General features: G+C 44.5%; 54 protein-coding genes, 1 rRNA gene and 1 pseudogene (1 of these 56 running past the window's edge). 26 read left to right on the top strand and 30 right to left on the bottom strand.

Translation table 11 applies throughout. The features are described 5' to 3' along the window. Window positions 1–31: 31 nt before the first annotated feature. The 10 genes from rrf (at window position 32) to G517_RS0109000 (ending at window position 7,801) form a co-directional block, all read left to right on the top strand. Window positions 32–147: ribosomal RNA gene (gene rrf / locus G517_RS0108955) — 5S ribosomal RNA — on the top strand. Window positions 148–366: 219 nt separating this feature from the next. Beyond that, window positions 367–1,620 carry a serine hydroxymethyltransferase gene (gene glyA / locus G517_RS0108960; protein ID WP_028304128.1) on the top strand — a complete coding sequence of 418 codons (1,254 nt, stop codon included), beginning with the start codon at window positions 367–369 and terminating at the stop codon, window positions 1,618–1,620. Between the two features lie 141 nt (window positions 1,621–1,761). Next, window positions 1,762–2,265, top strand: a complete 504-nt coding sequence (gene nrdR, locus G517_RS0108965; protein WP_028304129.1) for a transcriptional regulator NrdR — start codon at window positions 1,762–1,764, stop codon at window positions 2,263–2,265. 12 nt (window positions 2,266–2,277) lie between these two features. Then, entirely contained in the window at window positions 2,278–3,435 is a 1,158-nt protein-coding gene (gene ribD / locus G517_RS0108970) for a bifunctional diaminohydroxyphosphoribosylaminopyrimidine deaminase/5-amino-6-(5-phosphoribosylamino)uracil reductase RibD (RefSeq protein ID WP_036591021.1), read from the top strand. 2 nt (window positions 3,436–3,437) lie between these two features. After that, complete coding sequence (locus G517_RS0108975) at window positions 3,438–4,100, top strand: riboflavin synthase (protein ID WP_028304131.1); 663 nt, start codon at window positions 3,438–3,440, stop codon at window positions 4,098–4,100. Between the two features lie 16 nt (window positions 4,101–4,116). Continuing rightward, window positions 4,117–5,232 carry a bifunctional 3,4-dihydroxy-2-butanone-4-phosphate synthase/GTP cyclohydrolase II gene (gene ribBA / locus G517_RS0108980; protein WP_028304132.1) on the top strand — a complete coding sequence of 372 codons (1,116 nt, stop codon included), beginning with the start codon at window positions 4,117–4,119 and terminating at the stop codon, window positions 5,230–5,232. 71 nt (window positions 5,233–5,303) lie between these two features. Then, the gene (ribH, locus tag G517_RS0108985; protein WP_028304133.1) at window positions 5,304–5,771 is read left to right on the top strand and encodes a 6,7-dimethyl-8-ribityllumazine synthase; all 468 of its coding nucleotides are present in this window, start codon (window positions 5,304–5,306) and stop codon (window positions 5,769–5,771) included. 49 nt (window positions 5,772–5,820) lie between these two features. Further along, on the top strand, window positions 5,821–6,318 hold the full coding sequence (nusB, locus tag G517_RS0108990; RefSeq protein WP_028304134.1) for a transcription antitermination factor NusB: 498 nt from the start codon (window positions 5,821–5,823) through the stop codon (window positions 6,316–6,318). Window positions 6,319–6,323: 5 nt separating this feature from the next. After that, window positions 6,324–7,325, top strand: a complete 1,002-nt coding sequence (gene thiL / locus G517_RS18485) for a thiamine-phosphate kinase (RefSeq protein ID WP_157833177.1) — start codon at window positions 6,324–6,326, stop codon at window positions 7,323–7,325. After that, window positions 7,322–7,801, top strand: coding sequence for a phosphatidylglycerophosphatase A family protein (locus G517_RS0109000; RefSeq protein ID WP_028304135.1), 480 nt, complete (start codon window positions 7,322–7,324; stop codon window positions 7,799–7,801). The genes thiL and G517_RS0109000 overlap by 4 nt, the downstream gene beginning before the upstream one ends. A 39-nt stretch (window positions 7,802–7,840) precedes the next feature. Here G517_RS0109000 and G517_RS0109005 read toward each other — a convergent pair whose 3' ends face one another. Further along, on the bottom strand, window positions 7,841–8,386 hold the full coding sequence (locus G517_RS0109005; protein ID WP_028304136.1) for a hydrolase: 546 nt from the start codon (window positions 8,384–8,386) through the stop codon (window positions 7,841–7,843). A gap of 118 nt (window positions 8,387–8,504) precedes the next feature. Here G517_RS0109005 and G517_RS0109010 point away from each other — a divergent pair, with 118 nt between their 5' ends. Further along, window positions 8,505–9,356, top strand: coding sequence for a Tim44 domain-containing protein (locus tag G517_RS0109010; protein WP_028304137.1), 852 nt, complete (start codon window positions 8,505–8,507; stop codon window positions 9,354–9,356). Between the two features lie 88 nt (window positions 9,357–9,444). On the opposite strand, the gene yaaA is transcribed toward G517_RS0109010, so the two are convergent. After that, complete coding sequence (gene yaaA, locus G517_RS0109015) at window positions 9,445–10,218, bottom strand: peroxide stress protein YaaA (RefSeq protein WP_028304138.1); 774 nt, start codon at window positions 10,216–10,218, stop codon at window positions 9,445–9,447. Between the two features lie 386 nt (window positions 10,219–10,604). On the opposite strand from yaaA, the gene G517_RS0109020 reads away from it, so the two are divergent. Next, complete coding sequence (locus G517_RS0109020) at window positions 10,605–11,513, top strand: DMT family transporter (RefSeq protein ID WP_028304139.1); 909 nt, start codon at window positions 10,605–10,607, stop codon at window positions 11,511–11,513. Window positions 11,514–11,673: 160 nt separating this feature from the next. On the opposite strand, the gene G517_RS0109025 is transcribed toward G517_RS0109020, so the two are convergent. Beyond that, window positions 11,674–12,117, bottom strand: a complete 444-nt coding sequence (locus G517_RS0109025; RefSeq protein WP_028304140.1) for a DMT family transporter — start codon at window positions 12,115–12,117, stop codon at window positions 11,674–11,676. Window positions 12,118–12,461: 344 nt separating this feature from the next. Here G517_RS0109025 and G517_RS0109030 point away from each other — a divergent pair, with 344 nt between their 5' ends. The 3 genes from G517_RS0109030 (at window position 12,462) to G517_RS0109040 (ending at window position 14,432) form a co-directional block, all read left to right on the top strand. After that, window positions 12,462–12,968 (top strand): tetratricopeptide repeat protein, encoded by a 507-nt coding sequence (locus G517_RS0109030; RefSeq protein WP_028304141.1) that lies wholly within the window; start codon window positions 12,462–12,464, stop codon window positions 12,966–12,968. A 124-nt stretch (window positions 12,969–13,092) separates the two neighbouring features. Then, window positions 13,093–13,599 carry a 3'-5' exonuclease gene (locus G517_RS0109035; protein ID WP_245543225.1) on the top strand — a complete coding sequence of 169 codons (507 nt, stop codon included), beginning with the start codon at window positions 13,093–13,095 and terminating at the stop codon, window positions 13,597–13,599. A 485-nt stretch (window positions 13,600–14,084) separates the two neighbouring features. After that, window positions 14,085–14,432, top strand: coding sequence for a hypothetical protein (locus G517_RS0109040; RefSeq protein WP_028304143.1), 348 nt, complete (start codon window positions 14,085–14,087; stop codon window positions 14,430–14,432). Between the two features lie 53 nt (window positions 14,433–14,485). Here G517_RS0109040 and G517_RS0109045 read toward each other — a convergent pair whose 3' ends face one another. Further along, window positions 14,486–15,007 carry a DUF501 domain-containing protein gene (locus G517_RS0109045; protein ID WP_028304144.1) on the bottom strand — a complete coding sequence of 174 codons (522 nt, stop codon included), beginning with the start codon at window positions 15,005–15,007 and terminating at the stop codon, window positions 14,486–14,488. A 146-nt stretch (window positions 15,008–15,153) separates the two neighbouring features. On the opposite strand from G517_RS0109045, the gene G517_RS0109050 reads away from it, so the two are divergent. Continuing rightward, the gene (locus tag G517_RS0109050; RefSeq protein ID WP_028304145.1) at window positions 15,154–15,618 is read left to right on the top strand and encodes a hypothetical protein; all 465 of its coding nucleotides are present in this window, start codon (window positions 15,154–15,156) and stop codon (window positions 15,616–15,618) included. Between the two features lie 88 nt (window positions 15,619–15,706). Here the strand turns inward: G517_RS0109050 and ybaK are convergent, their stop codons facing one another. From ybaK to G517_RS0109065, 3 genes are read right to left on the bottom strand one after another with little or no spacing between them, the layout of a single operon-like run. After that, entirely contained in the window at window positions 15,707–16,180 is a 474-nt protein-coding gene (gene ybaK / locus G517_RS0109055) for a Cys-tRNA(Pro) deacylase (RefSeq protein ID WP_028304146.1), read from the bottom strand. Window positions 16,181–16,206: 26 nt separating this feature from the next. After that, window positions 16,207–17,106, bottom strand: a complete 900-nt coding sequence (locus G517_RS18490; RefSeq protein ID WP_051206257.1) for a hypothetical protein — start codon at window positions 17,104–17,106, stop codon at window positions 16,207–16,209. Further along, window positions 17,106–18,092 (bottom strand): zinc-dependent alcohol dehydrogenase family protein, encoded by a 987-nt coding sequence (locus tag G517_RS0109065; protein ID WP_028304147.1) that lies wholly within the window; start codon window positions 18,090–18,092, stop codon window positions 17,106–17,108. Before G517_RS0109065 ends, G517_RS18490 begins: the two co-directional genes overlap by 1 nt. A gap of 404 nt (window positions 18,093–18,496) precedes the next feature. Here G517_RS0109065 and G517_RS0109075 point away from each other — a divergent pair, with 404 nt between their 5' ends. The 3 genes from G517_RS0109075 (at window position 18,497) to G517_RS0109085 (ending at window position 24,039) form a co-directional block, all read left to right on the top strand. Further along, a complete protein-coding gene (locus G517_RS0109075) occupies window positions 18,497–20,131 on the top strand; it encodes a methyl-accepting chemotaxis protein (protein ID WP_028304148.1) in 1,635 nt (544 codons plus the stop codon). A 314-nt stretch (window positions 20,132–20,445) separates the two neighbouring features. Further along, complete coding sequence (locus tag G517_RS0109080; protein ID WP_028304149.1) at window positions 20,446–22,080, top strand: methyl-accepting chemotaxis protein; 1,635 nt, start codon at window positions 20,446–20,448, stop codon at window positions 22,078–22,080. Between the two features lie 324 nt (window positions 22,081–22,404). Further along, window positions 22,405–24,039: a methyl-accepting chemotaxis protein gene (locus tag G517_RS0109085; RefSeq protein ID WP_028304150.1), complete on the top strand. Its 1,635-nt coding sequence runs from the start codon at window positions 22,405–22,407 to the stop codon at window positions 24,037–24,039. An 83-nt stretch (window positions 24,040–24,122) separates the two neighbouring features. On the opposite strand, the gene G517_RS0109090 is transcribed toward G517_RS0109085, so the two are convergent. Together G517_RS0109090 and G517_RS0109095 are read right to left on the bottom strand one after the other, a co-directional pair. Beyond that, window positions 24,123–25,319: an MFS transporter gene (locus G517_RS0109090; protein WP_036591029.1), complete on the bottom strand. Its 1,197-nt coding sequence runs from the start codon at window positions 25,317–25,319 to the stop codon at window positions 24,123–24,125. Between the two features lie 152 nt (window positions 25,320–25,471). Continuing rightward, window positions 25,472–27,439, bottom strand: coding sequence for a methyl-accepting chemotaxis protein (locus tag G517_RS0109095; protein WP_028304152.1), 1,968 nt, complete (start codon window positions 27,437–27,439; stop codon window positions 25,472–25,474). A 358-nt stretch (window positions 27,440–27,797) separates the two neighbouring features. Here G517_RS0109095 and G517_RS0109100 point away from each other — a divergent pair, with 358 nt between their 5' ends. The 4 genes from G517_RS0109100 to trmH all read left to right on the top strand — a co-directional run bounded on the left by G517_RS0109100 (window position 27,798) and on the right by trmH (window position 36,739). After that, a complete protein-coding gene (locus tag G517_RS0109100) occupies window positions 27,798–32,879 on the top strand; it encodes an alpha-2-macroglobulin family protein (RefSeq protein ID WP_028304153.1) in 5,082 nt (1,693 codons plus the stop codon). 27 nt (window positions 32,880–32,906) lie between these two features. Next, a complete protein-coding gene (gene pbpC, locus G517_RS0109105) occupies window positions 32,907–35,300 on the top strand; it encodes a penicillin-binding protein 1C (protein WP_036591031.1) in 2,394 nt (797 codons plus the stop codon). Window positions 35,301–35,473: 173 nt separating this feature from the next. Continuing rightward, a complete protein-coding gene (locus G517_RS0109110) occupies window positions 35,474–35,920 on the top strand; it encodes a hypothetical protein (protein ID WP_157833178.1) in 447 nt (148 codons plus the stop codon). A 60-nt stretch (window positions 35,921–35,980) separates the two neighbouring features. After that, window positions 35,981–36,739, top strand: coding sequence for a tRNA (guanosine(18)-2'-O)-methyltransferase TrmH (trmH, locus tag G517_RS18495; protein ID WP_084632149.1), 759 nt, complete (start codon window positions 35,981–35,983; stop codon window positions 36,737–36,739). Window positions 36,740–36,943: 204 nt separating this feature from the next. On the opposite strand, the gene G517_RS18500 is transcribed toward trmH, so the two are convergent. From G517_RS18500 to G517_RS18510, 17 genes are all read right to left on the bottom strand, one after another. Then, the gene (locus G517_RS18500) at window positions 36,944–37,534 is read right to left on the bottom strand and encodes an antibiotic biosynthesis monooxygenase (protein ID WP_036591032.1); all 591 of its coding nucleotides are present in this window, start codon (window positions 37,532–37,534) and stop codon (window positions 36,944–36,946) included. Between the two features lie 31 nt (window positions 37,535–37,565). After that, on the bottom strand, window positions 37,566–39,101 hold the full coding sequence (locus G517_RS0109125) for a methyl-accepting chemotaxis protein (RefSeq protein ID WP_028304156.1): 1,536 nt from the start codon (window positions 39,099–39,101) through the stop codon (window positions 37,566–37,568). Window positions 39,102–39,175: 74 nt separating this feature from the next. Then, on the bottom strand, window positions 39,176–39,367 hold the full coding sequence (locus G517_RS0109130) for a 2-hydroxymuconate tautomerase (RefSeq protein ID WP_028304157.1): 192 nt from the start codon (window positions 39,365–39,367) through the stop codon (window positions 39,176–39,178). Window positions 39,368–39,440: 73 nt separating this feature from the next. After that, window positions 39,441–40,244 carry a SphA family protein gene (locus tag G517_RS0109135; RefSeq protein WP_028304158.1) on the bottom strand — a complete coding sequence of 268 codons (804 nt, stop codon included), beginning with the start codon at window positions 40,242–40,244 and terminating at the stop codon, window positions 39,441–39,443. Between the two features lie 86 nt (window positions 40,245–40,330). After that, window positions 40,331–41,131, bottom strand: a complete 801-nt coding sequence (gene dmpH, locus G517_RS0109140; RefSeq protein ID WP_028304159.1) for a 2-oxo-3-hexenedioate decarboxylase — start codon at window positions 41,129–41,131, stop codon at window positions 40,331–40,333. Next, window positions 41,131–42,159: a 4-hydroxy-2-oxovalerate aldolase gene (dmpG, locus tag G517_RS0109145; protein ID WP_028304160.1), complete on the bottom strand. Its 1,029-nt coding sequence runs from the start codon at window positions 42,157–42,159 to the stop codon at window positions 41,131–41,133. The genes dmpH and dmpG overlap by 1 nt, the downstream gene beginning before the upstream one ends. Before the next feature lie 10 nt (window positions 42,160–42,169). Beyond that, complete coding sequence (locus G517_RS0109150) at window positions 42,170–43,081, bottom strand: acetaldehyde dehydrogenase (acetylating) (RefSeq protein ID WP_028304161.1); 912 nt, start codon at window positions 43,079–43,081, stop codon at window positions 42,170–42,172. A 47-nt stretch (window positions 43,082–43,128) separates the two neighbouring features. Then, on the bottom strand, window positions 43,129–43,914 hold the full coding sequence (gene dmpE / locus G517_RS0109155) for a 2-oxopent-4-enoate hydratase (protein ID WP_028304162.1): 786 nt from the start codon (window positions 43,912–43,914) through the stop codon (window positions 43,129–43,131). 61 nt (window positions 43,915–43,975) lie between these two features. Continuing rightward, window positions 43,976–45,436 (bottom strand): 2-hydroxymuconic semialdehyde dehydrogenase, encoded by a 1,461-nt coding sequence (locus tag G517_RS0109160; RefSeq protein WP_028304163.1) that lies wholly within the window; start codon window positions 45,434–45,436, stop codon window positions 43,976–43,978. A 77-nt stretch (window positions 45,437–45,513) separates the two neighbouring features. Continuing rightward, entirely contained in the window at window positions 45,514–46,434 is a 921-nt protein-coding gene (locus G517_RS0109165) for a catechol 2,3-dioxygenase (RefSeq protein ID WP_028304164.1), read from the bottom strand. Between the two features lie 42 nt (window positions 46,435–46,476). Next, window positions 46,477–46,782: a 2Fe-2S iron-sulfur cluster-binding protein gene (locus G517_RS18505; protein ID WP_036591033.1), complete on the bottom strand. Its 306-nt coding sequence runs from the start codon at window positions 46,780–46,782 to the stop codon at window positions 46,477–46,479. Between the two features lie 37 nt (window positions 46,783–46,819). Beyond that, window positions 46,820–47,881, bottom strand: coding sequence for an NADH:ubiquinone reductase (Na(+)-transporting) subunit F (locus G517_RS0109175; RefSeq protein ID WP_028304165.1), 1,062 nt, complete (start codon window positions 47,879–47,881; stop codon window positions 46,820–46,822). A gap of 10 nt (window positions 47,882–47,891) precedes the next feature. Continuing rightward, the gene (locus tag G517_RS0109180) at window positions 47,892–48,254 is read right to left on the bottom strand and encodes a phenol hydroxylase subunit P4 (RefSeq protein WP_028304166.1); all 363 of its coding nucleotides are present in this window, start codon (window positions 48,252–48,254) and stop codon (window positions 47,892–47,894) included. Between the two features lie 84 nt (window positions 48,255–48,338). Beyond that, complete coding sequence (locus G517_RS0109185; RefSeq protein ID WP_028304167.1) at window positions 48,339–49,847, bottom strand: aromatic/alkene/methane monooxygenase hydroxylase/oxygenase subunit alpha; 1,509 nt, start codon at window positions 49,845–49,847, stop codon at window positions 48,339–48,341. Window positions 49,848–49,877: 30 nt separating this feature from the next. Further along, entirely contained in the window at window positions 49,878–50,147 is a 270-nt protein-coding gene (locus G517_RS0109190) for an MmoB/DmpM family protein (protein ID WP_028304168.1), read from the bottom strand. A gap of 9 nt (window positions 50,148–50,156) precedes the next feature. Beyond that, entirely contained in the window at window positions 50,157–51,146 is a 990-nt protein-coding gene (locus G517_RS0109195) for an aromatic/alkene monooxygenase hydroxylase subunit beta (RefSeq protein WP_028304169.1), read from the bottom strand. Window positions 51,147–51,177: 31 nt separating this feature from the next. Then, window positions 51,178–51,486 (bottom strand): phenol hydroxylase subunit, encoded by a 309-nt coding sequence (locus G517_RS18510; RefSeq protein WP_084632150.1) that lies wholly within the window; start codon window positions 51,484–51,486, stop codon window positions 51,178–51,180. A gap of 344 nt (window positions 51,487–51,830) precedes the next feature. Here G517_RS18510 and G517_RS0109205 point away from each other — a divergent pair, with 344 nt between their 5' ends. After that, window positions 51,831–53,540 carry a sigma-54-dependent Fis family transcriptional regulator gene (locus G517_RS0109205; protein WP_028304170.1) on the top strand — a complete coding sequence of 570 codons (1,710 nt, stop codon included), beginning with the start codon at window positions 51,831–51,833 and terminating at the stop codon, window positions 53,538–53,540. A 247-nt stretch (window positions 53,541–53,787) separates the two neighbouring features. Then, window positions 53,788–54,277: pseudogene (locus G517_RS18515) on the top strand (transposase); the annotation flags it as partial. A gap of 201 nt (window positions 54,278–54,478) precedes the next feature. Here G517_RS18515 and G517_RS0109215 read toward each other — a convergent pair. Continuing rightward, entirely contained in the window at window positions 54,479–54,910 is a 432-nt protein-coding gene (locus G517_RS0109215; RefSeq protein WP_211224276.1) for a MarR family winged helix-turn-helix transcriptional regulator, read from the bottom strand. Window positions 54,911–55,084: 174 nt separating this feature from the next. Between G517_RS0109215 and G517_RS18520 the strand changes: the two genes are divergently transcribed. After that, a complete protein-coding gene (locus G517_RS18520) occupies window positions 55,085–55,795 on the top strand; it encodes a siderophore-interacting protein (RefSeq protein WP_051206259.1) in 711 nt (236 codons plus the stop codon). Between the two features lie 29 nt (window positions 55,796–55,824). Here G517_RS18520 and G517_RS0109225 read toward each other — a convergent pair whose 3' ends face one another. The 3 genes from G517_RS0109225 to G517_RS0109235 all read right to left on the bottom strand — a co-directional run. Further along, on the bottom strand, window positions 55,825–56,337 hold the full coding sequence (locus tag G517_RS0109225; protein ID WP_028304172.1) for a hypothetical protein: 513 nt from the start codon (window positions 56,335–56,337) through the stop codon (window positions 55,825–55,827). A gap of 84 nt (window positions 56,338–56,421) precedes the next feature. Next, window positions 56,422–57,528 (bottom strand): hypothetical protein, encoded by a 1,107-nt coding sequence (locus tag G517_RS0109230; RefSeq protein ID WP_028304173.1) that lies wholly within the window; start codon window positions 57,526–57,528, stop codon window positions 56,422–56,424. Between the two features lie 3 nt (window positions 57,529–57,531). Then, window positions 57,532–57,671, bottom strand: the 3' portion of a protein-coding gene (locus G517_RS0109235; RefSeq protein ID WP_028304174.1) for a hypothetical protein. The gene runs 265 nt beyond the window's last position; 140 of the gene's 405 nt are visible here — the last part of the coding sequence; its start codon lies beyond the right edge, outside the window; it ends in the stop codon at window positions 57,532–57,534.

The raw sequence follows: 57,671 nt of genomic DNA on the forward strand, positions 1-57,671 counted from the left end.
TCTCGATTGGCATCGATCTACAACTTTTTTGCTTGACGACAATAGCGTGTAGGAACCACCTGACTCCTTTCCGAACTCAGAAGTGAAACTGCTCAGCGCCGATGGTAGTGTGGGGTCTCCCCATGTGAGAGTAGGACATCGTCAAGCGCTTATTCTAAAAGCCCGTCTCTTCGAGACGGGCTTTTTTTATGCCTGGGATTTAGGTCGGCCTGATGTTAGGTCTGTTTAATTTCTTATGTTGAATTATTTGACGGTTAAAATTTATTCTTTTCAAGTGAACCTAAAGTTCAAGTGCGTTAAAATTCGCTTTTCCAGTTTTGAGCGGATTTATCCGACGTACTCAATATTTCAGGCTAGGGGTAGATAATGTTCACACGTGATATGACCATTGCAGGCTATGATGATGAGCTGTGGACTGCAATGCAGTCAGAAGCGGTTCGCCAGGAAGAGCACATCGAGCTGATCGCATCTGAAAACTATACCAGTCCTCGCGTTATGCAGGCTCAAGGTTCAGTGCTGACAAACAAATATGCTGAAGGCTACCCGAACAAGCGTTACTACGGTGGTTGTGAGTATGTTGATGTTGTTGAAGATTTAGCAATTGATCGTGCAAAAGAGCTGTTTGGTGCAACTTATGCAAACGTGCAGCCGCACTCAGGCTCTCAAGCTAATGCGGCTGTATATATGGCGCTATGCAAGCCTGGTGATACTGTTTTAGGTATGAGCCTTGCTCACGGTGGTCATTTGACTCACGGTGCTGCGGTATCCTTCTCTGGTCGCATTTATAATGCGGTACAGTATGGGCTTAATGCAGCAGGCGAGATCGACTACGATGAAGTTGAGCGTCTTGCTGAAGATCATAAGCCTAAGATGATTGTTGCAGGCTTCTCTGCTTATTCTCGTATTGTTGATTGGCAACGTTTCCGCGATATCGCGGATAAAGTTGGTGCGTATTTATTCGTTGATATGGCCCATATTGCTGGTCTAGTGGCTGCAGGTGTTTATCCGTCTCCGGTAGGTGTTGCTGATGTCGTTACGACAACAACACACAAGACTCTAGGTGGCCCTCGTGGTGGTTTGATTTTGTCAGCTCGAGCTGATGAAGATCTGCAGAAGAAACTGAATTTTGCAGTATTCCCTGAATCTCAGGGCGGCCCTTTAATGCATGTTATTGCCGCTAAAGCGGTTTGCTTTAAAGAAGCGATGGAGCCCGAGTGGAAAGCCTATCAAGCACAAGTGGTTAAGAATGCTCGTGCAATGGCTGAGGCATTTATGTCTCGCGGTATTAAGATCGTTTCTGAAGGAACAGATGATCATCTATTCTTAGTTGATTTGATTGATAAAGAATTCACCGGTAAAGATGCTGATGCGGCTCTAGGTCGTGCGTATATTACTGTGAACAAAAACTCTGTTCCAAATGATCCGCGTTCTCCATTTGTTACTTCTGGTCTGCGTATTGGTACTCCAGCGGTTACTCGTCGTGGTTTCAAAGAAGCAGAAGTAACGGATCTGACTAACTGGATCTGTGATATTCTTGATGATATTAATAACGAAGACACGATTAATGCGGTAAAAGAAAAAGTGAAGGCTGTATGTCAGCGCTTCCCTGTTTACGCTTAATTTGTATTTTGTTGTAAGAATAAGCCCAGCTTAATGCTGGGCTTATTTGTATCTGCTCACATTAAAGGTAAAATGTCAGCCTCATTGCCTTAATGAACTGTCTTGTGGCAATAACCTCATCTGAGATGACAAGAGCCTACTATGTATTGTCCGTTCTGTGGTGCACAGGAAACAAAAGTTACTGATTCACGTTTGGTTGCCGATGGTGATCAGGTACGTCGACGGCGTGAGTGTTTAGGCTGTGGTGAACGTTTTACCACCTATGAAACCGCTGAATTAGTGATGCCTAAGATTGTTAAGCATGATGGAAAAAGGGAAGCTTTTGATGAGATAAAGCTACGGGCGGGAATGCAGCGTGCGCTTGAAAAGCGCCCCGTAAGTACGGAATCTTTTGAGGCGGCTATTGAGCGTATTCGTCAGCGTCTGCGAGCCCGTGGTGAACGAGAAGTTGCATCACGCCTAATTGGTGAAGAAGTAATGGCGCAGCTACGTTTACTTGACCAGGTGGCCTACATTCGATTTGCTTCAGTTTATCGCAGTTTTCAGGATTTGGATGAATTCCGAGCTGAAATTGATCGCTTAGCTCAAGACCCTCCTTTTAGTCGCGGTGAACATCTATCCGGTAAAGACGATAAATCATCATAGGATTTATAGGGTATGAAATACACTGATGCTTCTTCTCAAACTGATGCCTATTTTATGGCTCGGGCTATTCGTTTAGCACGACTAGGGCACTATACGACATTTCCTAATCCGCGTGTTGGTTGTGTTCTGGTTAAAGAAGGCAAGATTATTGCTGAAGGTTGGCACCAAAAAGCTGGTGAAGGCCATGCAGAAGTTAATGCTTTAGCTCAAACGGATGATACGAATGGAGCGACGGCCTACGTGACATTAGAGCCGTGTTCTCATACAGGACGGACACCGCCTTGCTCTGATGCTTTGATTAAGGCGGGTATTGTTCGTGTTGTTATAGGCATGAATGATCCCAATCCTCTGGTGGCTGGTAATGGTATTCGTAAACTGAAAGCCGCAGGTATTGAGGTATGTTCAGGTATTTGTGAGACTGATGCCCGAGCACTGAACCCTGGATTTATTCACCGTATGACGTTACAGCGACCTTTTATCCGCGCAAAATTAGCCTGTAGTATTGATGGCCGTACCGCAATGGCCTCTGGAGAGAGTCAGTGGATAACGGGCCCTGCTGCCCGTACTCAGGTTCAACGTTTACGGGCAGGAAGCTCAGCCATTATCTCGGGTATTGATTCTGTTATCTGTGACGATAGTGCTTTGACGGTACGGGCCGAACAATTAAAACTGGAGAATGGTGATCAAATAGCTCAGCGGCAACCGTTGCGAGTTATTCTAGACACCCATTTACGCTTACCTATTAATGCTAAAATTCTCAAACAGTCCGGTGAGACCGTTATACTGTATGTCGACGAAAAAGAACAAAAACAGCTAGATATAGAAGAAAAACGACAAGCTCTTGAAAAAGCCGGAGCTCAATGTGTGGCGATGCCTGTAGATAAAGGGCATGTCAGTCTAGCTGCTGTTATGGCGTATTTGCACGGTCGAGAGTGTAATGAGGTATTACTTGAAACCGGAGCAACTCTGGCAGGAGCTTTTGCCGTTGAAGGCTTGATTGATGAGCTGGTCATTTTTATGGCTCCAACGTTACTTGGTAATGGTGCAAGAGGGTTGTTAAATTTGCCGGAGATAACACAGATGGCTGATCAACAACGCTTAGAAATTACAGATTGTCGTATGGTGGGTAGTGATATGATGATAACCGCTCGCTTTATAGGAAAATTATAATAATGTTTACCGGAATTATCGAAGCGGTTGGTACAATTGAAAGCTTACAGCCTGCCGGTGGTGACTACCGCGTCAAAGTAGCGGTTAATACTCTTGATATGGCCGATGTCAAACTCGGTGACAGTATTGCTGTTAACGGCGTTTGTTTAACGGTAACAGAGCTTTATAGTAAAGGCTTTTGGGCGGATGTTTCTTTAGAAACAATACGTCATACCTGCTTCAAGGATTATCGTGCTGATCAGCCTGTTAATCTTGAGAAAGCGATGATGACGACCTCTCGCTTGGGCGGTCATATTGTTAGCGGTCATGTTGATGGCGTTGGAACGATTATAGAACGACATGATGACGCACGTTCAGTGCGTTTTCGCGTACAAGTGCCTAAAGCACTTTTAAAATATATCGCAGACCGTGGCTCGATTACCATTGAGGGTGTCAGTCTTACGGTTAACGGCATTGAAGATGATGTCTTTGAACTCAATATTGTACCTCACACATTGGCGCAAACGGTTCTAGTCCATTATAGCGCTGGACAATCGGTGCACTTAGAAGTTGATCTGATTGCGCGTTACTTGGAGCGACTCATAAGTAAAGCAGAGTCGACAGAAGCGCCCAAGAGCGATATCAGCCTAGAATTTTTAGCTCAGAACGGTTTTCACCGTGGCTGACAGCATAGGAAAGGTTATGCAACTGAATACTGTTGAAGAGTTATTGGAAGATATCCGTCAGGGTAAAATGGTTATTTTGATGGATGATGAAGATCGTGAAAATGAAGGCGATCTTATTATTGCGGCGGAACAAATTCGCCCAGAAGATATTAACTTTATGGCAACGCACGCTCGAGGTCTTATCTGCTTAACCTTGACCCGAGCCCGCTGTGAACAGCTTAAATTACCCTTGATGGTTCAGAGTAATGGTGCCCAGTTCTCAACTAACTTTACGCTATCAATTGAAGCGGCTGAAGGGGTGACAACAGGTATCTCTGCTGCGGATCGTGCGCAAACGGTTCGTGCTGCTGTGAAGCATGATGCTAAAGCTGAAGATATTGTTCAACCTGGTCATATTTTTCCCCTGATGGCCCAGCCCGGCGGTGTTTTGAGCCGTGCAGGACATACTGAAGCCGGTTGTGATTTGGCTCGTATGGCAGGCTTTGAAGCGGCATCGGTGATTGTTGAAGTTATGAACGAGGACGGTACTATGGCTCGCCGTCCAGACCTTGAGCTGTTTGCTCAAGAGCATGGTATTAAAATTGGTACCATTGCTGACCTGATTCATTACCGCACCACTAACGAGCACACGATTGCCCGTGACCAAGAAGGTGTTATGGCCACAGAGTACGGTGACTTTAACTATGTGACGTACAAAGATGAGATCCAAGGCTGTACTCATCTGGCGATGACTTTGGGCGAAGTGAATGCAGAAGAACCTACACTGGTTCGTGTTCATACACGCACAGAAGTATTACGGGATGTGGTTGGTGCGATCTCTCCAGAAAATGGTCGCAAATGGACTATGCGTAAGGCACTGGAAAAAGTTGCCGCAGAAGGTAAAGGCGTTGTGCTGTTGTTGGACACTAATGAGCGAATAGATATTAGTGACTCGGTTGATCTGATTCAAAATGGCCGCCAGCAGTCCAAAGTGAATGTTAGTGCTTCCGGTGCCTATTTAACCGTAGGTACAGGCTCTCAGATTCTGCGGGATCTAGGCGTTAGCAAAATGCGTCTGTTGAGTTCGCCAATGAAGTTTAATGCGATTTCAGGTTTCGATCTTGAAATTGAAGAATATATCCCTTGCGAGTAACCCTCTGATCACTGTTAATCAGGTATTAGAATTGTTCTCAAGGCATTAATAAAAAGTATCAGGATCTAAAAATGACCGTTAAATCCGTTGAAGGAAATTTTGTTAACTGCAATGGCCAATATGCCATTGTTGTGGGCCGTTTTAACAGCTTTGTTGTTGAGCATTTGGTTGAAGGTGCGATTGATACCTTGCGCCGTCACGGTGTTGAAGAAAGTAATATTACCGTGATCCGTGCGCCGGGTGCTTGGGAATTACCTCTTGTAGCAAAAAAAGTCATTGAAAAGCAGCAACCGGATGCGGTTATCACTTTAGGGGCTGTTATTCGTGGTGGCACCCCTCATTTTGAATATGTGGCGGGTGAGTGCACAAAAGGCCTAGGTCAACTATCGCTACAAACAGGCGTTGTGATTACTAACGGTGTACTAACGGTTGATACCATTGAACAGGCTATCGAGCGTTCAGGCACAAAAGCAGGTAACAAAGGCTCTGAAGCTGCATTATGCGCTTTAGAGATGGTTAGTCTGTTAAACACGTTGTAATTTAAGAACCAATTCGGCAATTTAAAACTTAACTCGCGGTTACTCCTCAATGTCCCAAGGTAAAAAAACCAGTAAAACTCAAGCGCGTCACGCAGCACGTCAGCTTACCGTTCAAGGCCTGTATCAATGGCATGTGAATGGTTCGTCCGTGCAGCAGATTGAGCTTCAGATTCGTGCCGCTCGACCGGATGATGCACTGGAATCTCACGAGGATATTTCATCCGCTGTTGCGATAGCAGATTTAGCTTATTTTAACGAGCTTCTGCATAGTATCCCTCAGCAGAAAGCGGATTTGGATAAGGAATATGCTCCACTACTGGATCGTCGAATAGATGAGCTAGACCCTGTAGAGCTGGCTATTTTGCGCATGGGCACCTATGAGCTGAGTAAGCGTCTTGATGTGCCTTACCGTGTGGTCATCAACGAAGCGGTAGAATTAGCCAAAAGCTTTGGTGCTACTGAAAGCCATAAGTATATCAACGGTATTTTAGATAAATTAGCACCGCGCCTGCGCAGTGCTGAAGTATCTGAACGTCGTAAGGGCTAATACACTTGGGTGAATTTGACCTGATTCGTCGTTATTTCTGCATACCAGAGTTACAGACATCTCGCCGAGATGTCTGTATTGGTATTGGTGATGATTGCGCGTTGATTGCTGTGCCTCAGGGCAAGCAGTTAGCGGTATCTATTGATACCTCAACGGCAGGCGTTCATTTCTTGCCCGAAGCACCGGCTCATAGTATTGGTTGGCGAGCTTTAGCTGTCAGTTTGAGCGATTTAGCGGCTATGGGAGCTCATCCCGCTTGGTTTACTTTGGCGATGAGTTTGCCTGACGTGAATGAGCTCTGGTTAGCCGAGTTCTCTAAAGGCATGGCTGACCTTGCTCAAAACTATGGCATCACGCTTGTCGGTGGCGATACCACCCGCGGCCAGCTTTCCATGAGTATACAGGTTCAAGGCTATGTTGCTCAGGGCGCTGCTTGGCGGCGTAAAGGCGCTAAGCCGGGAGATATTATTTATGTCTCTGGTTCTTTAGGTGATGCGGCGGCAGGTTTATCTATTGCTCAAAAGCGGGTTGCAGATGGTCAGCTTTTACCTTCAAAAGCGGAGCGATTAGATAATGCTCAGTCTTATGAGGCGCGGCTATTAGACGCTTATTTTTACCCTGTACCACGCTTTGACCTAATTTCTGTATTGTCTAGCCGAGTGAATAGCGCCATCGATATCTCTGATGGGCTGCTAGCGGATCTTGGGCATATGTTAAACGCTAGCGGTGTTGGTGCTCGTATAGACCGCAGCCGAATTCCGATAAGTACTGAATTAAGTGATTATTTTGGCCCAGAGTTTGCCTTAAATGCTGCTTTAAATGGTGGTGATGATTACCAACTTTGCTTCACTGTTTCTCCTCAGCGACGATTAGAGGTGGAAGTCAGTGCAGAAAAAAGCGGTCTATCACTTTACCCTATTGGTGTTATTACTGCAGAAAAAGAGATCCGTGGGCTAGAAGCGTTTACTGCATCAGGCTTTGATCATTTTAAAGGATGCTCCGTGTGAATCGTGCTCCAGCAAGTGTTTGGCGAAACCCTGTTCACTTTCTAGCTTTTGGCTTAGGTAGTGGAGCGGCTCCTTGGGCACCAGGCACTGTAGGTACTGCCGCTGCTGTTATTCCTTATTTATTGTGGATACAGTTTTTATCTCCAATGCTGTTTGTGGGCCTATTAGTGGTCACTTTTGTTATTGGTGTATGGCTCTGTGAGAAAACGTCGGAAGATTTAGGCGTTCATGACCATTCTGGAATTGTTTGGGATGAGTTTGTTGGTTATTGGCTAACCATGTTTTTAGCTCCGCAAGGCTGGGAGTGGGCATTGGTTGGTTTTGTGCTATTTCGGTTTTTTGACATACTCAAGCCTTGGCCGGTGAAATGGGCCGACCGACGTGTACCTGGTGGCTTTGGTATTATGATTGATGATGTTTTGGCAGGGGTTTACGCATGGATTATCTTGCAGATTGCTGTTCAACTTATCAATTAAATGCCGGAAGATTTTCCGGCATTTTGAATGCTGACTATCTTATCTTAGGTAGCCTTGACTGATTTCTCGGAACAATGCTGTATTGCTTTTGTGGAGCCATTCGAAGGCTACCATTTCCTTTGTCACTAACTGAATACCGTTCTGCTGCATACGGCGCAGCGCCGTTTCGTAATCAGATGCTTTGCGCGACGCGACCGCATCGGTGACAACATAAACATCATAGCCCTGTTCACAGAAGCCTATTGCGGATTGTAGTAGGCAAACATGGCTTTCTGCACCAATTAGAATGAGTTGCTCTTTTTCCAGTTGGCTTACGGCCTGAAGAATATGATCTTCTTCTGCCGCTGAGAAGTGCTCTTTTTCGAGTATCCTTGCTGATGTCAGAAAGGGTATTAAAACAGAGCTGGTGTGTCCTAAGCCCTTAGGGTATTGCTCGGTTACGAGTGTTGGAATTGATATTTTTTCTGCGATCTCAATAAGCCACTGACTGTTCGTCATCAACTGATCGGCATTATTGAGCGCTGGCAGCAATTTTTCCTGAATATCGATGACTAATAAAGCTGAGTTAGTTGAGCTTATAAGCATAGAAACTCCTTCGGATATTGTTGTTATATTTAGTCACTAACGTTAGGGCTGGAAAGCGTTTCTTACGCCTTCGTTAACCCATCATATCGACATAATAGGTAAACATATAGGTCACTTTATGCAGCGAATAGTAGTATGGTTTTTTGCTTTCTTTATGGTTCTAGGTACAGGGCTTGATCAGGCTGAGGCAAAACGGCTTGGTGGCGGTAAGTCTTTTGGTAGTTATTCTAAAAGTACGACTAGCCGTAATTCAAAGAACTCTGATAATAGCGCTTTTAATAATAGTACTCAGCCCTCCAAAACAAATGGAACTGCCTCCAACAGTCGCAGTAGTAAGATGGGGTTCTTAGGGCCGCTTGCAGGGCTGGCCGCTGGTGGTTTGTTGGCGGCGATGTTCTTTGGTGATGGGTTTGATGGTTTTCAGATGCTCGATTTTATTCTGATTGCCCTTGTTGTATTTATTCTCTTCAAATTAATGGCTAGAAAGAGACAAGCAAGCTCTGTGACTGATGCGGCTTATAAGCGCAGCAGTCATGATCAAGAGCGTTCTTTTGATACGAATCTTATGGGTGGAGGGAAATCCTCTATTACGGATTCGATGCCAGACTGGTTTGACGCGAGAGGCTTTATTGAGCGAGCAAAAGGCCACTTTATTCATCTACAGAAAGCTTGGGATAATAATGACCTTGCCGAGATTCAAGACTTTGTAACGCCCGAGCTATACAACATGTTAGCCCAAGAGCGGAAAGTACAAACGGAGGAGCCTAGTACCGAGGTTGTCTCGTTGGAGGCTCGTTTAGGTGGTTTCAGCCAACAGGGAAGCCTTGCCGAAGCAAGTGTTGTGTTTTCAGGAGAAACCCGTGAAAACAGCTCTGAGCCAACAGTATTCCAAGAAACATGGCATTTAGTGCGTGATCTGCGGCAGGAAAATGGGAACTGGTATCTACAGGGTATTCAGCAGAATCATTAAAGAGATTTTGTAAGAGGTCTCATATCGACAAAAGGCTGGCCGTGCAGCCTTTTTGCCTTTTAGGCGTTTATTTTCTGCATGACTCCCTTTATGCATGGTCTCTTAAAAAGACCCATTGATCATCCTTGCTTTGCTCTTTGCTAAAGTAGTAACCATCCAAATTAAAGGCTTTTATCTGTTCAGGCTCATTTAAACGGTTTTGAATGATATAGGCAGCCATGAGTCCCCGTGCTTTTTTGGCATAGAAACTAATGATTTTATATTGGCCATTTTTCCAGTCTTTAAAAATGGGAGTGATAATGCTGGCATTTAGATTTTTTGGCTGTATCGCTTTAAAATATTCATTGGATGCCAAATTAACCAACACTGGTTGGCTATCATCTTTAAACTCTTCGTTTAAGGTATTTGTCAGCAGCTCGCCCCAAAACTCATATAGATTTTTACCTTCGCTATTGGACAGTTTAGTGCCCATCTCTAAGCGATAAGGTTGGATCAGATCTAATGGCTTTAATACGCCATAAAGGCCTGACAGAATCCTGAGGTGTTCTTGGGCAAAGGTAAAATCATCTTCTGAGAACTGTTCTGCATTCAATCCGGTATATACATCACCTTTGAACGCCAGTAATGCTTGTTTTGCATTATTCGGTGTAAAAGGCGTCTCCCAGCTACCAAAGCGTGCCACATTTAATGCCGCAAGCTTATCGCTGAGTTTCATCAGTGAAGCAACCTCGGCTTGAGATAGTGCTTGTAACGTATTAATAAGCCGTTGGCTATGAGCTAAAAAAATAGGTTTGCTAGAAATATTGGTAACAGGTGAAGATTCAAAATCGAGTGTTTTAGCGGGAGAGATAACCAGTTTCATTGATGACACCAAAAGCCTAGGAAAGTAATCACATAATAAGGTTTACCCTAGCGGAAGCTCAATGAAAAAACTAGCTGAGACTTCAAGCTTTGCCTTGCAATTTATCGCGCTAAATTGGTGCTAAAAATTAATTCTGGCACAAAAGTAGTGTGCTACTAGTTAGTGGTTCTTGCCTCGACATGAGAAGCCATCATTCGATGGGCTATAACATTGAAATGTTAGCCTCACAGTTGCAAATGACTGAATCTGCTTACTCTGTCCGAGAGCCAATCTCTCTACGTTGATGGACGAGTTAGGCACACTGTGCATATGATTAATTCGCTGAATAGGCGAAACTAGCCGGATCAGTTACCATCGAATGTTGGTCCATCGGCAAGGAATCGACTATGTTTCAGCGAGTGTTCACCATTTCGCCTTACGGCTTACTAGTATTAACCACGCTATTTTGGGCGGGTAACTTTGTTTTAGGTCGCGCGGTACACTTGGATGTACCGCCTATTGGGTTAAGCTTTTGGCGCTGGTTTACAGCGTTGGTTCTGATCTTTCCCTTTGTTCTTCCCCACTGGAAAGCCGCTAAAGGCGTTATTCGTCAGAACTGGCCTATCTTATTGGTTCTGGCCATTTTTAGTGTGGCGTGCTTTAACACTCTAATCTATATGGGGTTACAAACAGCTCCAGCCAGTAATAGCATTCTGCTGCAATCTGCTTGCCCTATTTTGATACTGATTCTGTCTTGGCTATTTTTCCGAGAGAAAGTCTCCTTGTTACAAGGTGGCGGTATGCTCGTTTCACTCTTTGGGGTTGTGGTGGTTGTAACCGAGGGTAATCCTGCAGCTATTTTTGGGCTGGATTTTCTTAATGCAGGTACTGCTTGGATTTTATTAGGCGTGCTTTGCTGGGCTGTTTATTCTGCGCTGCTAAGACTTCGCCCTGATGGACTTAGTCCGTTTGGTTTTTTTGGCTTAACCGTTTTGATTGGTGTTGTGGTTTTACTGCCGTTCTATATTTATGAAACACTGTCGGGGCGGCCAATGCCATTAACATTGATCTCTGTTGGCAGTGTGTTGTATGTGGGGATTTTCCCATCCATCTTGTCTTACCTTTTCTGGAATAAAGCGATAGCAGAGCTTGGTGCCAACCGTGCGGGCCAGTTTATTCATCTTATCCCTGTGTTTGGTGTCACCATGGCGATTCTGTTGCTTGGCGAGCCATTAAGAGGTTTTCATCTTACCGGCTTCCTGTTGATTCTTGGTGGCATTTGGTTGGCAACGGTTATTGCTAAAAAGAAGGTCTAGAAACAGAACGCCTAGAAATAAAAAGTCTGGAGACAAAAGGATGTTACTAGGGGCGAATATTGATCAAGTCGCCCTAGTATCAAATAATAGTATCGAATAATAAAGGGGGTTTAAACACACTTTAAGCCTCTCCTTAAGCGCCCCATTTATATGTTATCAATCAGTTAAAACGAACCAATAATACGCCTCCAAACAGCATGAGTGCGCCTATAACGCGCCATAGATTAATAGGGTGTTCAGGAAATGTTGCCCAGCCGATGTGGTCTAGAATAAGAGACATCACTAATTGTCCTGCCACAAATAAGGCAATCATTGTTGAAGCACCTAAGCGCGGAGCTAAGAATGCAGAGGTCGCAACAAATAGAGCCCCCATGAAGCCACCTGTCCAGGCCCACCACGGGGCTGCTTTGAGACTGGATACCTCTGGCCACTGTTGTCGGGCTACGATAACAACGGCCAATAAGGCAATAGAGCCAACGACAAAAGAGATTAATGAAGCCCAAATAGCCCCTGAGCTTTGCAGTGCAAGTGTGCTGTTAACACCAGATTGAAGCGGCATAAAAGCTCCTGCGATGAATGCTAATGCGATCCAGAAAGTAAACACAAAGACTCCTTGGGTTGAATGGTTTTTTCTTGGATTGAACCAGTTTGGTTTAGGTCGGGTTTATTCTTTTTTCATTAAATGAAATAAAACCAGAAGTCAGACAATAAAGCTATAAAGGCTGTAGATGCCCGCAAGATCGCTCTATTTTGTTACAAATCAAACTGTTTTGAGTACTGCGATACATCGTGCTGTAACAGTTTTTTGCCATGGAGTATCTATTTTACTCAATTTGTATCAATAAATACCCATCGTAGTCTTGTTACTTAAAGGTAGGGTGTTAGAATGCTCGGCTCGAAAATTGACTACTCAGTTGAAAAATAAACCAAAGTATTTTGTGGTTGCTTATGTCTGAAAAAATTGGCGTTATGACCCGGCTGAAGTTTTTGCTGGCTGAGAAATTGTTTCACTCTTCTATGCTGCGACGCTCGAAGTTGAGGCATCAATGGGTGATGCGACTGTTTAGAGAGTCTGCTGATGCAGGTCATCTGAAGGCGCTCACTATTTATGGACATCTATTATATTTTCGTGGAATTTCACCACTGGATAAAGGGCAAGGTGCAAAGTATTTGCTTGATGCTGCCAAGCAGGGTGATGTAAAAGCTCAATACCAGATGGGCTGCATCTATGAAGATGGCTACGGTCATCTGCTGAAAAGTAATGAACATGCTGTACGCTGGTTTGTACGGTCAGCAGAGCAGGGACATCCGCTTGCTTGTCGTCGAATGGTTAAGGCCTGTTCTAATGGTGAACTTGGCTTGGCGGTTAATCCCGACCAGTGTCATTACTGGGAGCAAAAAGCTCGCCGTAGTCTTGAGCATGTGAATGGTTTGAATCTGTCTTTAAACCATTAATCTGTCTTTTGGCACATGGCTTGCTATAATTATCGCTTATACAAACTAAGTCATGTGCAGGGTGCACACCGGATGTGTACCGGTTGTCCGTGTGGTTAGGGCCGCAAATTGGGACGAATAAATTTTGACAACAAAAGATAAGCAGACTCAAATGCCTTACATTATTGATGTTGAAGCTTCAGGCTTTGGTCGGGGAAGTTATCCGATCGAAGTAGGCTTTGCACGCCCCGATGGTAGTATCTACTCTTGTCTCATCCGTCCAGAGCCCGAGTGGGAACACTGGGATGATAGTGCTGAATTAGTGCATGGTATTCCCCGTGCGACGCTCCTTGACCAAGGGCAATCTGCTCGAGATGTTGCTGAAAAGCTGAATGAAGAGTTACGCGGTGAAGTGGTTTATACCGATAGCTGGGGCTTTGATAGCACTTGGCTTTCGTTACTATTTTACCATGCGGGACTCTCTCAGTTGTTTCGGTTAGAAACACTCAGCAAGCTACTTACAGAGAAGCAAACGACTATCTGGGGACAGGTTAAACAGCAAGTCACGTTGGACTTAAGTATTGATCGGCATAGAGCTGGGCCAGATGCTCGTATGTTGCAGCGTACCTTTGAATTGACAGCGGTTCTTTAGCGGACAATATTGTTTGTAGTGATTGCCGCTTTTTGTACTTGTCTTGCGGCCTTTCCGTGCCATTCTTCTGGTTTTTTCTCCAATATTCTCTCTCTTTTAGTTCTCTAATAGCTTTATTTCACCTATTTGAATATAGGTACATAAAGGCCTGATGCTCAGGCCTTCATGGGAACTTTTTTATTTAGTATCCTTCAAAATATTAGTGCGAATAAAACGGATACCAATATATGTGATGGCTATACAGCCACCTACAACAGCCAGTCCGGCGATTACTGCAGCGTCAAAATACATATAAAACCTCATTATCATTTTAATTTTAAGTTCAGCTGCGCAATTTAATATTTTTGTTATGCGAAATCATCCTTTCAGACGTAAAAACTTAGAATTTTTTAGAATAAGCAGGGTAGAATGATTTCTATTTTGAATTTTCATGTAGGTTGAGGATAATACCCCCACTCCATGATTTTATTTGACGGGTAGGCGTGATGCATAAAAAACAACCGAAGAAACCTGTTAGTGTCCATTGGAAGGTGCGCCTAACACGAGCTGGCCATAAGCAGTATTTAGCACGAACACTCAGTCTTTCTGCTAAGCACCTGCATATTGAGAGCGAGTACAACTTAAAGGCTGGAGAGAAAGTCAAAGTTGAAGTTTTAGCCTTGCATGAAGGGGTTAAGAAAGTACTAGTGGTATTGGGAATCGTGCGTAGCTCAATTTTGCTTTCGACCGGTGTTTCTTACGGTTTGGATGTGCATATTGAGAAAATAAGCGAAGAAGACCAAACTTTTATTGATGACTATATCAAGTTTAGAGAAGACATGATGAACCACTAGCCTTTACATTTGTTGGCTAAAAGGCAGCAATGCTGCCTTCTATGCTCACCTATTTAAGGAATGAGATCTGCTATGCCAAAGGTTTCATCCATCCATTGACCGACTACATTATGGCCGCAAAGATGGTGAGCATACTGAGTGTGTAGACAGCGCACGCTATCCCAGTTGGCAATGCCACCAATACCTTTCTCTTTGAGTAACTTCAAGAAGCCCGCCTGCTCAGCAAAAGCACGCTCTTCATCATCCATGTAGTGCCATCGTTGATCGACATAATCTTGATGACTGGCGTGATATTGAGCTAAAAAATCGGCGTCTTCAATTAGACGCTCTTCCAGTGACTTTATTTCTCCACGGGCCTCAATATGGCTGATCTCTTTTTTCAGTAGATTAGAGGTCATCCAGTAAAGCGTCGGAAAAGGCTTTTTGTCGACAATGGAGTGCATACGTACGACAAGAGGTGTACCCAGACTATCGGTTGCGGTAATGGCTTGGATGCCACGGGGTGCGCGTCCTATCTGCAATTCAATCTTCTCGATGTGCTCTGGTGTCGGGGTCATATTAGTTCTTTGATACATGAATCTATTTATCCGCTCAGTCTTTACTGCGTTTAGAGGTCACTTTCCAGTATAATGGTGATCAATTTTGAACCAAAAAGCTCAAAAAAGCACAAACTTGACTCAGAAAGACTAATTTTGACTCAGAAGAAATAGGAAAGCGAATAATGAAGAACTTGTTGCGTGCCTGTACGCTGGTCGCTGCGTTTATCTCCTCGGGTACAGCCACTGCTGCCGCAACGGATTATGCCGTAGGGACCGATTTGATTCGCTGGTTTGATCCGGTGCAAGATGGCGGCATGATGAACCTAACGTTCCAGAAAGCTCTGGGCCGTGAAGACGCACTGTTTGTGGATCTGGCGAAAAAAGATGATCGTTATCTGATTGGTATAGACTATAAAGTTTATAACCAACGCTATTATTATGGCTCTTTTATGCAGGTGGGTGGTTTGCTGGATATCGACAATAGCACACGATTGTATATTGAAGGTGCCGTCGGTTATGAGTTTTCACCTTCAAAAAATTGGGTGGTTTCCGGTGATGTACAGATGCTTTATGGCGCACGCCACCCTGTCACTAATGATGAAGAGCCTTGGTTTTTACCGCGTCTGCGCGTGATGTACGCCTTCTGATTTAACAAAAAAGCCGAACAGCTCTGTTGTTCGGCTTTTTTTATCGATATTGATTCTGTTTGCTTGGCTCTTATCGGCTAATGGGCCGTTAACTTTCTCGGCCAATAGCGGCCCATTTTCCCTGCGTTAGAGTTAACAAATCGTCAGGCGCTAGAGCAATTTCCAACCCCCGTTTACCCGCACTAACATAAATTAATGGTAGCCCTTGAGCGCTGCTATCAATAAAGGTTGGTAGCCGCTTCTTCTGCCCTAAAGGACTAATACCGCCCACGACATAACCTGAGCTTTTCTCCGCTAGAGTCGGGTCTGCCATCTCCATTTTTTTACAGCTAAACGCCTTCGCTAAGGCTTTAAGATCAAGAGAGCCTGATACTGGTACAACGGCAACAACCAGCTTGCCGTCATTGTTTTGTGCCATCAGTGTTTTAAAAACCTGAGCAGGGGATAAGCCTAAAACTTCAGCGGCTTCATTCCCGTAGGATTCAGCGCTGCTATCGTGGGTGTACTCTTTGATTTCAAACTTGATGCCGGCTTTTTTAGCCTGGCGAATACCGGGAGTCATGAGAGGAGTTAACCTTATTTATTTTATCAACTTTTATCAGAGGACAGTACACGCCGTAGTCTGTCCATATAGGGTGGGGCGATCGCCAAATAGATAGTCGCTAATCCAAACGATAATAGCGTTCCCCATAGTAAACCTAAGTTGGGATAGAACCAGGCAATACTGGTTGCATAAACCATCAGTGAACCTAGGCCTGTTGGGTAATGCTTAATAATGGTCAGTGCTTTGCTAGGGCCGTAGGTACGATGCATCAGTATTAAAAATGGAAACATCGATATCGGGAATGCAGCCAAAATACCAGCAGTGGATGATGGCACTAAATGCGCAGCACCGGTGATCAGTACCACAATTAACGCAGCGGTTATGGCGCGGAATAACAACACGGATAACGACATGCCTACACGTTTGGTTACTTGGCTTTCAGGGATGTGCCGATAAAACCAAAGGCAAAGTAGAATGGCTGCTGCAGGTAGAAGAGCCGCCGTTATCAAATTGAGTTTTAGCTGATTGATGGCAAAACCCGATAGTAGAAAAAGCATAATACCGCTGATACTGGCAGTGATGACTGCAAGCCAGCTTCCGCTCTCTTGAGTCTCTGTGTTTATTCCAGTGGTGTCTTTTAGAGAAGTGCTTTTTATTAGAGAAGTGCCTTTTAGGCTAGATTCTGAGGATAGTTTATTCACGCCCAATAGATAACCTGTGGTTAACATTAGCGTGCTGGCAAAGCCTGCCAGTGTATAAACCGCACCTTCTGCGGCAAACTCTGGGCTGATTTCATAGCCGATAAAAAACAGGGCAATGGCGGTTCCTAGGGGATAGCCTGAAAGTAAACCCGCAATACGCGGGCTTACTCTTTCTGCAATCACCGACAAGCCAATGACGGTCGCTATTGAGACCGTTATTTTAATCAGTAATAAGGTCGTCATTATCGTAATAACACCACTTTACCGATGGCGGTTCCTGCTTCTACTTTTGCATGGGCCTTGGCAACGTCCTCGAAGCTAAATAGATCTCCATCTAGAAGAGGACGAATATAACCATCGCCCACTAGGCTCGACATCGCATCAACGGCTTCGGTTTGTGATTCAAAGTCCGTACCGTGAACCAGTGGTGTAGCGATGAAAACCACGTGCAGCGTTAAATTTTTGCCATGCAACGGGGATAAGTCATGGGTAGAACGAGCGGCAATGGTTGCAACGGTTCCACTAATTTTAGCCGCTTGGAAGGAGCGATCCATGTTATCGGTACCCACGGTATCGAACACCACATCAAAACCTTTGCCATCGGTGCAGCGAGCAACATAGTCTTCTACCGATTCATCTCGATAGAAAATGACGTCATCAGCTCCTAGCGTTTTAGCGATCTTGGCCTTCTCTGGTGTAGAAACCGTCGTGTAAACCTCAGCACCAGCCCATTTTGCTAACTGAATCGCGACATGGCCAACACCGCCGGTACCCGCATGAATGAGCACTTTGTCTTTTGGCTGGATTTGCGCACGTTCAATTAAAGCTCTCCACGCGGTAATAAAGACCACGGGCAAAGCTGCAGCTTCAGCAAAAGCGATATTCTCAGGCTTCTTCGCAATTAATCGAGCATCTGCCAGCATATAGTCGGCCAAAGCACCTTGGTAGCGTTTGATACCACCGGCAAAACCGAAGACCTCATCACCCACTGCGAACCGTTCAACGCCTTCACCTACTTCGGTAACAATACCGGCAACATCTCCATGTAGAACAGCAGGAAGCTCTGGGTTTGCCGGAACCGCTCCAGCGCGAATCTTAGTATCGAGTGGATTTACGCTGGTTGCTGCGACTTTAATAATGACATGTCCCGGCTCTACTTGGGGAGTCGGTAGATCCATCTCTTGGAACACGGATGTGTCGCCGTATTGCTGAATGACCATCGCTTTCATTTTTCGCCTCGGATATTTGTTGTTCTGGATGTCTGTATTGAGCGTTTATGTTGACTGAAAGTCTGTACGGGTAAATTAAAGCTAGCGTGCATTTTGGCTCTATTACGAAAGGCTTTCAATGGAGAGGTGGGCCATGAGTGCATAGAAAGGTATTTAGATAGGAGATTTTAATGTCTTTTAATGTAACTGTAGATTTTATTGCTGTGATCGCGCTCTACATTGCGTTGCAATATAGGCATATATTAATTTATTTATTTCTGGTAAAAAGGTCTAGTTTTTACCCCGAACCTACCATTAAGTAGGCTGGAAACTAATAGCATCGGCTCATAATAAAAATAGTAGATGGCCTCTTCCCTTGAACTCAAATCACTTTAACTCAAATCACTTTAACAGAGAGGAATCTCATGGAATCTCTTTTTCGTAGATTTAATATCCATCATCGTATTTGGTTTATGCTCGCATTGGCCTTTATCTGTATGGCGCTTCTGCTCTATATCACTCTAAAACAAGAGCGTGCCAGCTATAACGAGTTGAAAATCACCGAGCTTCGACATCTTACTCAGTCGGCTACAGCGCTATTAGATGAACTAAACCGAGAGGTTCAGGCGGGTGAGTTGAGCCTTGAGCATGCTCAAGATCAAGCGAAGAAACTGATCAATAGTATGACGTTTGGCCAGAATGATTACTTTTGGATTATGGATCTACAGGGGACGACAGTGATGCACCCTGATGCTAGAGAAATAGGAAAAGGAGTTTCTGGGACTATAGATGTAAATGGGAAATATTTCCTAAAATCAGTACCTAATGATTTGGCGGTAAAAGGGGAAAGTATCTCTGAGTATCATTGGCAACGATCAGGCTCATCGAAACCATCTCCCAAGATCTCCTTTGTGCTTGCTTATAAACCTTGGGGTTGGGGGGTAGTTACCGGTATTTATGTGGATGATATTGAAGATGCCTTTTGGAAACAGGCTTATTCCGTTATTGGTATTGCCATATTTATTATCGCGTTTGTTGCTTTTATTGCTTGGCTAATTGCCCGCAGTATTACCCGCCCTCTTGAAGCTACTGTTCAAGCGATGGAAGATATTAGCCGTGGCGAAGGGGATCTAACGGCACGCCTTAAAGAGGAAGGTAGTGATGAAATTACGCAGCTAACCCGTTATTTCAATAGTTTTGTTGAACGTATCCATGATGTGATTATTAAGGCAAGCCAAGCATCGGAGGCCGTTTCAGCCGCCGCTGAAGAGTTATCATCCATTACGGCTGAAAGTGGATCAGCAATTACTCAGCAGGCTAAAGAAACGGATCAAGTGGCTACCGCTATCGAAGAGATGTCGGCCACGGTGCATGAAGTTGCCCAAAATGCTGGCAAGGCCGCAGGTGTCGCCAGTAGCGCCGACCATGAGGCGATTCAGGGTAAGCAGCAAGTTGAGAGCACCGTAAAGGCGATCCATGATCTGTCTCGGCAGGTACAAGCTTCTGCAGCGGTGATTCATAGCCTGCGCTCTGATAGTGAGAATATTGGCTCGGTACTGGATGTGATTCGTAATGTAGCGGAGCAAACCAACTTATTGGCTCTTAATGCTGCCATTGAAGCGGCCCGTGCGGGTGAACATGGCCGAGGCTTTGCCGTTGTCGCGGATGAGGTGCGAACGTTAGCTCAGCGAACCCAAGAAAGCACCGACGAGATTCAAGGGATTATTGAGCAGCTGCAAGGTGCGGCTTTAAAAGCGGTTGAGGCTATGGACGAAAGTTTGAAGTACACCGAATCAACGGAGGCTACTGCAAAAGAAGCAGGTGGCTCCCTTGATCGCATTTTCTCTGCCGTGGAATCGATTCGGGATATGAATGATATGATCGCCAGCGCAGCGGAAGAGCAGTCTTTAGTGGCTGAAGAGATTAATCGTAATGTTGTTAACATTGTCAACATATCACAGACAACCTCGGAATCTACCAATCAAGTGAATATTGCGAGTAATGACCTCGCACAGCAGGCAGACATGCTACATAATTTAGTGCAGCAATTTAAAGTGTAACTACCTGAAAAACAGTCAGTTTTAATGTGCAAAAAAGGCAATCTTGCGAAAGCAAGGTTGCTTTTTTTGTCTAGAATTCAGGGCTATCGGCTGACCTAAAGGGGGCTACCCTCTCCTCAAAATATAAAAATGTAATTTGAGAGAAATCATCTGTTTAGAAAATGGGTATTAGATTTTTGTGGCGCTGCAATATGAATGTACGCTAATTGACTTGGGCTTGATATGGCGATTTAATCTAGGTCTAAATTAAATTGAATTGTTCTTCTCGATCTATAAAAACAACAAAATTAGAGAAATTTCTAAAGGATATTTTTATGGAAGCCTTGCTCCGAAAGATTCATATTCAACACCGTATCTGGCTTATGCTCGCATTGGCTTTTGTTTGTATGGCATTTCTATTGTTTATCACCTTAAAGCAAGAGCGTGCCAGCTATAACGAGTTGAAAATCACCGAGCTTCGGCATCTTACCCAATCAGCTACAGCTCTATTAGATGAATTAAACCAACAGGTTCAGGCGGGTGAATTGAGTCTTGAGCATGCTCAAAATCAAGCGAAGAAGCTGATCAATAGCATGACGTTTGGCCAGAATGATTATTTTTGGATTATGGATTTAGAGGGAACGGTGATTATGCACCCTAGCTCTCAGCAGATAGGTAAAGGTGGTGCAAGCTTTACTGATGCGAATGGCAAACATTTCCTAAGACCAGTACCTAATGATCTAGCAAAAAAAGGGGAAAGTATCTCCGAATACTATTGGCAGAGATCAGGTGAATCGATACCATCCCCCAAGATCTCCTTTGTGCTTGCTTATAAACCTTGGGGCTGGGGTGTAGTGACTGGTGTTTATATTGATGATATTGAAGATGTCTTTTGGAAGCAGGCTTATTCCGTTATTGGTATTGCCATATTTATTATCGCGTTTGTTGCTTTTATTGCTTGGCTAATGGCCCGTAGTATCACGCGCCCTCTTGAAGCGACGGTGCAAGCGATGGAAGATATTAGCCGTGGCGAAGGGGATCTAACGGCACGTCTTAAAGAAGAAGGTAGCGATGAAATCACGTTACTCACTCGATACTTTAATGGTTTTGTTGAACGCATCCATCATGTGATTATAAAAGCAAGCCAAGCATCGGAGGCCGTTTCAGCTGCCGCTGAAGAGTTATCATCCATTACGGCTGAAAGTGGGTTGACGATTACTCAGCAAGCAAAAGAGACCGATCAAGTCGCCACGGCTATCGAAGAGATGTCGGCCACGGTGCATGAGGTCGCTCAGAATGCAGGTCAGGCTGCAGGCGTCGCCAGTGGTGCCGATCATGAAGCCGTTCAAGGTAAGCAGCAAGTTGAGAGCACGGTTAAAGCGATTCATGACTTGTCCCAACGAGTACAAACTTCTGCAGCGGTGATTCATAGCCTGCGCTCTGATAGTGAGAATATTGGCTCGGTACTGGATGTGATTCGTAATGTAGCGGAGCAAACCAACTTATTGGCTCTTAATGCTGCCATTGAAGCGGCCCGTGCGGGTGAACATGGTCGTGGCTTTGCCGTTGTTGCGGATGAGGTACGAACGTTAGCTCAGCGAACCCAAGAAAGCACCGACGAGATTCAAGGGATTATTGAGCAGCTGCAAGGTGCAGCTTTAAAAGCGGTTGAGGCTATGGACGAAAGCCTGAAGTACACCGAATCAACGGAGGCTGCTGCAAAAGAAGCAGGTGGCTCCCTTGATCGCATTTTCTCTGCTGTGGAATCGATTCGGGATATGAACGATATGATTGCCAGTGCAGCGGAAGAGCAGTCTTTAGTGGCTGAAGAGATTAATCGTAATGTTGTTAACATTGTCAACATATCACAGACAACCTCGGAATCTACCAATCAAGTGAACATTGCGAGTAATGAACTAGCCCAGCAGGCTGATGGTTTACTGAGTTTGGTGCGACAGTTTAAGATTTGATTCGCATCTAATAAAAACTATTTACTGTGGTTAACGGTAGTTAAAAAACGATACTTCTTCTGGTGATGAGGTGTCGTTTTTTTATGATGACGATAAAGTGAATTATCACTAAAAAGCGACTTAAATCATGGCTGTTACAGTATTAAACAGAAAGACGCATGAACAATTGTATTTATAGAGCTTTAATACTAACTTAAGGTATAAAATAATAAATAAAGCGTACATTAGGTTCGTATTCGAATAAGAAAAGCAACACTCGATTACATAAAAAAACTAATGGCGCTTGCCCCTTCGCTTCCTGCAAGATCATAGAGGACTTTCCTGATGGAAATAATGTTTCGCCGATTGCCTATCCAGTTACGCATCTGGCTGTTGTTGTTATTAGTATTTGCTACCGTGAGCATCTTGCTTGTTGTTTCTCTGCAATATTCTCGTGATGGTTATACCGAGCAGAAAAAAGATGAGCTTCTCCACTTAAATGAAGCTGTTGTTAGCCTTTTTGACGGTTTAAATCAACAGGTTGATGCTGGGGAGATGACATTGCCAGAGGCTCAAAAAGAAGCTTTAGCATTGATTAATCCGATGCGTTTTGGTCATAACGATTACTTTTGGGTACAAGATTTAAAAGGGTCTGTATTAACACATGTTAGTGAAAGCCTAATCGGTAAAGATTTAAAAATTATTAAAGATGTGAATGGTAAACAATTCTTTGCTGGAATGGATCGCATGTTGCAGTCCTCAGGCGAGTTTATTACCGAATATAGCTGGAATCGTGCGGGTTCATCGAAACCTGTGCCGAAGATGTCCCATGTTCTGGCCTATAAACCTTGGGGATGGGCCGTAGGGACGGGAGCTTATATTGATGATATTGAAAGCCAATTCAACCGACAAATGATCTCTGTTCTATCTGCAGCAGCCCTTATTATTGGTATAACCGCAGTGATTGCTTGGGCGCTGGCACGCAGTATTACTCGACCTTTAAAAGCAACGGTTGCGGCTATGCAAAGCATTAGCCAAGGCGAAGGAGATCTTACTTCTCGATTGAATGTACGGGGTAATGATGAAATCACGCAGCTGACCTATTACTTCAACGCTTTTGTTGATCGTATACATCAGGTGATCATTCAAGCAAATAAGTCATCGGAAGCGGTATCCGCCGCCGCGGAAGAGCTGTCCTCTATTACTCGTGAAAGCAGTTCGACGATTACGCAACAAGCAAAAGAGACCGATCAAGTAGCCACCGCCATTCATGAAATGTCTACGACGGTGCATGAGGTTGCGCAAAACGCTGGTGAGGCCGCTACTGCAGCGAACCGTGCGGATGAAGAAGCCTTGAAAGGTAAGTCGCAGGTTGAAAATGCAATTAATGCGATCCATAACCTGAATGGACAGGTGAAGAATTCAGCGGATGTTGTTAAAACTCTGCGTTCGGATAGTGAAAATATTGGTACGGTCTTAGATGTGATTCGTAACGTAGCGGATCAGACCAACTTACTGGCTCTTAACGCAGCCATTGAAGCGGCACGTGCTGGTGAACATGGCCGGGGTTTTGCTGTTGTTGCGGATGAAGTTCGTACCCTTGCTCAGCGTACGCAAGAAAGTACCGATGAGATTCAAGGTATGATTGAGCAGCTGCAAAGTGCAGCAATGAAGGCGGTCACCGTTATTGATGAAAGCCTAGAGTTTACAAAGGCGACAGAGGCTACGGCAACAGAAGCGGCTGGGTCACTGGATACTATTTTATCCGCAGTAGCTTCTATTCGAGATATGAATGATATGATCGCTAGTGCCGCTGAAGAGCAGTCTCTTGTAGCGGAAGAGATTAACCGTAATGTCGTGAATATTGTTGATCTATCGCAGACCACATCGGAATCCACACTACAAATTAACCATGCTAGCGATGAACTGGCGCAACAGGCGGATACGCTGCACAATCTAGTCCGTCAGTTTAAGATCTAACGTATTAATCTTTAAAGACAAAGGTTTTAATATCCTGCTATTCAAGACCCCATCGTTACCTTAACGGTGGGGCCTTTCCGCTATTACTTTATATCTGAGTTGCTTGTTAAAGCGATCACAGCACTAATCATCACAAGAGATAACACTAAGCCGGTAATACCCACCCATTGCCAATGGCTCCAGAAATAGCCCCCAATAGCACCGATTAAGCTTGAACCGGCATAGTAGAACAGTAGATAAAGCGCAGACGCTTGAGCTTTATACTCACTACTGGCTTGGCCGACCCAGCTACTAACAATTGAATGGGCACCAAAGAAACCAAAGGTAAATAAACCCATTGCGGTAATAATAAGCCACAAGCCTTCAAATAAAGACAGCAGAACACCAATAAGCATCAATAGAAGGCAGAATAATAGAACAGGGCGTGGGCCAAAGCGGTCTGCTTTAGCCCCTAACCACGTTGAGCTAAATGTCCCTAGCAGGTAAATTACAAACAGCCAGCCGATGGCCGCTTCGCTTAGCCGATAAGGTTCAGCCTGTAAGCGAAAGCTAACATAGTTGTAAAGGGTTACCAGGCCACCCATCAGCAGAAAGCCATGTAGGAATCGCCCCAGTTGAGGGCGATGACTCAGGTGATAGGTAAAGCCTCTAATGATCACTTGAAGAGATAAGCTTTGGGGTGAGAAATGCCGAGATGCCGGTAAGGCGAAGGCAAATATCAGGCTAAAAACCAAGCTGATTGCCGCAAGCACTTGCAGCGCCAAATGCCAATTATAAAGCTCGGTTAGTGAGCCGGTTAAGATACGACCTGACATTCCCCCCACGGTAGTACCGCTGACATACAGTCCCATCGCAAGGCCGCGACACTCTTGGCTAAATTCTTCGTTTACGTAGGTCATTGCGATAGAGGCTAGTCCTGCTAAAGCAAAGCCCTGTAAGCCTCGAATAATCAGCAGTAAGCTGTAGTGCTGAACAAACGTCACCACAAAACCTAAAAGAGAAGCTGTGATTAACGCAGTAACCATCACACTTTTACGCCCTACACGATCAGACAGCCCAGGTGTTAATAGCAGTGCCACAGCAAGAGACGCGGTAGCCACGGAAAGGCTTAAACTGGCGGCGGTTGGTGATATTGCAAATTCACGGGCTAGTAAAGGCAGTAAAGCCTGTGTGCTGTATAAGTTAGCAAAGGTGACAAAGGCACCGGCAAATAGTGCAAGGCTGGCTTGCCAAAAAGTCGTTTGATGGCGTTGAATAGCATTATTTAAGGGCTGAGACATAACCATTTCCCTGATGCGAAATAAGCGGGCGAGCAAACGGACGCGAGCGCAGATTGTATCTCTTTGGCATAGCCATTAACCGACTAACAAATCACTCGATGAGTCACTAAAAGTCGTTAGCCGATTAACAAAAGATCCGTCTGTTAGGGGGCTTATTGGGTTTTAAACTGTCGAGCCATCCGTTGAAGGTCTTGGCTTAACGTATCTAAAATTTGACTGGCTTCTGCACGTTCTTCACTGGCTTGAGCGGTTTCATTTAGGGTTTGTTGTAAGGCTTCACTTTGCTGATGCAATGCGCTTACTTGGCTGGATTGCTGTTCCGATAATGAGGCAATAGAGGCAATCTGCTGACGTGTTGCTCCAGCACACTGATTAATATGATGCAGGGCTTGGCGCGTTTTTTCTGCTTGCTGTAGTGTTTCGCTAGACTGATGCTGTAACTGGCTCATATCGGTACAGGTCTGTTGTACTTCGTCGCCAATGGTACGAATAATACCAACAATTTGTTCGGTCATTTGGTGGGTGCGACTGGCAAGATGGCGAACTTCATCGGCAACGACAGCGAACCCTCGGCCATGCTCACCGGCTCTGGCTGCTTCAATAGCCGCATTGAGCGCTAGAAGGCTTGTTTGATCTGCAATGCCCTGAATATCATCCGTAATTTCAGAGATACTATGGGTGCGTTCACTTAAGCCTAATACCTGATCAGAGCACGCTGCTAGCCGAAGGGATAGGCTCTCAAGGGCTTGATGGGTTTGCTCAATATCCTGTTGTCCGGCAAGGGCTGATTGGGCCGTTTCCTCGCTGGCGAGACTTGCCTGTTGGGCGTTGTGGTCGATGGCTGCAATCTGGTCGACCAGTTGGTTTATCGCATTGTTGATCGAATGTACGCTACTTTGTTGCTGTTGGGCGTTAATCACACTTTGTTGGCTATTGGTGGCCAGCTGCCCACTAGCGGAGGCTAGACTGTCGGTATTACGCGCTAGTTGCTGAATCATATTTTGCAGCTTAAGCATAAATTGATTAAAGCTGTTCGCGATGCGACTGAGTTCTGGCCCACCCTGCGCTGGTAAGCGTACCGTTAAGTCACCATTACCTGATGCGATATCGGTTAAACGGCTATTGAGCTGTAGTAGTATTTTTCGGACATTCTGGCTGACCAATATTGCCAAGAATAAACCGATAATAGCGGCAACGGCACTGGCTCCCATTAAACTCGACCGTGTTTTTTGAGTTAAAGCTTGAACCGTATTGCTTGTATCATCTAATAATAAAACGATGCCCTGATTGAGCGTTAATGCAGCAGCGGTAATTTTTTCACTAGTGGCATCAAGCTCTTGCTGAACAGATAGGCGATCGTGCGTAAGCTGACGGCTTTCCGCAATAATGGAATCCATGCTGTCTAGTGATGCCTTAAGTTGCTCTGTTCGTCGCTTTAAGATGGCATTGATGAGCGGAAGATCCAATCCTTGTAACAGTACCTTCGCTTCGTCTAAATAGTACTCAGCGTCGCCCAGTAAGGCTTCATCGCGGTGGGTTAAATATTGGTGTAGATAAATGCGTGATTGTTGAAAAGCGGCTTGTAGATCACTGACGATCACCACTAAATCGGCCTGATTAGCAGTGCTGACTTGAGTGATTAGCTTCTTAATGGCTCTGTCGGTGCCTCGGGAAGCAGATTCTAGGTTTTCCCGTAGATTATACTGTTGGCTCATATAACCAATAAGCTGTTCACTAAAAAGCTTAGAGTAGACTTGGCTTAATTGCTGAATACGGTTCAACACCGCTTTTTGCTCTGCATTTTGCATATACGGCAGAAGTGCCGCGAGGTTTTGGCTAAAGGCTTTTTCTCGGGTAGCAAACTCATCCAGCATAAGAGGCTGAGGGTTTTGCTGGTAGTTAAGCACTAAAATTCGCTGACCTGTCAGGTATTCACTAATAGCCTGAGCCTGTTCTGTGATCGGGGCTATTTGAGTGGTTGCCGCAGCCACATCACGATCAATGCGATTTAACGAGAGCAAAGCAATCACGCTGACCGAGATCAACAACAAGAGAACGGTGATTGGAGAGATCAAAACTCGACTGGTAATCGATAGTTGATTAAATCTTAGTGTTTGCATTGGGAATGCCGTCTAGGATAGGTTCGACCAAGGTCATATATGAAAATAAGGAGCGTTATACTGTCAATAAAAATAAGAGCGTTATAGTACCGGTAAAAACAGAGCGTAATGTAACGATTTGTAATGATGTTTTGCTTCGTTTTTGCTAATTAAAGCCATTGTATTGCTATTGTGTTGATAAGCGGCTTTCTTCCTCTATTATCGAACTATTCTTTTTCTATTCGATCTGACCCTGTTCTATTCTCTTTATCTATTAACTAACGTTATTACTGTAATTGTAATCAGGTATACTGCTGTGACATTTTAGGATAGAGCTTTTGCTCTTATTTTGCTTTTAGGCTCTGGGGAATCTTGACCTATGTTTTCTGTCTGCTGTGCTAAAGCCAACCATGAGGTTCACCGGTCTAATCATAAGGTTCACCGGTCTAGTGAATCGCTTGTTCTACTGGCCGAAGAAAGGATTAAACCGGCGGGTGTGTTAATCGGGCGATCGCGCTTAGCGCTGTTTTTTGTTGTGCTTTTTATGGCGTTTTCAGCGTTATACAGTGTGCCGGTGAATGCCTCTGTGGATAAGTCAGCGGACGGGGCAGACCGGCAGGCGCTTTATAAAGACCTCCCATTAGATGTCACTCATATCGGTGAAGTCAGTTACGACGATGGCAATACTGTTGGTATTCGTTTTTCAGTGCCTTTGGATGGCTCTCAGCCTTTTCAGTCGTATGTACAGGTGGCGAGCCAACACTCAAATTGGGTTTTGTCGGATGACGGTTTGTTTCTTTACCTGCTGAATCCAAAACCAGAAATGAGTTATGAAGTTTTGGTTTCAGAAGGTTTAACCGCTGCCAACGGAAAAATACTGAGCAAGTCCTATTCAAAAACGATCCGCTTAAGTCCTGCCCCTAAGATTGTGCGTTTTTTAAGTGACGGGCACTACCTGCCTCTGGGTTCTCACGCAGGTTTACCCGTACAAAGCCAAAATGTACCACAGGCTAACGCCAGTTTTTTCCGTGTAGATAGCCGTGAAGAATCCCTGCGTACACTGCTCAGTTGGAAACGCCATAGCGCTACCGAGGGCTATTACCGGCTGAATGAGATTGATGAGCTAATAGAGCTTGTTTACGAAGCCCGTTTTGAGTTGAACCCAACAGAGAACAAGCTAAAAACCGTTAATCTTCCGGTGCAGGATATTCAAGCTTTACAAGAGCCCGGTGTTTATCTGGTTGTGATGCGAGACCCTAACCGTTTTGATAATACTCTTTCGGTAAACTGGTTTAGCGTTACGGATCTTGGTGTGCACGTACGGCGTTATCAAGAGGCGATGGATGTTTATGTACATCGACTGTCTGATGCAAAGCCTGTGGTGGGGGCTAGAGTTGATCTTTTAACTCAAAATGGCGAGCACAACCGCTGGTATACCACGACCGGTATGGGCAAAACACATATTCCCTATCAGGTAGAGCCTTATCGACAAAAAGCCTTAATGGTCCAAGAAGGTGATTCGTTTACACTGATGCCGCTGAATTCATCACCGCTGGATCTATCTCGTATGGGGATAGGGACACGTCCTTTTTATGAGCAGGAACTCTTTATCTATTCACCAAGGGATCTGTACCGAGGCGGTGACACGGTAACGATTAATGGGTTACTGCGAAATGAAGATGGACAGGTTTTTTCTTCTGACCACGGATTAAATAACAGCATTTCAAATACCAAGCTGATGCTAACGCTGACCCGCCCTGATGGACAAAAGGTAAAGAATCTAAGCTGGGAAAGCAGCGGTAATGGTTTTTACACTTTCGATTACCCTTTAGCGGCGGATGCGAAAACCGGTAATTGGCAGGTTAATGTTAAAGGCCCAGACAATCAGGTATGGCGCTACAGCTTTAAAGTAGAAGACTTTATGCCTGAACGGCTGAAAATTAGCTGGAATCCCGATAACGCATCAAGCGTGCAGCTTGCTGATAAACCACTGAGTATTAAGGTGCTAGGGGAATATCTCTATGGCGCGCCTGCGGCGAATAATCGGTTTGAGGCCGCGTATCAGATTAAGCCATCGGTGCATCCTATTCAGCAATGGCCGGATTTCTTCTTTGGCCAGCCGAACAATCAGGATTGGAATCAGGCGTTTTCCCGCAATAATTTAAGATTGGCCGGTGATGGTACGCTAACGCTGAATGAACCATCTGTTTGGCAGAAAACGAAGATCCCGCTTCAGGCGCAAATCACCGGCAGTCTATATGAAAGCGGAGGCCGCCCCGTTGTGCGTCGTTATACACAACAACTGCTACCCGCGCCCCAGTTAGTTGGTGTACGACCGCTGTTTGATAACAAGGTTGCCAGCAATAGCTTGGCTGAGTTTGAGCTGATCTATACCAATGCCCAAGGCAAACTGCTGGCCCAGTCTGACCTGACGGTCAAAGTGGTGAATCGCACCCGTAAAACCTACTGGCGTTTCAGTGATAGTCGAGGCTGGTACAGTACTCATACCGATCAGGATATTACAGAATTGACTCTGCCGGTTTCTATCGCCTCAGGTGATAAGGCCAAAATAGAGGTTCCGGTTAATTGGGGGCAGTATCGTCTAGAGATAACCGATAACAGCACAGGACTTGTCACCAAGCTACCCTTTGAAACCGATTACTGGTGGGGAGATCAGCCGCAAAATAGTGCGTTCCCAGATCAGGTTGCCTTGGCTCTTGATAAAGCCGCTTATAAAGCCGGAGATCAGATAAAACTGACCGTTACGCCGCCATCTGCAGGTGAAACCCTTATTCTGGTTGAAAGCGACCATCTGTTGTGGTCAAAGCGAATTAGTACGCCAAAAGAGGGGCGGGTGATTGAGATTCCCGTTGATAAAAAATGGAGCCGTCATGATCTTTATATTACCGCTTTACATCTGCAGCCCACGGACAGCAAGGCGCGTATCACGCCGACGCGGGCGATAGGGGTTATGCATTTGCCGCTGGATCGCCACGAGCGCCAGCTGGATGTAAGCGCAGCGTTACCTGACAAATGGTTACCCAATCAAACGGTATCTGCTCGTCTTAAAATTGCCGATAGTGCGGGTCAGCCCGTCAAAAAAGCCTGGGTAACTCTAGCGGCTGTTGATGTGGGTATTCTGTCTATTACGCGCTTTGAGGCACCAAAACCTTTCGAGTTCTTCTTTGATCAGCGTCGCTATCAGGTCGGACATTATGATATGTACGGTGATCTAATCGAACTCAACGATGAGCAAAAAGCCGGTATCGCCTTTGGTGGGGATGGCGGCTTAACCCGCGGTGGGGATTTGGCGCGCTCTGAGGTGCAAATTGTCTCCCTCTATTCTGGACGGGTCGAGGTGGTTAACGGTGAAGCTGTCATCCCTTTAGATCTGCCAGACTTTAATGGCCGCTTACGTCTTATGGCCGTTGCCTTTGACGATAATCGTTTTGGCCATATGTCTGAGGATATTACTGTTGCGGCACCTATGGTGACTCAGCTATCACTACCGCGCTTTATTGCCTCTGGAGATCACTCCATGGTGGCGCTGGATGTGACCAATTTAAGCGGAGCGACCCAAGAGATCACCATCGCCTTCTCCGCAACAGGGCCGGTGCAGTTGCATGGCAAGGCTTTAACACAAACCTTAAGCCTAAAAGATAAAGAAAAGCGCACGTTTAGTTACCCGTTCAGCGTTGGCAGTGCTCTGGCGAATAAAGGCGTTTTATCGAACAAGGACGATGCCTCGTCTGTTAAGGGTGGCCGTATTGAGTTTAATGCCAAGGTAACCGGTATCGCAGACTACCCGATTGATCGTCGTTGGGGGTTGGTTAGCCGTCAACCTTATCCGGTTAGCACCCATGCCCAAAGTGAAGCGTTAGCACCGGGGGAGACCATAACCCTGAACCCCGCTTTACTAGAGAGCGTGCAGCCGGAAAGCCTAAAGATCGCCGCAGGAATCAGCAATACCGTCCCCTTGGATGTCCATCGCCATCTAAACAACCTTTTGCATTATCCCTACGGTTGTCTAGAGCAGACGATTAGCAGCACTTACCCATGGCTGTATGCCCTTGATACTGGGACGAGCAGTGAGACCTTCTCCCCCGCTTATCGTCAAACAGCCCTATCTGCTGGTATTGAACGGATCGCTAAGAAGCAAAAAAGCAATGGTGGTTTTGGCATGTGGTCGGCCACGGATGAGTACGAGCAGCATTGGCTAACTGCCTACGCTGGTCATTTTATGAGCGACGCGATGGACGCAGGGGTTTCGGTTGATGCCGGAATGCTAGAGCGTACCTTAAAACGGCTGCAGGATTACACCCGTGGACGGGGTAATCTACGTGAACGTTGGTCACCGGAGCCTGATCAATATCGTTTTGCCTACCAGGCTTATGCTCATTATGTTTTAGCACGCCATAATCGAGCTACCTTGGCTGATATTCGACAGTTGGCGCAAAGCGTTGGCGATACGCCTTCGTTAAGTCTGGTTCATCTGGCTATGGCGGCTAAGTTACAAGGGGATAAGGGCTTAGCAAATCAGTTGCTGGCGCAGGCTAAGAAAGAGGAAAGCTGGCGCTATATTGGTAACTATGGTTCAGATATTCGGGATAAAGCTCAGCAAGCGCGTTTACTGGCCGAGCAAAACCTAGACGGCGGATACGTTCAAACCTTGACTCGTTCAGTGAGTACTGAGCTAAAAAAACGTCGCTATTTGAGCACTCAGGAGCAGGTCTCTGTCTTTCAATTATCAAACGCCCTAAACAACAAAACCGGCAAACTATGGCAGGCTGATCTGCGCTTAGGTGATGAAATTCGCACAGTTCGCCACGATGGCGCATTCTACTTAACCCGTACAGGGGATGATTTGTTGAAAGGTGCCTCTATTACCAACCACAGTGACGGGGTGCTTTATACTGATTTCTCTGTGCAGAGTTCACCTAAAACGGCTCCGCCGGCATCAAGCCAAGGTGGCGTGACTGTCAGCCGCCGGTTTATGGATGTTCAAGGCCAGCCGTTACCTGTCCGTAATGGAAAAATTGAACTGCAAACCGGCGACCGCGTTTTAGTGAGCCTAGTGGTTCAAAGTGATCAATTCCGCTCTGATCTTTTACTGGTGGATCTGCTACCGGCAGGCCTTGAGTTAGAAAATCAAAACCTGGGGGATTCTCTAAAACTGAATGAGATCAACGTAGATGGTCGTTCATTAGAGGCATGGGTAAAAGATGCCGATATTCAGCATCAGGAATACCGTGATGATCGTTTTGTTACGGCGTTAACCAGCGGCAAAGATGGTCGTTGGGGTGATGATGAAACAACCCAGATTTTCTATTTAGCACGGGCGGTTACTCCGGGCCGTTATCAGATTCCAAATACACTGGTTGAAGATATGTATAACCCCGAAGTGAGAGCTATTAGTGATAGCCCCGGCTTGCTTGTGGTTTCTCAGCCCGATGATCAATAGAAAAAGTATGAGTAGCAAGATAGAGCGATGAACCCGCGCCGAACGATCATGATGGCGATTGTTAGCACTGCCTTTGCCGTGCTGGCTTTGATGTTGATATTGACATTACTGGACAGACGCTACCCTTTGCCTTTGCCGAAAGCAGGGCAACAGGGGTTTGCTCAGACAGTGGTTGATCGTCACCAGCGCCCCCTGCGTATCTTTGCTGATCATCAGGGGTTATGGCGCTATCAGGTCGGGCTTGATCAGGTTTCACCGGATTACTTTAAGGCGGTACTTGCCTACGAAGACCGTTGGTTTTATTACCATCCAGGTATCAATCCCTTTGCTATTATCCGTGCTGCTTGGCAAAACTGGCGCTGTGGCTGCATCGTCTCTGGTGGCTCGACGATTACGATGCAGGTTGCTCGTCGGCTAGATCATCATGAGCGTACGCTTTTGGGTAAGCTGCATCAGCTGTTGCGAGCGTTACAGCTAGAGTGGCATTTAACGAAGGATGAAATCCTGACCCTCTACCTGAACTACGTCCCTATGGGCGGGGTTATTGAAGGGGTCGAAGCCGCCAGCCGCCTGTATCTTGATCGTTCTGCATCGGAATTATCCCTCGCTCAAAGTGCTCTATTAGCGGTATTGCCGCAGGCTCCCTCTCGGCTAAGACCTGATCGCTATCCTTATAGAGCCAAGCAAGCGCGAGATAAAGTGCTAAAAAGAATGTTTGATTTTGGCGCAATAGATCAAGAGCGTTATCAGAGAGCAAAGCTTGAAGCGGTGGTGGCATGGCAGCCTGATATTCCTCTGTTAGCACCCTTGCTTGCTCGGGAGCTACATCAACGGCACCCTCAGCAAGCGGTTATTCACACCACCTTGGATGCCGATATTCAGAGCGAACTGCAAACACTCTTACAGGAAGAGATACAGGTTTATCCCACAGGACAGTCCGCGGCCATTTTAGTGGCCGACAATCAGAATCAAGAGGTTATCGCCTATGTTGGCTCCGCAGACTTCTTAAATCAGCAGCGTTTTGGCTCGGTCGATATGGTGCAGGCTATCCGCTCGCCGGGCTCAACGTTAAAGCCATTTATCTATGGCTTGGCCTTGGAAGAAGGCTTGATCCATAGCGCCAGTCTATTAAGAGACACCCCCCGTTATCAAAAAGAGTATCAGCCCCAGAACTTTGCCCGTGCCTTTTCTGGTGCCGTTGACACCCATACGGCATTGCGACAGTCCCTTAATCTGCCTGTCGTGCAAGTGTTGGAGGCGTTGACGCCTGAGCATTTTGCTGCCGCTTTAACCAATGTTCGAACGCCCTATCGTATGCCTATGGGGAGCCGGCCCAATCTAGCCATGGCATTAGGCGGTGGCGGCTTTAACCTTTGGGATCTGGTGACGCTTTACGGCAGTTTAGCCAATAAAGGGCAGGTGGCGCCTCTTCATGTTCTTAATAATAAAAAAATAGCTCAAGAGCAACGCTCTAGTCGCTGGCTAATGTCGGAGGAAACCGCTTGGGTCGTCGCGCGAATGCTGCGTAATCCACGACCCGATAATAGCCATAATCCAGCAATACGGGAGCAGGCACCGGGGGTTGCGTGGAAAACCGGCACCAGCTACGGCTTTCGTGATGCATGGGCGATAGGCGTAACACCTAAGTTGACGATTGGTGTTTGGGTGGGGCGTCCTGATGGTACGCCTTCTCCGGGGTATTTTGGTGCTATTACGGCTCTGCCGATTCTGTTTCGAATTCAGGATTATCTGGATGCTTATCCTCGCTGGCCCGAGATGCCTGACCGAGTACAGCAAAGAAGTATCTGCTGGCCTTTAGGGCAACTGGCTGAAGAGACAACGCCAGCCCATTGTCATGTGGCTCATCAAGCATGGATTATTCGTCAGCAAGTACCGCCGACGTTAAGGGACATCACCAGCGATGGCCTGCAACCTAGCCTTTTAACGGTACGGGTGAATAGCAAAGGTGAGCGAGTAAGTTACGGCTGTGTCCCTGATACTCGCCAAGGAGCAACAGCATCGTTAAGAGACGCAATGCCATTAAAACTCGCACTTTGGCCCCAAGCCGTAGAACCCTGGATCGCAAAGCGCTGGCGCTTTAGCGAACAGTTACCACCGTTGGCCGATGCTTGTCAGCAGAGCGAAGGGCTGGCAGCCCCTTTACATATTGTTGGACTAAAAAGTGGTGAGCGCTTATTGCAGCCCCTACCATCGACTCAAATAGAGCTTGAGGTTTTCGCCACTGGCGGGCAAGGTCAGCGGGATTGGTTTCTCAACGGGCGTTATCAGGGCAGTAGTGAGCAAAATACTCCCATTAGGCTACGCTTTGATCAAGTTGGCAGCTATGAATTGGTGGTGTTGGATGCTCAAGATCGATTAGATCGCGTTAATATTGCGCTTGAACCAGCCTCTAAACGTTAAAGAAATAACTTGCTTAAGAGGTGCATTTGGAGAGCGGCTATTGAACTTGTAAAAAAATACCCCCACCTCATCAATACTCTGATTTATAATGTCGAGCACTCTAAGTAGATAACCCAATCACGGGCTATTTGAGTAACTTAGAGCAGATTTATCTGCTTATTTAAGGATTTACTTTGGAATTGATGTTGAATACCCCGCTGCTTGTTTTGGCGTTAGCATTTATTTTGCTTCCTGCACTGTATGCGTTTTCATCTGAACTGATATCACCAGCGGCTCGCTATCTTGATGCAGGCTTTAGTCAACGTCTTTCGGCTCTTTCTGTACAGCAAGGTTTGTCGGTTATTGGGCTTATTATTTTAGGGGCTGGGTTCTTTCTTACGACGTTAGAAACATTGTCGCCCATTATTTTTTGGGGATTAATTATTGCCATTGGCGTTTTACAGATGCCGTTGTTTTGGCTGAGAAATGTTGATCTGCGCCAAGCCGTAAGAGGGATTAACTGGCCGGGTGCGAAGAAGCGTAATGCCCAGTTACAGACGCTATTGTTGATTCAAATTATTTTGACACTGATGGCTTTTGCTGTGGGCGTAGAATGGACGGGCAGCGCACAAGCGGCATAATATCCGCCCGATTTTATACGACCTTAGAAATATCACCCTGATCAATTTGAGGAATGTGTTGTGAGTCCAGAGCGCTTTATCAAGATAAAAGAGGTCTTGAACCGCCGCCAGCCAGACCTAACGGTAATCACTGATAATGTTCACAAACCCCGTAACCTGTCGGCTATTGTGCGCACTTGCGATGCGGTAGGCGTGCCTTACGTGCATTCCGCTGATCCTGATGGTGGTTATGGCACCTATCATGGCACCGCGAAAGGCAGTCACAGCTGGGTTAAAGTGCATCTTTATGAGGGGGTTGAATCGCCCATCAAGACACTACAGGCAGAAGGTTTTAAAGTTTACGCGGCAACTTTTACCGATCGGGCCGTGGATTACCGTGAGCTGGACTACACCCAACCCTGCGCTATCTTGATGGGAGCGGAGAAATTCGGTGTGAGCGATACAGCGGCAGAATTGGCGGATGAACATATTATGATTCCCATGATGGGCATGGTGGAGTCCTTCAATGTCTCCGTCGCAGCGGCTATTATTTTGTCCGAAGCCCAGCGGCAGCGAGTAGATGCAGGGCTTTATAATGAATCCCGCATGGATGCTGACGAGTACCAGGCCACACTATTTGAATGGGCGCAGCCTAAAATCGCCCAGTATTGCAAAGAACGTCATCTAGAATACCCACCCTTAACCGAAGAGGGTGATATTGAAAACCCCTCTGAATGGTATCAATCGGTGCGGGTTATTCGGGATCAGGTACGGGAAAAGCGACAAGCCGTAAAAGCCGTTATCTCTGAAGCGGAAGCTCGGTATGAGCCTATAGATTAAGATCTTAAAAGAGAGCGCCATTAAGAACGGCGTATAACCTCGGATATAACCCTCAACGGTTGATTATTCAATCTTGGGGGGGAGCTTCCAGTTGAATTGACTTTCAATATAAGCCTCCGTCCCAACGATCTACTCTCAAGGTTTATAGGCTAGGGCATGGGGCATCTTCGACACAGGTTGATAAGCCCCCCAAACAATCCCGCTTTAGCTACGGCTTTGCTGTTTTTTTGGGTAAAGCCAAAAAGCAAACCAGCGAGTAAAGCGTGGCATTAATATATAAGACATTAAAGGCATTAAAAAACCAGTGATAATCATTGTTCTTAACAAGAGGGGGACTGGCTGCAATAAATCACCAAAAACTAAAAAAATTATCGATACCGCAGGATAAAGTGCTAACCAACTAACTAAGGTCATTTTATATTTAGGCGGTGGTTTAACAGGGTTTTGTCCTGGCAAGGTAAACCAAGTCACCATCCCTGAAAGCACTTCAGTTTTAGCTGGCTCTATTAAAAGCTCTTCAAAGTTATCCAAATATGCCAAACGTTCTGCTGAATTTTGCCACTTTTCTAGATCAGCTGGGGTTCTAAACTTAAAAACAATACGGTATTCAGGATCATCCGTTGATGCAGGACGAAACATATTACTACCTAGATGACCCTGGAATTTAGTTGCTGCCTCAGACATAGCTGTACTTAATTTTTCAAACTCGACTTCACAACCCGACTTAACTCGTCTAGAAACAACAACAGTTACAACATTGTCAGGGGTTTCATTGGTTGAATATACATGTCCCATAGTTTTTCTCTTTAGATAATATTTACTGTCGCTAGGCTTGCGAAAGGCCAGCGACCATTAAACTTTGGTTACGTGTCATAGTTGCTACCGCTTGGTTTAAACCTAAAGCAGTTTCAGCATCTGTGACTGACCGATTAGTAATTTCTTCTAGTTTAATTACCTTTTCATCAATCGCAGCAGTGGCTAAGTTTTGTTGTGTATTGCAGTCTTCTAAGCTAGAGATTTTATGCATCAGCGTAGCGACAAACTCTAAAATATTATTAAATGATGAACTTGCTTTTTCTATCTGCTCAACACTTTTTGCTGATAACGCCTTCTCATCACTCATCGTTTCCAAAATTGAATTAGTTGCCTCTTGTAGCTCACCAATCATTGTTTGAATATTAACTGCTGACTTTTGTGTTTCGCCTGCCAGTGCTCTTACTTCATCTGCAACCACAGCAAAACCTCGACCCGCTTCACCAGCACGAGCTGCTTCTATCGCTGCATTTAAAGCTAAAAGGTTAGTTTGCTCAGCTACATTTTGAATAACTGCAATAATTTCACCAATTTTATTACTGCTGACTGCTAGCTGATCGAAGTAACCTTGGCTTTGTTGTATTTTTTCTGCCAACTTATAATTACTTTCTATCGCAGTTTTTAAGGTATTTTTACCAAGCTCAACCTGCTCTAGAGTTGCTGTAGAAGCATCTGCACTTTCCTTATATTGAACATTCATTTCTAAAATGTTTTCTTTCAAGTTGCTGCTAGCTAATGAAAGGTCTCCCAAAGTATCTTTTTGATTTTTTATATCTTTAAATATACGTGTCATGCCATTCATAGTATTTTCAGCACGTGTAAGGATTTGATCCGAGGTGTTTTGAAACCTATGCATTAATGCTTTAGTTTGCTCTTGCTGCATAGACAAAACCAATGTTAGTTGGCCAATATCATCAACCGTATTGGTATAAATTAACTGTTTAATAGGGTGATAAACTATTTTACGACTTTCTTCTATCAGTGTACTGAGTGGGTTTAGAATAATTTTCTGTAATATAAATAAAAGCAATGCACTAGAAGAAAAAATACCAATGGTTAACAGTGGCTTAGTATTAAAAATATTACTAGCTATTAGTGGTAATAAAGAAATCAGAGACACTAAATAAAGCTTTTGCCAAGTTTTATTCAAAGGGTTTTTAAGTCGCCAAGGCATCTTCCCTGCTTTTCTTAACGTATAAATATCACTGGCTCGTTGCGTTACACTGGCACTAGCCTCTTGCATAATACAGTGTAGCTCAATAACCTTACCTGCCTCAGTAACAGGTACAACATAACAACTCACCCAAAAAGCTGCTCCTCTTGCCTCTAACTGCAAAATACCTAGCCAAGGTCTACCTTTACTAACCACGTACCAAAGGTCTTTATAAGGGCCTTCAGGCATTTGTGCATGTTTAAGCTTTTGAAAGTTAAGTGACTGAAATTCATTTTTTGTTAGCCCAAACTTTTCCCGAGTTTTACTGCAAGTGTACCTAATGACACCTTCAGGGTTCATTAATAGTATATGGCTAGTATTTTTTTTATTATCCATAGCTCTATCTGTTACCTTAAAATAAAAAAACAAAAAACGGGTTAATTAATAGCCATATTTTGTAAGATTTTATTTTATTTACCTAACTTTTTAGCTGAAGAACCACCCATGCCAAAGTGTTGCTTAGGCATTTCAGTAACAATAACCCTAACCACTTCTCTGGGTGCGTCTAGTGTTTTCACCATAGCTTCAGTAATTTCAGAAATAAGTGCTTCTTTAACTTCATCACTACGACCTTCTAAAATATACAACTGTGCAATAGGCATACTTACCTCCTAATAAATAATTAACAGATCAAAAATAGGGCTAAAATGGACTCGCTTTTAGCCCTATTTAAAATTAAAAAACTTTGGTTAAAGAAGCACGAATTACCCTACCGTCACCAGCAAAATTCTCATAGCTATACTCTTTGTAGCCTGCAATATCAGCACCTAACATAAGGCTTGGCCAAAACTTCCCTAATGATAAACCCAGAGCATTACGCTCTTCCTTATTAGAACCAGACATTTCTCTAGTAATGTAACCAATAACACCCACATCTAATGTGCCATAGCTTTTACCTAAGCCCCATTCAAAAGTAAGATTATCTTCCACTGTTACCCCACCATTTTTATCACCATTAATTTCATAACGGCCTAAACCACTTAAAGTAATGTCACCTACTTGGTTTAACTTATAAGTACCACCAAAGGTCAGCATAATACCATCATGACCTTGGCCCACCTTGTCTTTGTCACCCGTTTCAGCCCAGTAGCCCATGCCACCCACGGCATCCCACTGCTTACCATGCCAGCCAATAACACCACCCAAATACAAATCACCTAAACCAGATTCACTTTTAACCGTTACTCCACCTGCTTTAACTTTTTCATTAACCATAGGTAAAATGGCTTCAAGAGTTAAATCACCACCTAAAAACTCTTGCGGTGTTACCCAAATAAGTCTATGTGCTAAAGCATTAACGGTTACATTTGCATTATCATCCACATCATAATTAACGTAATAACCCTTATAGTAAACACCAGGCGGAGGTACAGAACTAGCTTTTACGCCCTCTATACCGGGTACATAATGACCAGCAAAAACTGGAAGTGATAAACAGGATGAAGCAACAGCTAATGCTGCGAGTTGTTTTATTTTCATTTTATAAACTACCTTTTTATTTTTATTAGTGCTATTTCTTATAGTATTAGAACATCCCTGTTCTTTTGTTTGTTAGTAGTAACTAGTTAAATAAATTTTGCAGTAATACTGCCTAAGTCTTGGTAGCGGATATTAATAGAATCACCTCGGTTAACCGTAACAGCGGCTGTAATACCACCCGTCATAATGAACGTGCCTGCTGGAATCTCTTCGCCACGCTCACCCATCATGTTAGCCAGCATGGCAACCGAAGCTGCTGGGTGGCCTAATACCGCAGCACCGGCACCAGTAGCGACAATTTCGCCATTAATTTCCATGACAACACCTAGATTCTTAATATCTACATCTTCTAAGAGTGCCATACGGCCACCGGTAATAAAACGGCTGGAACTGGAGTTGTCAGCAATCACGCTTTTTAAGTCGAACTTAAAATCTTTGTAGCGTGAATCAATTACTTCTACGGCTGGAATAATAAAATCAGTGGCTCTTAACACATCACCAATATGGATGCCTGGACCTTTAAGCGGGGCTTTGGTTACAAAGGCAATTTCTGCTTCAATTTTTGGATGAATCAACTCATCCATTTTGATTTCACCGCCTTCTGGTACGCTAAAGTAGTCGGCTAGGTAACCATAACAAGGTTGTTCAACACCCATTTGTGCCATTTTTGCCCAAGAGGTTAAGCCCATTTTCATACCAACAACTTTATGACCACGTGCCACTTTGCGACGACGCACTTCCCACTGCACATCAAAAGCATCACGATAGGTCATGTCGGGATATTTATCGGTAACCTTGGTAATTTCTTGTTGCTTAAGCTCTGCATCTTCACAGTAGGTCGCTAGCTCATCAATTTGAGCTTTAGTCAGTTTATTTGTATTTTCCATTAGATTAACCCTTGTTCTTTTGCCATGGTTAAAGCTAGGTCTTCAATCATGTCTTCTTGTCCACCCACGGTACCACGACGACCCAGTTCTACGAGTAGGTCACGGGCAGAGATACCGTAGTTTTCTTCGGCACGCTTAGCAAAAAGTAGGAAAGAAGAATAAACACCGGCATAACCTAGTGTTAGTGAGTTGCGGTCAACACGAACCGGATGATCCATCAGAGGAACAACTAGGTCTTCTGCAACGTCCATAATTTTGAATAGATCAATACCCGTTGTTACATCCATGCGATCTAGCACAGCACAAAAAACTTCTAGCGGTGTATTACCCGCACCGGCACCTAAACCCGCAACCGAACCATCAATGCGAGTAGCACCAGCTTCTATGGCGGCTAGCGAGTTAGCAATGCCCATACCTAGGTTGTGGTGTCCATGAAAACCTACTTCGATATTGTTAGGCAGTTCGTTACGCAGCAGCCCTATGCGAGCAGTCACATCATCCGGCAGCATATAACCCGCTGAGTCAGTGGCATAAATGCAGTTAGCACCGTAGCTGATCATCAACCTAGCTTGCTCCAGAATTTTTTCTGGGCGGATCATGTGCGCCATCATTAAAAAGCCCACAGTATCCATGCCCATTTTTGCGGCTTGGGTAATATGCTGTTGGCTCACATCAGCTTCGGTACAGTGGGTTGCCACGCGAATACTGGTGACACCACAGTCTTTAGCCATGTTTAAATGATCAACCGTTCCAATACCCGGTAACAATAAGGCTGAAATTTTAGCCTGCTTCATTTGGGGAACAACGGCTTTTAGATACTCTTCATCGCTGTGTGCAGGGAAGCCGTAGTTAACTGAAGCACCGCCTAGGCCATCACCGTGAGTTACTTCAATCATTGGCATACCCGCTTGGTCTAAGCCTGTGGCTATGCTCACCATTTCTTCGAGTGAAATTTGGTGGCGCTTAGCGTGCATACCATCGCGTAGGCTCATGTCGTGGAGGGTGACTTTTTTACCTTGTAAGTTCATTGGGTTTCTCCTAGCCGCGAGCGGGTAATGTGATGGACTGATTCGCTGCTTCTTCAGCAAACATTTCTGCGGTACGCAGGGCAGCAGCGGTCATTATGTCTAAGTTGCCTGCATACTTGGGTAGGAAGTCGCCTAGGCCTTCAACCTGCATAAAGCAAGACACACGGTTACCATCAAACACTGGGCCATTTACCAAGGTGTAACCTGGCACATAGCGCTGCACTTCTTTAACCATGGCATGAATGGATTCAGTAATAGCAGCTTGGTCGGGTGCGGTTTCGGTTAAGCAATGTACGGTATCGCGCATCATTAAGGGTGGCTCGGCAGGATTAATAACAATGATTGCCTTGCCTTTTTTAGCACCACCCACTTGCTCAACACCGCTAGCGGTGGTACGAGTAAATTCATCAATATTAACGCGCGTACCAGGGCCAACTGAGCGAGAAGAAACAGTGGCAACAATTTCGCCGTATTCAACCGGCTGCACACGAGAGATAGCTGCGACCATAGGAATAGTAGCTTGCCCACCACAAGTCACCATATTCACGTTCATGGCTAGGTTTTTGGTTTGTTCAACTAGGTTGACGGGCGGTACACAAAAAGGACCAATCGCCGCGGGCGTTAGGTCAATCATAATCACGCCTAGTTCATTCAGCTTACGGCTGTTTTCAGCATGAACGTAGGCTGATGTGGCATCAAAGGCAATGCGGATATCATCTTTAATAATATGTTCTAACACACCATCCACACCAGTTGCACAGGTTTTTATACCCATGGCTTCGGCACGTTTTAAACCTTCTGAGGAGGGATCAATTCCCACCATCCAAACGGGTTCTACCCACTCAGAGCGTTGTATTTTCATCAACAGGTCTGTACCGATATTACCTGGACCAATAATGATGGCTTTTAGTTTTTTACTCATATTAATGCCTGATTTTATTAGGTGAAGTGAGGCTTAAAAAATGGTGCTTAAACAAAACGTACCGAAGCGTTACCCATACCGCCAATACTTAGGCTCATGTGGTCACCGGCTTTGACTGGTACTAAGGGTACGAGTGAACCCGAAAGAATCACTTCACCCGCTTTCAGTGGAATTCCAAAGTGGCCTAAGGTATTAGCCAACCAAGCAACACAGTTGACTGGACTGCCTAACGCCGCTGCGCCTGCACCCGTACTAATCACTGATCCATTTTTTTCGACCACCATACCGCAAGTCGCTAGGTCGACTTTTGTTGGGCTAACGGCTTGATCGCCTAAAATAAATAAACCACAGGAAGCATTATCAGCTACCGTGTCTTGGATTTTTATTTTCCAATCTTCAATGCGTGAATCCACCACTTCAAAGCAAGGCATTACACAGTCAGTGGCCGCTAACACATCGGCATTAGTAACACCGGGACCCATTAGGTCTTTTTTAAGAATAAAAGCAATTTCACCCTCAGCACGGGGCTGCATCAGCATTTGGCTGATCGGCATTTCTTCCCCCTGGTTAAAGGCCATTGTATTGGTTAAATAACCAAAATCGGGCTGGTGAACATTGAGCATGTCTTGCACAGCTTTGGAAGTAACGCCGATTTTTTTACCAATAATGTGTTCACCTGCGGCTAGGCGACGCTCTAGCATGCGCAGTGAAATTTGGTAGGCATCTTCAATGCTCATAGTCGGATGGCGTTCGGTTAAAGGGCCAATCGCTTTGCCTTCAACCATGGCTTGGTACAGCTCGTCACCACAGCTTTGTATCAGTTCTTTGTTCATTAATGGCTCGCCTATAGCTGGGTTATAATTTAATTAGAATTTTGTGTTTAGAATTTCGTGTTTAAAGTTTAATGCAGATATTTTTCATTTCGGTATAAAACTCCATACCGTGCACACCACCTTCACGACCAATACCTGATTGCTTAGCACCACCAAACGAGGTGCGTAAATCACGAAGGAACCAAGCGTTAACCCAAACAATGCCAGCTTCCATTTGTTCAGCAACACGAACTGCACGAGCAGAGTTTTCTGTCCAAATCGCTGCAGCTAAACCGTAGTCGGTATCGTTAGCGAGTGCGATGACTTCATCTTCACTATCAAAAGGGCGGATATGGCAGCAAGGTCCAAAGATTTCTTCACGCATAACACGGGCATCATCGGCTAAACCTGTCCAAATGGTAGGCTCTATCCAAGCACCATCATTAAGCGCTGCACCCATATCAGGAATACCACCACCAATTTCTACCTTAGCGCCTTCTTCAACCGCTAAGTCATAGTAATATTTAACTTTTGATCGGTGTTCTTGGCTTACCAAGGGGCCAAAATTGGCTTGTTCATCTTCAGGTCGACCCAGCTTTAACTTAGCTACTTCTTCTTTCATGCGGGCTAAAAATTGATCAAAAATTGGGCGTTCAACATAAACACGCTCAGTACCTAGACAAACTTGCCCACAGTTAACAAAGGCAGAACGCATGGTGCCTTCTACTGCTTTTTCAATATCACAGTCGGCAAAGACGATACTGGGATTTTTACCACCACACTCTAGTGATATATTTCGTAAACCCACTGCCGCCGCTTTCATAATGGCTTCGCCCGTACGGGTTTCACCCGTAAAAGTAATGGCGTCTACATCCGGGTGAGTGGTTAAAAATTCACCGGCTGAATCAGGGCCAAACCCGTGAACAACGTTAAATACTCCCGGTGGAACACCGCACTCATTCATCACTTCACCCAAAAGGGTGGTGGTCATAGGGGTTTCTTCAGAAGGTTTAACAACCACGGTGTTACCGCAAGCCAAGGCAGGGCCCACTTTCCAAGTCATGAGTAATAGGGGTAGATTCCAAGGAGCAACAACAGCAATAACGCCCTTGGGTGTGCGGTGGCCAAAGTTCATTGCGCCTTTACCGTCTGGGGTATCCATGCGGAAACCTTCGGTGGGTAAGTTAGCAGAGGTTTCAGTAAAGGCTTTAAAGTTGGCTGCACCACGTGGAATGTCTATATGTGCTGCAATCGAGCGAGGTTTACCTGTATCAAGGCACTCAGCTTCTAGGAATTCTTCAAATCGCTCATTAATGCGATCGGCTACTTTATTAAGCAGTTTAGTTCGTTCAACCTGGGTGAGTTTACCCCAAGGGCCTTTAAGTGCTGCTTTGGCTGCTTTTACTGCTGCATCAACTTCTTCACGGCCTGCTTCATATGTTTTACCGAGCAGACTGTTGTCGACCGGACTACGGTTTTCAAAGGTTTTACCACTGGCCGATGCAACGTATTGACCATTGATAAAGTGCTTAAATTCTTTCATAAATTTTTCTCTTACTAAACTTATCCAGTCATTAAATAATAGGGTATCAACCACTAGGGTTGATACCACGGGTTTTACTAGGTTAAAGCCGTTAAAAAACGCTCATTCAATTCACGGGTGTGATAGAAAATTGCTTTACCTAACTCTTCGACTTTCCATGTAATGGTTTTGTGATCTGGGTAGAAGTAGCTACCACCACAGAAAACTTCACTACGATTACCTGAAGGGTCAAAGAAGTAAATTGTTTGTCCATGAGTTAAACCATGACGGGTAGGCCCAATATCTAAAGAAGTGTTGGTCATGGTAATTAAATCCGCAGCACGCAATACATCTTCCCAAGTATCTAGATAGAAAGAAGCATGGTGGAACTTGTTCTTTTCTTCATGCTTGATAAAGGCTATATCGTGCTCTTTCATAGAAGCCGTTAAGAATAAAGCAGCTTTATTACCTTCAGGGTCTAGTACTTGTTCAGCTAAGCCAAAACCCAGAGTTTCAAATAACTTTAAGTTGCCTTCTAAATCATCACCGTAAAGTAGGCAGTGATCAAAACGTGTTGCTTTCATACCTTTTAAACCGCGTGGCCAGGCTTCTGGGTTAACATCACTGATCCCCCATTTGCCGGTTTGCTCTTTAGTGGCATAAAGTTCAAACGTATGACCAGTCGGTGCAACAAACTGCATACGACGCCCACAGTCTGGTAGATCGCCAGCAGGGATTTCTTTTACTTCAATACCCAATTCACGCACATCAGCTGCAAGGGTATCTAAAGTGGCTTCATCAACACATTTAAAGCCCATAAAATCCATACCTGGCTCATCTGCTTCACGAAGAATCACTGAATATTTATCGACCTCTGTCCAGCCTTTTAGAAAAACACGGCCTTGATTATCACGACCGGTTTCAATTAGACCGAGTAGCTCAACGTAGTGTTTAACCGCTTCATCCATATCTAATACACGGATCTGTACGTGGCCTGGGCGCATTACACCTTTTATCATTTTGACTTCCTCTTTTTGTTTTTATATTACTTGTTGTATTTACTACTTTTTTAATGGGAAGTGATCCGACTCAAGCTCTAGATCACTTAAAGGTGTTAGCCGACAAGCTAAAGCAAATCCCAAGGCTGCTTCTTCTTCACTAATATGGGCTTTACTCATTCGCTTAGTCTGGTAATCACCTTGCAGAACTTTGACTTTGCAAAGTCCACAACCTCCTCCTCGACAACCCACATCAATGGCACGTTGATTTAGTTTTTCCATAGCCATCAATAGGGGTTCACCTTTAGGTACCTTGAACACCTGTTGACGGTTAGTAACAGATATTTGGCAAGCATTTTCTATGGCCATAATTAACCCTTCAGCTAGTTAAATACGCTTAAGCCTATTAAATACGTTTAAAAAGAGCCGATCTTGAATCAGCCGTTGCACCATCTGCCGCAGTTAAAAATTTCTCCATATGGATATCTGCTTCAAATACCCGCCCCTGCATTAACATAGTGATGGCTGAATCAATCATAGGTGGTGGACCACACAAATAAGCTTTATGGCCAGACAAGCGGCCTTTAAAATGATCATTCGCTGCTTCATGTACAAAACCACAAAAACCTTGCCAATCATCAGTTTCTAAGGGTTCATTCAAGGCTGGAATGTAATGAAAATTACTGTACTTTTCAGCCAAAGCATCTAATTCAGATTTTTTGTACAGCTCAGCTAAATTTCTTGCACCTTGAAAGAGGTAAATCTGTCGCTTATCACCTGTTTCAAGTAAGTCACTAATCATTGATAGCGGGCTTGATAAGCCAGAGCCCCCAGCAATAAAGATGACATCCTTGTCATCAGTCTTACGAACAAAAAACTGTCCATAAGGGCCTGAAACTTTTAATTCATCACCCAGTTGCATGGTTTGATGAATCCAACTGGTACCTTTACCTTCAGGAACAAGCCTTACATGCAAATCAACATAGCTTGAATCTGTCGGTGAGTTAGCGATTGAAAAGGCTCGACTTCCTTCAACACTAGGTAAGTTAAGGTTCACATACTGACCCGCCTGAAACTGCATAGGCCGATCTAGTGCGAGTCGAATACCTTTAATAGTGGGCGATAGCTCTTCTATAGAAACTACCTTTGCTTGGTAATCTTCTATTTGATAACCAGCAAAATCTGGATCAACATCTATATCAGCTTCAATAACCAAGTCAGACTCAGGTAAGGCACAACAAGCTAAAACAACACCTTCCTCACGCTCCATATCCATTAGTGCAAAAGGTGATGCAGCTCCAACATCAACATCGCCTTCTAGCACCTGTACTTTGCAAGTACCGCAGGTTCCATGCCCGCAAGCAAAGGGAAGCCAAACTCCCTGTCTTAATGCTGCATCTAATAGGGTTTGTCCTTCTTCTACTTCAACCACATCGCCTGTTGGTTCCACTGTTACCTGGTAGGACATAATCTTCTCCTCAAACTCCTGCGTTCTTATAACCCTTGAGCTCAGGGGTTTGAAACCTAAGTAATGACTTATGACCAATACCCTGATCTTCTAGGCTTTTATCTAACTGTGGTTTAAAAGGTTCGTTATCTAATAGCCAAGTGGCTGTTTCCCAATTAATTTTGCTGTATTCAGGGTGCACAGCAAAACCCTCAGACATTACCTTGTCTCTTAGGTCTGAAAAAGTGGTGGTTGGTGGTAGTGGGTAGGCAAAAGCAGCACAAAACATTAGGTGATGATCCCAACCCACATAAACAATTTGATTGCCATGAAAGTTTTCAAAACGATCTTTTGCTTCAAATTTATAATCAGGTGTTATAGCGACGACTGACATGGTATTCATTCCCGTTTTAGGGAGCTGCTAGGCTAAAATTCCCTAACAGCTCTATTTTTTTATTATTCAGGTTGTAATAATTAATTAAGCAACGCCTTTGCTTTTCCATTCATTCCAGCGTTTCTCATCAGGTGAACCTTTGAAGTCCATATTGTCTTCACCTAGATTCATCTTGTAGTACTCACGCAAAACAGTTTCTACATCGGCACCACCACAGTTGCCCTGATAAATTTGGTGAACTGGCAGCCAGGACTGCACATATTTTTCAGGTTCTTCATCAAAAATATGTTTACAGCCATCTGAACAGAAATGGTATTTCTCACCTTCAAAATCACTCGAACGGTAAGCAATTTGAGTAGGATCATCCATCTCGGTAAAGCCCATAGGTATCTGGCAGGTAGTGCAAAGTTGAGGTAAGCCATTAGTGTAAAAACGCTCACCTCTATCTTCCATTTCCTTCGCTAGCTCCCAACGTGGGCGATAGTATTTATCAAAGGTGTCTGGGTACTTTTCACTTAACCAGTCCATTTCTTCTGCACTAGGAATTGAAGTATGGAAGCCTGCAGCATGGCCATGGGTGTAGAAAATCCACCAAGCCTGATGAGAAATGTGTTCTTTTTCTTTAGCAGTGGTTTCAACAAACTTGGGCATACGAATACCGTAACGGGCTAAATCTTTGAACAATGCACCACCTGCATCTTCAAAATAAACTTCCCAAGCTTCTTTCCAAGACATCACCTTATTAGGCAACATGTAATCCATCATCATGGCGACAATGGCTAGTAAACGCGTACCACGCCAAAACCACTTATCAATCCACTTTTGTACAATGGGAACGTTGTCTTCATGCTGTTCTAGTAGGAATTTAATAATTTCTAAACCCAAGGTCATATGACGCGCTTCATCTGACTGAGCAGAGAAACCAAAAGTACAAGTTGCCATATCACCATTGTGTGCAGCACCTGACATAAAGGGTACAAACAAGAGATTGGTTAAAACGTATTCAAAGCTAAAACTGATAGCTATTAAGAACTCGAAAGGACCGGCTGAACGTGCATCGTCAAAGAAAGACTTAGGTACCGACAAGTACCAAACACGGTCATGCATGTGTGTCCAATCTTGAAAGCCATCAAAGAACTTGTTGTAATGGCTCATAGCATGAATTTGAGTTTGAACGTGACGCAACTCATCAATGGATTGCATTTGGCAAGCAACACGCGCACCCGCACCGCCAAATTGGCGACCCACATGGGCATAACCTTGGAAAGCTTGATACTCAAGTGGTGAAACACCCGTTAAAAACACTTTGATTGCGTTTACATAACGTGCATCGCTCACGTTTAAATGGCCATTATTTTGTGAAAAAGCATCAAAAATTGCGTAGAGTTTTTTCTCTTTTTCTGCCTGATACTTCCAATAAGCATCCATAGTTAAACGAAAAGGGTCTTCCCACTTAGACCAGTCAGTAATTTTAATGCCTTCAAACTCTTCGTAAGGAAATGCTTTTTTACGATCAGCGTAATCATAATCCCAGTCTAAATCGCGGGTTAGAGCACGATACTTGTCTTTCAAATTAAGTTTTTTGGCAACCATTGTATTTACCTTCTTATTATTGTGTTTGGCTTAAACATTCCAGCTAAGGCGAAGCTGGTCTTCATCTTCATCAACATTACCGCCTAGGGTAATTAAGCTTAGGTGTAATTCTTGTACATCCCATTCACGACCAATTTTTTCTTCTACAGTTTCACGAAGTACAACCAACTCACCTTCATTCTCAATACGAATCATGGCCGGTTGATTGATAACGGTCGCACTAGGGTTATCTTCTGAAATAGCTTCTACGATATAACGAGAATCGTCGTTATCTTGAAGTGCTAAATAAACCTTAGACATGTTGACTCCTTAGCGGGTAATACCAATTTTTTTGAGGCGTGCTTCTAACAATGCATCTGCAATATCAAGTGCATCACCCTTATCTAACATAGCCGCAATAACAGGCCTTAAAGCCGCTAATGTTTTTACTCGCCATTGCTGAACCCACTCTTCAAGCAGTGCGCGGTTATCTTCAGACTCACTTGCTACGGTTTTTAAAACACTGTCCAACCAACGACTAGAATCTTTATTCCAGACCTGCATGAATTCAGTGAGTAGAGCTACATCTCGACCACCCATAACTGCTAATTTTTGATCTAGCTGTTCATAGAAAAGATTAAAAACCAACGTATCGACGACTAGATCTTGAGCAATAAAAACCTCAAACCAGTCTTCAACAGTGGTCATTTCTTCACACAAAGCTCGCATGCCTTGCCAGGCAGGATTTTTTAGCCACTCTTGTTTTGCTGTAGCTAAGGATTCAGAACTATTGCCGTCTAATAACAAGCCGATTCTGGAAAGATACTGAGCGTTACCTAGTCTATCCATTGCGTTATATAACAGCGCCTGAGTAATTGCGGTGCCATACCCAAAAGCACAGCCATACATATTGTTTAGATTCGCCGTATGTTCAACATGACGTAAAGGAATCAGGTAGGTAATTAGGTGAGATTTAACTTCTTCAGGTAAATGTTCAGTTAAACCACGCTTATCAAAAAAGCTGTAATTAGTTTCTGTTGCCTCTTGATGCTTGGCTCGTTGCTGTACATAAGTACCGTAGTAAAACTGGCGTGGATCTTTAAGATCGTACCAATCTTCCATTTTTATTTGTGTACGACTTTTATCATTCAACTCATACTGCGGCTGCCATAAAGGACGGTAATGAAAGTTCGTTTCGCCTTGTAAGTCATAGGTTGCTTCTTGATAACGTGAAGCAGGCTTATCACCAAAGCGCCGTTCAATGTTGGCAAAAGTATTGCGTATTGGCTGTAAAGTTGCTGTTTTTATTTCAATTGTCATCAGCTCTTACCCATCGGTTATTTTATTGTTATTAAGCGGACCGGTTGCGATTTTGGGACATCAGCGTGTCCTCATCGCCATAGCGCCATTTCTCCAGCTCTGCATCAACCTCAGCCATTTGTTCATCAGTCATATGAACAACAGCATTATTTGTGCAAAAAACTTTGAAGACAGTAGGCGGCATAATTAACTCTACAAATAGGGAAGGTTCTCCTATAGCAAAGTCAAACTCTACAAAGCGAGCATCAGGCTTGCTGCGTACTCGTATGTACTTAGTGAGACTTGGTAAACCATAGCTAGGTGCAAGAGACTGCCTCTGTACAGTTTGTAAATGTGACATTCTAGATTCCCCTATTTTTTATTTTTGGGCTTGTCATTTATCTACACATACATCTTTGCAACCAGCGTGCCAGAAAAGAAAATAAAAACATAACCCTTTGTTTTACATGCATTTATTCATCAAAACACAGCCAAAAATATTTTTTTAATTTGCTAGCATGAAGAATAAAAAGCTATAAGTTTGATCAAAAGATCAACCCAAATTACTGAATTGATCTTTTGATCAAACTACTAAGTTATGGCTGTTTTTTTAAATACAGAGGATAAAAATTTAAAATTAATTAGGGGTATACTGGGTCTAATAGCAAAATCTACAACAACTACAAATAGCTAGGTACAACCGCCGTGTCTAAACAAAACTTACAGCTGCCAAATTTCGAACAGCTTTTAAAAAAACTAAAATTCAACCCTGAAGAAGGTAAAATTTGGCTAGCTGAACAACGCTCCGTTTTGATGAGCCTAGGTGCCTTATCTAGTTTTAGAAAAGAAATCCTTACAACCCTTGGTCAAGAAAGAGGTAAAGGTTTCTTTATGCGACTGGGCTACTTTTCAGGGTTAAAAGATGCAGAGCTAGCACTTGATATTGAAAAAGATTCCGAACCCGATCAAGCATTTTTAGTAGGGCCAATGCTGCACAATTTACGTGGCATGGTTAAAGCAATTCCACTAGTACTTGAGTGTGACCTAGAGAAAAAACACTTTTATGCTGAGTTTGAATGGGTCGATTCTTTTGAGGTAGAAATATGTAGAACTTCCCTAGGCCAGCTAAATGAGCCTGCTTGCTGGATACTACTGGGGTATGCTTGCGCTTATTCCAGCCACTTTGCGGGTATGGACATCCAGTTCAGAGAAGTCGAGTGTTGTGGGCAAGGAGATCACCAATGCCGTATTGTTGGCAAACTAGCTACTGAATGGCCAGACCACGAAGAGTTCAGTTTATTATTTAGAGAAGCACCTTTAATAGATGAGCTTTATGAACTGCAGTCACGCCTTGCTGATTTAGAACAAACACTCGCCTACAACCCTGAAAGCATGTATAGAGCACTGGGTGAAGCCCCTCCCTTTACCAGTGCTCTGGCTATGATTGATAAAGGTGCTAATTCTGAAGTAACTATGCTGCTATTGGGTGAAACTGGCACAGGTAAAGAAGTACTTGCGCGACGTGTGCATAGCATGAGCCAACGTAATGACCAGCCTTTTGTGGCTGTTAACTGTGCAGCCATTCCACCTGAATTAATTGAATCTGAGCTTTTTGGTGTTGAAAAAGGTGCTTATACCGGTGCAACCCAATCGCGTAAAGGGCGCTTTGAGCGTGCCAATGGTGGCACAATTTTTTTAGACGAAATTATTGAACTCAGTGCCCGCGCTCAGGCTGCTTTACTACGTACTTTACAAGAAGGTGAAATAGAGCGAGTAGGCGATAACCAGACTCGTAAAATTGATGTAAGGGTAGTTGCTGCCACCAATGAAGATTTAGCTATTGCTGTAAAAGAAGGCCGATTTAGGCAGGATCTTTTCTACCGCATTAATGCCTATACCGTGATTATTCCACCCTTAAGAGAACGTAAAAATGATATTATTTTACTTGCAGAACACTTCCGCAAACGTTATGAAAAACAATATAAGAAAACCACGCTAGGGTTTACTGATTTAGCTATAGAGGCTCTGCATAGTTATAATTGGCCAGGCAATATCCGTGAACTAGAAAATACCATAGAGCGCGGTATAATTTTAACCGATGATCAAAACTCCATTACCGAACTTACGCTTTTTAATACAGGTCACTCATCTTTAGATGTAAGTGCAGGTGATGTTCGTAAAATTAATCAGCAATCCGGTCAGATCGAAACAATTGATAGCAAAAGCTATCTAAAAAATACCCTAGCTGAACAAGTACTTTACAACCAAATTAGCCTAACTGAATTAGAAGAAACACTTATCGAAAAGGCAATGGATCAGTCCATAGGCAAAGTATCCGTTGCAGCAAGACTACTAGGCTTAAGCAGAGCAGCTTTTGCTTATCGGTTAAAAAGAATTGATGATGCTAAGAAGTAATTTGAAATAGATAAGGGAGCAATCGTAATAGGGACATATCACAGTCCCATTTAGAGGCTAATAATGGGCTGTTCTGGTTGAATATACGGACACCTCAAGAAGAGATAAACTCTTCATAACAAGAGGTGTTAACCATGACGGCAAAATGAAGCTACAAGCAATATCCTCAAGAGTTCAAGGAAGAGGCGGTAGTGTTCAAAATTCTGTGTCACCGCTATAGTTAACCCTCTACAGGGAATGGCACATTATGTCTGATAAATACGAAATCGACATTCAAGCCTTCGCTAAGGCGCTTCAGTCCGGTCAAGGTCTCAATGGCAAAGATGGCCTGCTGACACCACTGATCAAACAAATTACCGAAGCCGCTTTGGGGGCTGAACTGGATGAGCATATGGCTCAGGATGACCAGCTCAATCGCAAAAACGGTATCTCCCGAAAAACCATTAAAACAGCCTCTGGGTCGTTTGATCTGGACACGCCTCGTGACCGTAATGGCTCATTTGAGCCTCAGACCGTTAAAAAATATCAGACCCGACTGACCGATGAGATGGAGCGCAATATCATCTCTCTGTTCGCTCTGGGCAACAGCTATCAGAGCATCCGAGACTATCTGCTAGAGATGTACGGCACTGAAGGCACCATTAAGGCCATTACTGACCGTTTAGTGCCCGAGCTTAGAAGCTTGGCAAGAACGTGAACTAGAAGTGGTTTACCCCTTTGTCTGGCTGGATGCGATTTGACTAGAATAGGCCTTGGTAGTAACTAGGCTTGTGAGGCTTAAGGCTGTATTTACAGTAGTAGTTCTCTACCCTACCAGTTAAAGATAGTGTCGTTCCAAGATTGTAATTGCGTTTAGACATTATGACTTCCTTTTAAATAAGAAGTCATGACGGTAAATGGATGGTTATTCAATTTTGGGGGTTATTTTTTATGGCATTTCAATCCTTCGCGAGATTTTTCATCATGGCTTGCGCTACCTTGATAAAAGTCTCCAGATCTTCCTTATCAACCCCTCGCGTCATCTGGTTTTGCATGGTCTTAGAAATTGACAGCAAGCTTTCTTGTACTGCCTCGCCTTGAGGTGTTAGAACGAGCAGCTGACTCCGTTTATCGTCAGGATTCGACTCCTTTTTGACAAGTCCTTGATCAATAAGCCCCTTAATCAAACGAGTAATCTGTGCTTTGTCACGCTTGCAGAGGTTTGCAATATCGATTGCCGTGCAAGATTGATGCTTATGGATAATCTTCAGAACCCTAACATGCATAGGGGCAATGCCAAGCTGCTGCGTCTCAAGTTGAGTACCAAGCTGTTGTTTGATGGCGTGTGCTAAATAAAACGTCGTTTCGATAGAGGTGGCGTTAGACATCATGCAAGCTCCTTAGATTACTTGGTTGACAGTATCAATTAGATTGTAATACAGTTGATTTTATCAACCATATTGCAGCCAAAAGCAAGGATAACAGGTTGGCACGTGAAGGCGAACATCAATTCAATGAAGCGAGTTCGAGCAATTTATGGCTAGCTAACGGAAAAGGTCTCAAGCATGAAAAAAATGAGAATGGCACACGTTGCTCAGATTGAAGATATTAGTCCGCATATGCGTCGTATAGTCTTGAAAGGTGATGATTTAAACGACTTCCCAACGGGCAAAGAAGGTGCACATTTTAAAGCCATTTTTCCTCAGACAGGGGAGGCAATACCCAAGCTTGGTACTTATCCCGGTTTTAAAAAGTGGATGCGCTCTTATACGGTTCGCAGGTTTGATGATCAAAGCAAAGCGTTAACCGTCGACTTTGCGGTAAACGACCATGAAGGGTTGGCGACTAACTGGGCAAAGCACGCGAAAAAGGGTGATCTTCTCGGTGTTGCAGGCCCGGGGGACACCAAGTACACCGACTATCACGCGGCTTGGCACTTACTCGTGGCGGATCTTACCGCACTGCCTGCGGCGGGGGCCATTATGGAAAAACTACCAAAAACGGCAGTGGGTACCGCCTTTATTCAGGTGCCAACAGAAGGTGATAAGCAAGTTATAGCCGCGCCAGAAGGTATTACTATTAACTGGGTTATAAACCGAGATTTAAGTCAGAAAGCACTGCTTCAAGCGGTTGAAAATATGCAATGGCTTGAGGGAACGCCGGCTATATTTATCGCCGCAGAAAGCAGTCATATGATGGCCGTAAGACAGTATGTAAAAACCAAACCAGGCTACTCTAAAGAGCAAACCTACGCCTCAGGCTATTGGAAAATTTAAGCCTAGAGTGGGAGTCTGGTGCTTGATCTTTAGTCTTTCAGCGTGACCGAAATAGCCGTTTGTTGCTGTGTTTTTAGCAACACTTGTAGGGCTTTTTCTGCTTGGGCATGATCAAAACGCTCGGGTAGTCGATCAAGCTGTTCAACGGGTGTCTTATCTTTGTAAACGGTTTGCCATTGGCTTAACCATTGCAGCCAGTGGGATTCTTCCGCTGGGCCTGTAAATTGTGGCATTTGGCTTAAAAGGTAAACGGCGGCGCGGTCAAAGCTTTCCAGAACACCGGCTTCTGCTACATCCTCCAGTAATCCTTGGCTTAGCTGATCGTGTAACGGTCGGCTTAGCCAGCCTTTTAAACCTGCTGTATCTGCAAGAATTCTTACTAATAGAGCCTCATCGCCTTGGGCGAGGGAGAACCATGTGCGTAGCCCGTAATAAGATGATGGGTCGTGACTTATATTGTTGATAGAGGCCGCTTCTTTTTGAGTAGAGGCTATTTTCTGATCTGAAGCGCTATTTTTTTTGTTTGAAGAACCAGGCATCATCGGGTTTTCCTTTAAATGTAAATGGGCCATTTACAGCGGGGTTCAGTTTACAAGCGCCAAGGTGTTAGGGCTAGGCTCGATATTTTAGTATTTAGAGCCAAATTTGGCTTCAAGCTGAAAGGTAATGCTGAGGTCTTGCTTAAAATTATCATCGGAATGCAGTGAGTCTGCAGGCGTAACACTGAAAAATAACCACTGACCATCAAGCCTTCGCCTTAGTGTTGCGCTAACTTTTGCTTCATTGATCGGGTCACTCACCTGATCATTAGCGTAGAGCGTAATATTGTAAGTTACCCTTAAATCTTGATTAAACGCTTTAACCAGCTGCCAGCCGTGCTGATAGTAGAGGGTATCGACATTCCAAATATAGTTCACGCTTGAACTGCTCTGTAGCGACGTAATGCTATCGAGTTGAGTTTGGCTATGCAGCGCGACGCCGACCCCTCCATCAGTGCTTTCTGTCCAAAATACGGTGGGCACTGGGCGTAGTAGCCAATCCCCTACCTGTATATTCCGGCCAATACGAAAGTAACTAACGGCCTCTGAATTAAAGTCATTGATATCAATCTGCCAGCCTGTATCCAGCGTTGTTTGCCACGGAGAAAGCGGAGCTTGATAGATATAGCGGAAAAAAATCCCCGCTTGGCTGGTCTGCAAAAAGCTTTGTGATGTAGGCGGCGTTATAACTGTTGATGCTGCCGAAGGTATACGCGAGGGGATACCGTTTCTTGTACTCCCATTTGAAGCGACATTGTTAGCCTCGGTACTATCACCACTGCTATCACCACTTCGGGATTCTAGTTGACGCTCATCATCTAAGCGGATCAATAGCTGAAATTTGCTACTGGTCGATGGCAGATCTGCTTTAAAGGTTAAGCCGTTTACGTAAGATATTTCACCATTCCTGTTGTGGCGAATACCCGAGCGCAGCAGAAAAGTGCTTTCATTGGGCTGGTTTTTATCCGGTGACCCAAAAATAGAATCAAGGCCAATGCCTATTGTTGCAGCTGTTTGCCCAAGTAGGTTTCTGCTTTGTGCAACGCCTGATTCTAAGGTTAAAGTGCTATTGGTGTATTTTTTTGGCGCTTCTGTTTCTTCTAAGGGCTGAGCCCATAAAAAAGTACTGTAGAGAAAAGATCCAAAAAACAGAGGGCTAATGAGTAAAGGTTTCGCAGTTAGGTCGAGCGGCAAAGCTTACCTCCGACGGGCGGCACTTTTCTTCGCAGATGATGGATCAAGCTTGCGCTGGGTGGTGACAATAGCGCCTTGAGAGGTATTGGCTCGTACTTTGTTAACTAAGCTATAGCCTTGTTTCTTTAAATTGCCTTCCAGCC

It is taken from the genome of Oceanospirillum maris DSM 6286 (genome assembly GCF_000422865.1).
GTDB classification, from domain to species: Bacteria; Pseudomonadota; Gammaproteobacteria; order Pseudomonadales; family Halomonadaceae; genus Oceanospirillum; species Oceanospirillum maris.

Excerpts from the sequence above, each read along its gene's own strand:
- G517_RS0109195 (WP_028304169.1), bottom strand. The coding sequence starts at position 51,146 with ATGACAATTGAAATAAAAACAGCAACTTTACAGCCAATACGCAATACT.
- G517_RS0108975 (WP_028304131.1), top strand. The coding sequence starts at position 3,438 with ATGTTTACCGGAATTATCGAAGCGGTTGGTACAATTGAAAGCTTACAG.
- G517_RS18520 (WP_051206259.1), top strand. The coding sequence starts at position 55,085 with ATGAAAAAAATGAGAATGGCACACGTTGCTCAGATTGAAGATATTAGT.
- G517_RS0109160 (WP_028304163.1), bottom strand. The coding sequence starts at position 45,436 with ATGAAAGAATTTAAGCACTTTATCAATGGTCAATACGTTGCATCGGCC.
- G517_RS0109040 (WP_028304143.1), top strand. The coding sequence starts at position 14,085 with ATGCATAAAAAACAACCGAAGAAACCTGTTAGTGTCCATTGGAAGGTG.
- G517_RS0109125 (WP_028304156.1), bottom strand. The coding sequence starts at position 39,101 with ATGGATAATAAAAAAAATACTAGCCATATACTATTAATGAACCCTGAA.
- G517_RS0109175 (WP_028304165.1), bottom strand. The coding sequence starts at position 47,881 with ATGTCCTACCAGGTAACAGTGGAACCAACAGGCGATGTGGTTGAAGTA.
- G517_RS0109180 (WP_028304166.1), bottom strand. The coding sequence starts at position 48,254 with ATGTCAGTCGTCGCTATAACACCTGATTATAAATTTGAAGCAAAAGAT.
- G517_RS0109095 (WP_028304152.1), bottom strand. The coding sequence starts at position 27,439 with ATGCAAACACTAAGATTTAATCAACTATCGATTACCAGTCGAGTTTTG.
- G517_RS0109045 (WP_028304144.1), bottom strand. The coding sequence starts at position 15,007 with ATGTATCAAAGAACTAATATGACCCCGACACCAGAGCACATCGAGAAG.
- nusB (WP_028304134.1), top strand. The coding sequence starts at position 5,821 with ATGTCCCAAGGTAAAAAAACCAGTAAAACTCAAGCGCGTCACGCAGCA.
- G517_RS0109190 (WP_028304168.1), bottom strand. The coding sequence starts at position 50,147 with ATGTCTAAGGTTTATTTAGCACTTCAAGATAACGACGATTCTCGTTAT.
- G517_RS0109225 (WP_028304172.1), bottom strand. The coding sequence starts at position 56,337 with ATGATGCCTGGTTCTTCAAACAAAAAAAATAGCGCTTCAGATCAGAAA.
- dmpE (WP_028304162.1), bottom strand. The coding sequence starts at position 43,914 with ATGAACAAAGAACTGATACAAAGCTGTGGTGACGAGCTGTACCAAGCC.
- ribBA (WP_028304132.1), top strand. The coding sequence starts at position 4,117 with ATGCAACTGAATACTGTTGAAGAGTTATTGGAAGATATCCGTCAGGGT.
- dmpG (WP_028304160.1), bottom strand. The coding sequence starts at position 42,159 with ATGAACTTACAAGGTAAAAAAGTCACCCTCCACGACATGAGCCTACGC.
- ybaK (WP_028304146.1), bottom strand. The coding sequence starts at position 16,180 with ATGACTCCCGGTATTCGCCAGGCTAAAAAAGCCGGCATCAAGTTTGAA.
- G517_RS0109005 (WP_028304136.1), bottom strand. The coding sequence starts at position 8,386 with ATGCTTATAAGCTCAACTAACTCAGCTTTATTAGTCATCGATATTCAG.
- G517_RS0109020 (WP_028304139.1), top strand. The coding sequence starts at position 10,605 with ATGTTTCAGCGAGTGTTCACCATTTCGCCTTACGGCTTACTAGTATTA.
- G517_RS0109100 (WP_028304153.1), top strand. The coding sequence starts at position 27,798 with ATGTTTTCTGTCTGCTGTGCTAAAGCCAACCATGAGGTTCACCGGTCT.
- G517_RS0109150 (WP_028304161.1), bottom strand. The coding sequence starts at position 43,081 with ATGAGTAAAAAACTAAAAGCCATCATTATTGGTCCAGGTAATATCGGT.
- G517_RS0109185 (WP_028304167.1), bottom strand. The coding sequence starts at position 49,847 with ATGGTTGCCAAAAAACTTAATTTGAAAGACAAGTATCGTGCTCTAACC.
- G517_RS0109085 (WP_028304150.1), top strand. The coding sequence starts at position 22,405 with ATGGAAATAATGTTTCGCCGATTGCCTATCCAGTTACGCATCTGGCTG.
- G517_RS0109030 (WP_028304141.1), top strand. The coding sequence starts at position 12,462 with ATGTCTGAAAAAATTGGCGTTATGACCCGGCTGAAGTTTTTGCTGGCT.
- dmpH (WP_028304159.1), bottom strand. The coding sequence starts at position 41,131 with ATGGAAAATACAAATAAACTGACTAAAGCTCAAATTGATGAGCTAGCG.
- G517_RS0109075 (WP_028304148.1), top strand. The coding sequence starts at position 18,497 with ATGGAATCTCTTTTTCGTAGATTTAATATCCATCATCGTATTTGGTTT.
- pbpC (WP_036591031.1), top strand. The coding sequence starts at position 32,907 with ATGAACCCGCGCCGAACGATCATGATGGCGATTGTTAGCACTGCCTTT.
- glyA (WP_028304128.1), top strand. The coding sequence starts at position 367 with ATGTTCACACGTGATATGACCATTGCAGGCTATGATGATGAGCTGTGG.
- yaaA (WP_028304138.1), bottom strand. The coding sequence starts at position 10,218 with ATGAAACTGGTTATCTCTCCCGCTAAAACACTCGATTTTGAATCTTCA.
- G517_RS18505 (WP_036591033.1), bottom strand. The coding sequence starts at position 46,782 with ATGGCCATAGAAAATGCTTGCCAAATATCTGTTACTAACCGTCAACAG.
- G517_RS0109165 (WP_028304164.1), bottom strand. The coding sequence starts at position 46,434 with ATGATAAAAGGTGTAATGCGCCCAGGCCACGTACAGATCCGTGTATTA.
- G517_RS18500 (WP_036591032.1), bottom strand. The coding sequence starts at position 37,534 with ATGGGACATGTATATTCAACCAATGAAACCCCTGACAATGTTGTAACT.
- G517_RS0109065 (WP_028304147.1), bottom strand. The coding sequence starts at position 18,092 with ATGAAAGCGATGGTCATTCAGCAATACGGCGACACATCCGTGTTCCAA.
- G517_RS0109010 (WP_028304137.1), top strand. The coding sequence starts at position 8,505 with ATGCAGCGAATAGTAGTATGGTTTTTTGCTTTCTTTATGGTTCTAGGT.
- nrdR (WP_028304129.1), top strand. The coding sequence starts at position 1,762 with ATGTATTGTCCGTTCTGTGGTGCACAGGAAACAAAAGTTACTGATTCA.
- G517_RS18510 (WP_084632150.1), bottom strand. The coding sequence starts at position 51,486 with ATGTCACATTTACAAACTGTACAGAGGCAGTCTCTTGCACCTAGCTAT.
- G517_RS0109135 (WP_028304158.1), bottom strand. The coding sequence starts at position 40,244 with ATGAAAATAAAACAACTCGCAGCATTAGCTGTTGCTTCATCCTGTTTA.
- G517_RS0109080 (WP_028304149.1), top strand. The coding sequence starts at position 20,446 with ATGGAAGCCTTGCTCCGAAAGATTCATATTCAACACCGTATCTGGCTT.
- G517_RS0109215 (WP_211224276.1), bottom strand. The coding sequence starts at position 54,910 with ATGATGTCTAACGCCACCTCTATCGAAACGACGTTTTATTTAGCACAC.
- ribH (WP_028304133.1), top strand. The coding sequence starts at position 5,304 with ATGACCGTTAAATCCGTTGAAGGAAATTTTGTTAACTGCAATGGCCAA.
- G517_RS18490 (WP_051206257.1), bottom strand. The coding sequence starts at position 17,106 with ATGACGACCTTATTACTGATTAAAATAACGGTCTCAATAGCGACCGTC.
- G517_RS0109050 (WP_028304145.1), top strand. The coding sequence starts at position 15,154 with ATGAAGAACTTGTTGCGTGCCTGTACGCTGGTCGCTGCGTTTATCTCC.
- G517_RS0109090 (WP_036591029.1), bottom strand. The coding sequence starts at position 25,319 with ATGTCTCAGCCCTTAAATAATGCTATTCAACGCCATCAAACGACTTTT.
- ribD (WP_036591021.1), top strand. The coding sequence starts at position 2,278 with ATGAAATACACTGATGCTTCTTCTCAAACTGATGCCTATTTTATGGCT.
- G517_RS0109130 (WP_028304157.1), bottom strand. The coding sequence starts at position 39,367 with ATGCCTATTGCACAGTTGTATATTTTAGAAGGTCGTAGTGATGAAGTT.